We start from the raw sequence: 55,487 nt of genomic DNA, 5'->3' as shown, positions 1-55,487 counted from the left end.
CCGGACGTTGCGGCCCTGCATCGCCGCGTCGAGCTCCTTCATGATCTCGACGTTGAGGACGGGCTTGCCGTCGGCCTTCTTCCAGCCCTTGCGCTTCCAGCCGGCCATCCACTTGGTGACCGAGTTGATGACGTACTTGGAGTCGCAGTAGACGAGCAGCGGCTCGCCGGTGTGTGCCGTCTGCTTCAGCAGGTCGAGGACTGCGGTCAGCTCGCCCTGGTTGTTGGTCCCGTGCGGCCAGCCGCCGCAGGCCCAGGTGGACTCGTCCACATACCAACCCCACCCCGCGGGCCCCGGGTTCCCGAGCGCCGACCCATCAGCAGCAGCCACAATCGTCACGCGCCCATCCTGCCAGCCGCCCGCCGCCCCTCCCCGACCGGTCACTTCCTGACCGCGAAAAGTCAGAATCTGGCGCCGAAGAGTCAGTCTTTGACCGCGACAGGTCGATTCTTGGTGTCGAGCGGCTCCGGAGCATTCCGGGCCGGTTGCCGTCCACAGGTAGTGCTCGGGAGGCGGTTGTCCCCAGGCCCCGGCGACGGGCTCAGGACTGTCGGCAGCCACGTTGAGGCTGGCCTCATGACCACTATCACCGTGCCCGACAGCCCATTCAGCCTTGCCGACGCCGCCGAGATCGGCCTCAGCGCAGACGACGTCTACCGCATGATCGACGACGGCGTCGTTCGCCGCGTGGTGCAGGGCGCGTTCGTCCCAGCGAGCACACCTGACACGCCGCGGACACGCGCTGCGGCAGTCGCTCGGGTCGTGGCGCCCCATCATGTGGTGATCGACCGCACTGCGGCGCTCATCCACGGAGTCAACGTCCTCACCTACGCGGAGCTCGACCTCGACGTGGATCTCGAGACCTGTGCCCTGCGCGGGCACACCCGGTCTCGGCGTGCGGGAATCGACGGCCACATCCGGGACCTGTCACCAGCCGACATCATGACGATCGGCGGCGTCACCGTCACCGTCCCGATCCGCACGGGCTGTGACCTCGGATGCAACCTCCATCGCCGAGAGGCGTTCGCCGCGATGTGTGCACTCGCCCGGGAGCACGGACTGGTGGCAGCCGACTTCCTGCGCATGCTGCCGCGCTACCGCGGTCGCCGAGGCGTACGACAGCTGAAGGAGCTCGCGCCGTTGGTCGAGCCGAGGGTCGAGTCGGCGCGGGAGGCTTGGACTTTCCTCGCCATCCATGATGCGGGGCTGCCATCACCGCGGCCCCAGTTCTGGATCGAGATCGACGAGGTGCCGACATACCGGCTCGACTTCGCCTACGAACACGCCCGCGTGTGCGTCGAGTATGACGGCATCGACGCGCATGACCTGACGGCAGACCAGCGCAGGTACGACGCGGAACGGCGCCGATGGTTGCTGGACCACGGCTGGACCGTGATCGTCGTACGTCGCGGCGACTTCACGGGCGACAACCTCGATCGTTGGCTACGCGAGCTGCGCGCTGCTCTCGGGCCAGCGATGACGAACCGTCGCTGGTGACCCACCGATAGTCGAAGGCCCGCATGCCCCGACCTCAAGAATCGACTCTTCGCTGTCAAGAATCGACCTCTCGGCGTCAGATTCTGACGTCTCGGCGGAGGGTCAGGGGTTGACTCGGGGGCCGGAAGCCGTTGAGCCCCTCACTACCAGCTCGGGGTGGAAGACGAACTCCGAGTGAGGGGTGCCGGTGCCGGCGATCTCGTCGAGGATGGCGCGGACGGCGGCCTGGCCCATCGCGTGGACGGGCTTGCGGACCGTGGTCAGCGGCGGGTCGGTGAACGCGATGAGCTGGGAGTCGTCGTAGCCGACCACGGAGACGTCCTCGGGGACCCGCAGACCGCGCGAGCGGGCCGCACGGATGGCGCCCAGCGCCATCATGTCGCTGGCGCAGACGATCGCGGTGAAGCCCTCGTCCAGGAGCGCGGAGCCCGCGGCCTGGCCGCCCTCGAGGGTGAACAGCGAGTCGCGGATGTGGCCCTTCTCGACCTCCTCGGCGCTCAGGCCGAAGCGGTCGGACATGGTCGCCACGAAGCCCTCGATCTTGCGCTGGACCGGCACGAAGCGGCGGGGACCGACGACCAGGCCGATCTTGGTGTGGCCGAGCGTGGCGAGGTGGGTGACCGCCAGCTGCATCGCCTCGCGGTCGTCGGGCGAGATGAACGGCGCCTTGATGTCGGGGTTGAAACCGTCGAGGAGGACGTACGGAACGCCCTGGGCGCGCAGCTTCTCGTAGCGCGTCATGTCGGCGGTGGTGTCCGCGTGCAGACCGGAGACGAAGATGATCCCGGTGACGCCGCGGTCGACGAGCATCTCGGTGAGCTCGTCCTCGGTCGAGCCGCCGGGGGTCTGGGTCGCCAGCACCGGGGTGTAGCCCTGCCGGGTCAGCCCCTGCGCGATGACCTGCGCGAGCGCGGGGAAGATCGGGTTGTCGAGCTCGGGCATGATCAGCCCGACCAGGCCCTCGCTGCGCTGACGCAGCTTCACCGGGCGCTCGTAGCCATGGACGTCGATCGCCGCCAGCACCGCCTCCCGCGTCGCCGCGGCGACACCCGGTTTGCCGTTCAGGACGCGGCTGACCGTCGCCTCGCTGACGCCCGCATGGGCCGCGATGTCAGCAAGACGGGCGGAGGCTGGTGTTATGGGCACGGTCACATCATGCCCCCTCACCACACGGCCTGCAAGAACTTTCAGCAAGTTTGCAACTTTTGCTGAAAGCCTCTTACATTCTCCTCGACGCGGGGTTACCTTCGTCACACCACCGGGCGGATTCCTCGCCCGGCCCCATATCGAAGGAGAACTCATGCGACGTGGCATCGTGGCCACCGCAGTGGCGGCATCGCTCGCCCTCGCGGCAACGGCATGTGGCGGTAGCAGCGGCGACAGCAGCGACGGCCCGGTCACCATCACCTGGTGGGACACCTCGAACGCGACCAACGAGGCGCCGACGTACAAGGCCCTCGTCAAGGACTTCGAGAAGGCCAACCCGGACATCAAGGTCAAGTACGTCAACGTGCCCTTCGACCAGGCACAGAACAAGTTCGACACCGCGGCCGGCGCCAGCGGCGCCCCGGACGTGCTCCGCGCCGAGGTCGGCTGGACCCCCGCGTTCGCCCAGAAGGGCTACCTGGCTCCCCTCGACGACACCGAGGCGCTCGAGGAGAAGGACGCCTTCCAGCCCAACCTGATCAAGCAGGCCGAGTTCGACGGCAAGACCTACGGCGTCCCGTTCGTCACCGACACCCTCGCGCTGGTCTACAACAAGGCGCTCTTCGAGAAGGCCGGCATCACCGAGGCCCCCAAGACCTGGGACGACCTGAAGACCGACGCCGCGACCATCAAGGACAAGACCGGCGTCGACGGCTACTGGGGATCGACCTCGGGCTACTACGCCACCCCGTTCCTCTACGGCGAGGGCACCAACATGGTCGACGCCGAGGGCAAGAAGATCACCATCACCTCCCCGGAGGCCAAGAAGGGCCTGACCACCTGGCAGGGCCTCTTCGACGGCGCGGGCCTGCACAAGGCGGACACCACCGCCGACGCGTACGCCCACATCCAGGACGCCTTCGTCAACGGCAAGGTCGCCGCGATCATCCAGGGTCCCTGGGAGATCACGAACTTCTACAAGGGCTCCGCGTTCCAGGACAAGAACAACCTCGGCATCGCGACCGTCCCGGCCGGCTCGACCGGCGAGGCCGGCGCCCCGACCGGCGGTCACAACCTGTCGATCTACGCCGGCTCCGACGAGGCCCACCAGGAGGCCTCGGCGACGTTCGTGAAGTTCATGACCTCGGCGGAGACCCAGTCCCAGATCGCGCTGAAGAACTCCACGCTCCCGACCCGCGACGACGCCTACACCGACGAGGTCAAGGCCGACCCGGGCATCGCCGGCTTCCAGACCGTGCTCCCGGCCGCGCAGCCGCGACCCGAGCTGCCCGAGTACTCCTCGCTGTGGGGCCCGATGGACCAGGAGCTCCCGAAGATCGCGTCCGGCGCCGAGACTCTCGACAAGGGCCTGAGCACGCTGGAGACGGCCTTCGCCGACCTGCTGCCCGACTTCTCTAAGTGACCCAGTTCCAACTGAGCCAGGAAGACCAAGTCATCTCATGACTCTGACAGCACCAGCGCCCGCCGCCGAGACCCCGCGGTCTCGGCGGCGGGCGCCCCGCCCCGTCCAGCGCGTGCGAGACTCCTACCGCCGCTACTGGTACGCCTACGCGATGGTCGCGCCCGTCGTGATCGTCCTCGGCGTGCTGGTCGGCTACCCGCTCCTGCGCGGCTTCTACCTGACCCTGACCGACGCCAACAGCCTCAACTCGGCACGCACCATCGGCGTCAACACGATCGACGCGACGTACAAGTTCATCGGTCTGGACAACTACGCCGAGATCCTGTGGGGCCCGGCGGCCTACGACCGGTTCTGGTCCCACTTCGTGTGGACCATCGTCTGGACCGTCACCTGTGTCGTCCTGCACTACGCGATCGGCCTCGGGCTGGCGATGCTCCTCAACCAGCGGCTGCGCGGGCGCGTGGCGTACCGGCTGCTGCTGATCCTGCCCTGGGCGGTCCCGACCTTCGTCACCGTCTTCGCCTGGCGGATCATGCTGGCCGACGCCGGCGTCATCAACTCGATGATCAGCACGATCGGCCTCCCCGAGCCGAGCTGGCTCGAGGACCCGACGTGGCAGCGTACGGCCGCGATCATGGTCAACACCTGGTGCGGTGTCCCGTTCATGATGCTCTCCCTGCTCGGTGGCCTGCAGTCGATCGACGAGAACCTCTACGAGGCCGCCGAGATCGACGGCGCGAGCGCCTGGCAGCGGTTCCGGCACGTCACCCTGCCGGGGCTGTCCTCGGTGAGCTCGACCGTCGTCCTGCTCGGCGTGATCTGGACCTTCAACCAGTTCGCGATCATCTTCCTGCTCTTCGGCAACACCGCGCCGGACGCGCAGATCCTGGTCACCTGGGCCTACCGGCTCGGCTTCGGGCAGCAGCCTCGCGACTTCGCCATGTCCGCGGCGTACGGCGTCCTGCTGCTCGCGATCCTGATCGTCTTCACGTCCTTCTACTACCGGTGGTTGAAACGCAATGACCAGCTCGCCTAGCACCCACGCGCCCCGCAAGCAGCGCCGACGCGGCGACCTCGGCCCGGTCGGACAGGCCGGTACGCACGTGACGCTCGCGGTGGCATCGCTGATCGCGCTGTTCCCGATCGTCTGGCTCGTCTACCTGTCCCTGGGACCGGACAAGGACGACTACCTCCACCCCGGCGGGATCTTGGCGAAGGCGACGCTGGAGAACTACTCGTTCGTGCTGACCAACACCGAGTTCTTCAACTGGCTGTGGTCGACGCTCGTGGTCGCCGGTGGCACAACCCTGTTCGGCGTGATGTCGGCGGCGACGACCGGCTACGCGGTCTCCCGGATGCGGTTCCCGGGCCACCGGCCGTTGATGTGGGTCCTGCTGCTGACGCAGGCGTTCCCGATCGCGGTGCTGATCGTGCCGATGTACGAGATCTTCTCCCGGCTGCACCTGGTCGACTCGCACCTCGGCCTGATCCTGGTCAACTGCACCACGATCGTCCCCTACTGCTCGTGGCTGCTGAAGGGCTACTTCGACACCATCCCGGTCGAGCTCGACGAGGCCGGCATGATCGACGGACTCACCCCGTTCGGTACGTTCTGGCGGCTCATCCTGCCGCTGGCTCGCCCGGGCCTGGCGGTGGCCGCGTTCTACGCCTTCATCACCGCCTTCGCGGAGGTCGCGTTCGCCTCGACGTTCCTGCTCGACGACTCGAAGTACACCTTCGCGGTCGGGCTGCAGAGCTTCGTCAGCGAGCACGACGCGCAGTGGAACCTGATGGCCGCCACCGCCGTCCTCATCGCCATCCCCGTGACCATCTTCTTCTACCTCGTCCAACGACACGTCGTCACCGGTCTGACCGCCGGCGGCGTCAAGGGCTGAAAGGTTTCTACTCCCATGAGCACCGAATGGTGGCGCGACGCCGTCATCTACCAGGTCTACCCGCGCAGCTTCGCCGACAGCGACGGCGACGGCACCGGTGACCTTCCCGGGATTCGGTCCCGCCTCCCCTACCTGCGCTCGCTGGGCGTGGATGCGGTCTGGTTGAGCCCGTTCTACGCCTCGCCGCAGGCCGACGGAGGCTATGACGTCTCCGACTACCGTGCGGTCGACCCACGCTACGGCACGCTCGACGACGCTCGCGCGCTGATCTCTGCTGCCCATGAGCTGGGGCTGAAGATCATCGCCGACATCGTCCCCAACCACTCCTCCGACCAGCACGAGTGGTTCCAGCAGGCGCTGGCGGAGGGGCCGGGCTCACCGATGCGCTCGCGCTACCACTTCCTGCCCGGACGCGGGCCGGACGGCTCGGAGCCGCCGAACGACTGGGACTCGATCTTCGGCGGTCCCGCGTGGACCCGGGTGCCCGACGGTGAGTGGTATCTCCACCTCTTCGCCCCCGAGCAGCCCGACTTCAACTGGAACTCCCCCGAGGTGCACGCGGAGTTCCTGGACATCCTGCGGTTCTGGCTCGACCTCGGCATCGACGGCTTCCGCATCGACGTCGCGCACGGTCTGGTCAAGGCCGAGGGCCTGCCGTCCATCGGCCACGCGGAGCAGCTCCACCTGCTCGGCAACGACGAGATGCCGTTCTTCGACCAGGACGGCGTCCACGAGATCTACCGTTCGTGGCGCCGGGTCCTGGCCGACTATCCCGACCGGATCTTCGTCGCCGAGGCGTGGACTCCGACGGTGGCGCGGTCGGCCAACTACGTACGCCCCGACGAGCTGCACCAGGCCTTCAACTTCGAGTACCTCGACACCGCCTGGGACGCCGCCGCGCTGCGCAAGGTCATCGACAGCTCCCTGGACGCCATGCGCCCGGTCGGCGCTCCGGCGACCTGGGTGCTGTCCAACCATGACGTCACCCGGCACGCCACCCGGTTCGCCAACCCTCCGGGGTCGGGGACCCAGATCCGGACGCCTGGTGATCGTGTGCTCGGGCTCCGGCGAGCTCGCGCGGCGACGCTGCTCATGCTCGCGCTTCCGGGATCGGCGTACGTCTACCAGGGCGAGGAGCTCGGCCTCCCCGACGTCACCGACCTGCCCGACGAGGTCCGCCAGGACCCGTCCTTCCACCGCGCCAACGGCCAGGACGGCTTCCGCGACGGCTGCCGCGTGCCGCTCCCCTGGACCCGGACGGGTTCGTCCTACGGCTTCGGTGACGGCGGCTCCTGGCTGCCCCAGCCGGAGTCGTGGGCCGAGCTGAGCGTCGAGGCCCAGACGGGCGTTGATGGTTCCACCCTCGAGCTCTACCGCTCGGCCCTGAAGATCCGTCGCGAGGTCTCCGGCCTCGGCGCCGGCGACGCGGTCGCCTGGCACGACGAAGCCCCCGCCGGGGTCCTCTGGTTCGAGCGCTCTGGTTTCGCGTGCACCGTCAACACCACCAAGGACCCCGTACGCATCGCAGCACCCGGCGACGTACTCCTCTCCTCCTCGGGCCCGGTCACCGTCACCGACGGCGCCGCCGATCTCCCCGGCGACACGACCGTGTGGTGGCAGCTCTAGCCGAGACCCCCGCCGAGGCGTCACTCCCGTCGGCCGAAACGTCAGTAATGCCGATCGAGTGGTCACTTCAGTGACCACTCGATCGGCATTCGCGCGCCTCGGCTGGCTAGGCTCGAGCGTGACGCTCGATCCACCCCTTCCCGTCGGCACCGATCCCCTCGAGCATGCGCAGAGCATGGGCGAACCCGGTGGCGTCGAGGTTGAGTTCCACGCGTTCCAGCACGGCGGGGTCAGGGTCCCTCAAAGCACTCATCTCGCCTTCCGTGAGGAGATCGTCGGACGCCTCCATGCCAACTGATGCTGATCCGAAGACGCTCTCGGTGACCCGGATCTCTCTGGGGTCTCCGTTGTTCAGCATCACAGTCAGCACTCGGCCGCCACCCACCTCTTCGGTGACCTTGACCGACGTGATGTTGTCGAGTTGAAAGTTCTCGCGCGACTCCTCCCCGAAGACCCCGTTCTTGAAGTCAAGATCAGCAGTCACTTCGCGGACGCCATCGACCGTGACCAGGTAGACCCGAAGCTGATATTTCGAATAGCGCCACGGACCGCCGTGCACGCACTGAGCGATCCCTCCCCGTGCAGGCTGGCGAATCACCGCGTGCGAGATGACGTCGGACCAATCCCACTTACCCTCGCGCAGCACCTTGTCGATCAGCACGGTGATGTCGCTGACCAACCAGGTCTCCATCTCGTGCTCGCTCGGGCGAAGATTGTCGAGTTTCTGCTTCCATCGCACAAACTCTTGTTGGCGCCGGGTCCGGAGTTGCTGCGCCTCCGTCTTGTCGTCGCGGACGCCACGAAGGACCGTGTATCCCCGGTAGCAGATCGCCGTGGCAAGAACTCCACTCAGCGCGGCACCCACCATCGCGACCTGGGCACCGAGGTCGATGAGTCGGAACAACTGCACCGCCGCGACCAACGCCACGATCGCAAGCCCAACGCACCGTGCCATCTGGAGAGGACTGACGCGGTCGCTGTCAGCGAAGTCGAAGAGCGTGCCCGCGAGATATCGCTTCCTGATGTCAATCGCGTGAAAGCGGATCAGCCATCTGATCTCGTCCACCGACGTACGCTGCTCCCGATAGGTCTCGGCGAGTTCGGCACTGAGACGTGCGCGCACCCCGGCGGTTTCCCTCAGCCATTCATTGGCGTCCATGTCCGGCGGCCGATACTTCGAGAAGTAGCGTCGGACCGTACGCCGCACCTGCGGCGCGAACTCATCGCCCTCCATCGGCGCGTCAGGGAGCCCGTCGCCGAAGTGGCGTCTGGCGAGGAGCGCGATCCGATCGGACCGATAGCGCCAGACGTACGCATCGCGCACCGCAACGGCACCAGCGGCAACCAGCACCAGGAAAGCGAAGATGGCCCCCAGATTCCCACTCACCATCGACCGCCATCCGAGCAGGGCGCTGGAGAGAATGAAGGCACCTACGCCGGCAAGTTCGGCGGGATGAACCTCCGGGCCAGAGATGTCCTCGCGCGGAGACGGCAAGCGAGGCTCTTTCGGATCGACCTCGAAGTATGTCCACGCGCGCTTGGCGCGATCATTTCCGAAGCGCTCCTCCTCGGCTCGCGCACAGGTCTTTCGCCACAGCCTGGTCTTGGTGGCTCCTGAGAGGAGCAGGTCGAGGTGCTGATTGACCTTGTCGGCCAGGTCCAGAGGCAGGTTGACGATCTCTTCCTCGACCGCTTCGACGTCACGCGCCGTAATTTCGTCGGTGTGGTCGTCGCGCCCTAGGAGCCTGATCAAGGATCCAATCGCCTGAAGGGCGCCCGTAAAGCGGTTGTCCGGGGGATAGAAGTCGAACTTCTCGACCGCTGTGTAGAGCCTGCCCCGCTCACTGTCGGTGAGGTCTCGGAACGAGCGCTTGCTGAACATCGCCAAGACCCAGTGGAATCGCACTTCAGCATTGTCGAAGTCGTGGCTCATCGCTTGGCTGATGAGGTCCTCTGCCTTGCGAGGCGCGCCGTCTTCCAGATAGCGGACGCCGACCTCATATCGCCGTTGCGGCGACGATTCCTGGGTGACGAGATAGATGGTCGAGTTGCGCACCTCGTTGGCTTGGATCCCGATGTTCGAGCCGGCGGCGGCGTAGTTGTTCGTCGACCCACTCGGGTTGGGCCAGTCCCCGTTCACAACATCCCCTGAACGTGGCTGGCCGCCGCGGCAGCCTTGGCCGCGATGTCGGTGACGTCCGACATGACACCGCCGAACTTCTTGAGTGCGCGGGCCGACTTGCGGCGCTTGCCGGGGTCCGGATCATTCGCGAGCTTCTCGGCTACGTCGAGCTCGTCGAGGGCATCCTCCATGGTGTCCGCATCAACCTGCCCAGCCACGTGTCGCTCCTGAAGCAGCATGCGCAGCTCGGCGATGATCGCACCGATGTCCTGGGTGGAACCGGAGACATTCGACCCAGTCATGTTCACGGTGCCGCCGGTGACGGTGTTGGCCTGCACCCCGACGGTGCCCGAGCTGAAGTTGAAGACCATGGCGCCGTTCCGTACGGAGCCGTTCTGGGCTGCCCTATCCGTGCCCTCGTCAACTCGAGGTGAGCTCTTCGCTGCGATCGGGCCACTCTCCAGCATCTGGACCGCGAGCTCAACAGCGAAGGCCGCCGCATGGGCCGCGGCACGCGGCTGCCAGTGCTCGTCGTTGGCCACCGTCTTGCCACCGTCCGCACGGTCGCTGATCCCGCGGACCACGCCGATCGGGACACTGTTGAGACGCCCCGCCTCAGCGATTCCGGCTCCTTCCATCTCGATGGCAGCCGTGTCGTTGTAGTGCTGACGAATCCACGCCGCCTCGCGCGATATCCGCGACTTCTGCACCACGTCTCCGGCCGCGATGGGCGCCCGCGTGACCCGCGGCGCATCACCTCCCGTCAGCATCCGCTTGGCCCAGGATTCGCTGCTGGCGACGATACGAGCGGTCTCGCTGACAGCGTGATTCAGCGGCCACACCTGCGGTCGCGCTTTGAGCCCGTCGTCCTCGCCTGCGGCGCTCTGGTAGGCATAGATCTTTGACCCGACCACAACATCACCCAGATTGACCGAGTCCTTCATCGCACCTGCGACGCCCGAGAAGAGGAGCGCCACCGGCGCATAGCGCTGAATGGCTCGCTCGGCGAGCACAGCCGCCGAACTGTTGCCGGCTTCCGTCACTCCGATCACGACTCGGCACGACGTGCCGCGTACGGTGCCGATCTCGTAGCGTGTTCCGGACTCAAGGCGCTCCGGCTCGAGGTCGGTGAGGTGCGCACGTACGGCGTTGTATTCGATATCCAGGGCGGTCAGCACGACGGCTACCCGTGGCTCAGTCATGGTGTCTCCTTGGTGTGTTTCGATCTGGTGTTGCCCGGTCTGGTGTCACTCGTTGGTTTCAGGGCGCGTGATCGGCGGATGCAGCACAGTGGCTCGGCCGGCGTGGAACAGGCGTGCAGGTCGGCCTTTGGTCGCCCGGCGCTCGGCCCCTGCAGGCTCGATGAAGCCCGACACTCCTTGGACCTTGCGATAGAAGTTGCGCGGATCGAGCTCGACTCCCCATACCGCCTCATAGACGCGCTGAAGATCAGCGATCGTGAAAGTCGGCGCGCAGAACGCCGTGGCCAGTGCGGTGTGCTCGAGCTTCGTTCGCGCCCTTTCGATGGCATCGTCGAAGATCTGCCGATGATCGAAGGCGAGCGGCACTTGGCCGGAAATGACCTCTTCGACCGACGTCCACGCGGCGCCTGCTGCGTCGGTCCCCGCAACGGGCTCGGGCAGTCCAGGCGCGATGGCCAGGTAGACCACCGACACCACGCGTCCCCTCGGGTCGCGATCCGGCTTGCCGTAGAAGCCAAGCTGCTCGATGTGCAGCCCAGTGCCATCTAGGTCGGTTTCTTCTCGCAGCTCACGCAGAGCCGCGTCATAAACGTCCTCATCAACGCGCTTGAGAAACCCTCCCGGTAGCGCTCGGGATCCTTTGAACGGCTCGTTCCCGCGCTCGATCAAGAGCACCTGGAAACGCGATCCGCGCAACGTGAGGATCACCAAGTCAACCGCCACCAGGACAGGCGGCCGCGGCCGAGACTCTTTCTCCAGCACCAAGCATCACCCACTTTTTGTCGATATGACAAAAAGAAGGCTAGTTCAAATTTGCGGCGTTCGCCCCACTTCTCCAGATCCGTGCCGGAGACCGGCACCGCGGAACCGCCCTTGGCAGCAGTGACAAGGGCATCAGCAGAACCAGTACGGTCCGGTCGCCCGCTCAGGCATGATGATCGTCGAGTTCCGGCGCGTCGGACCTGGCCGAGAGGTCATTCCCACCGGCCGAGCCGGCACCACGATGACGTCTCGGCCGACGTATGTGACGTCTCGGCCGACGCGGCTGACGTCTCGGCCGGCTAGCGGCGGGCGGTGACGTAGCAGGCGACGGCGGTGGCGGCGGCTACGTTGAGGGAGTCGATGCCGGCGGACATCGGGATGATGGCGCGGCGGTCGGCGGCCTGCTGCCAGCGCGGGGAGAGGCCGTGTCCCTCGGAGCCGAGGACGAGGGCGACCTTGTCGACACCCTCGACGGCCTTCTCGATGTCGACGGCGTCGTCGGCCAGGGTCAGGGCGACGGTGGTGAAGCCGGCGGCGGCGAGGGACGGGAGCGCTTCGTACCAGTCGGGCAGGCGGGTCCACGGCAGCGCGAAGACCGCACCCATCGCGACCTTGATGGAGCGCCGGTAGAGCGGGTCCGCGCAGCGGGGCGCCAGCAGGACGGCGTCGAACCCGAGCGCCGCGCCCGACCGGAAGATCGCGCCGACGTTGGTGTGGTCGACGATGTCTTCGAGCACCAGCACCGAACGAGCGCCGGCCAAGACCGAGTCCACCGACGGCAGCGGCCGCCGCTTCAGGGACGCCAGTGCACCACGGTGCACGTGGAACCCGGTCACCTCCTCGGCGGCCCTCTCGCTCATCACGTAGCAGGGCGCATCGGTCGTGGCGAGTACGTCGGCGAGCCCGTCGAGCCACTTCGGCGCCATCAGGAACGAGCGCGGCTCGAAGCCGCCGGTCACGGCGCGGCGTACGACCTTCTCGCCTTCCGCCAGGAAGAGTCCCTCGGACGACTCGAGGGACTTGCGCAGCTCGACATCGCGCAGATCGCGGTAGTCGGCGAGCCGGGGGTCGGCGGGGTCGGAGATCTCAATGAGTTCAGCCACGTCAGGCGACCTGCACCGAGTCCTTCATGTCTCCCGACACTTCTTCGGGGAAGGAGAGGACCAGGTGCCGGCCAAGAGCAGTCGCGACGCGTGCCAGAGTGTCGATCCGGTTGCGTGCTCCTCCGCCTTCCTCAAGCCGGGAAATGACTGACTGAGTCGTGCCCATCCGAGTGGCCAGCTCACGCTGGCTCAGTCCAGCCTCCGTACGCAGGTCGTAGATCAGCTGCCCGAGTGCAAGATCCTGCTCGACGCTCGCTCTGGCCTCGTCGGACGGGGCAGGACGCTCGGCCCGGACATCGGACCAGCGGGAGTAGTTCGCCATGGTTGCCCTCCTAGGGATAGCGCCGGGCGCATTCAGCAGCCGCCTTGCGGGCCCTGGCCACCTCACCGCGCTCATTGTCTCGTTGCTTGTGAAAGGTCGTCAGCAAGATGATCCGAGCATCGCTCGTGAATCTGTAGGTGATCCTCCGGGCGGTCGACCCGAGAGTGAAACGAAGCTCGAACAGGCCCTCTCCCAAACCCCGCGAGAGCGGCATTCGTGCGCGTGGCCCCAGATCGGCCAGCCGATCCACGATCACCATGACCCGAACCCAATCCGCGTCATTCAGAGCATCCAGCCACTTCACGACCTCATCATGAAGCTCGACCTCCATGCTCATGATCGCACCCACACGATCATCGCACAAGTGCGATGATCACACGACAGCCCACCGCCCGAACAAGGCACCAACTCCATGAGGTGACCATACGAGCCTACTCATGGCAACGAGTCGACGCCGCGCCGACCAGAGGTCTAGAACGAGTCGGGGTGGGCGACGCGGACGACCTCGCCGATGACGATGATCGCCGGAGGCTGGACGTTCTCGTCGGCCAAGGTCTTCTCGAGGGTCTCGAGGGTCGCCAGGACCGTACGCTCCGTGGGCATCGTGCCGTCGCAGATGACCGCGACGGGGGTGTCCCCGGCCCGACCACCGTCGATCAACGCCGTCGCGATCGCGGGGGCGTTCTGGACGGCCATGAGGAGCACGAGGGTGCCTGCGAGCTGAGCGACGGCGGGCCAGTTGGTCAGCGAGGTCGGGTCGCTCGGCGGGACGTGGCCGGAGATGACGGTGAACTCGTGCGCGACGCCGCGGTGGGTCACGGGGATCCCGGCGACGCCGGGCACGGTCACCGGCGAGGTCAGGCCGGGGATGACGTGGACCGGCACGCCGGCCTCGCGGCAGGCGAGCACCTCCTCGAAGCCGCGGCCGAAGATGAAGTTGTCGCCGCCCTTGAAGCGCGCGACGGCCTTCCCCTCCTTGGCCGCCTCGACGATGATCCGGTTGATCTCCTCCTGCTGGGCCGAACGACCGCGGGGAAGCTTGGCGACGTCGACCAGCTCGACGTCGGCCGGCAGCTCGGAGAGCAGCTCGCGCGGCGCCAGCCGGTCGGCGACGACGATGTCGGCCTCCATCAGGGCCTTGCGGCCGGCGACCGAGATCAGCCCCGGGTCGCCCGGACCGCCACCGACGAGGGTGACCCCGCCGACCCGCTCGCGCTCGTGCGGCGCGGCCAGCTCACCCGAGCGCAACCCGTCGAGGATCCGGTCGCGTACGCCCGCGGAGCGGCGCGGGTCGCGGTTGGCCAGCACGGCGATCGTCAGGTCGCCGTCACGCCCGGAGGCCGGGGTCCAGGCGGTGGCCTGCGTGCCGTCGTCGGAGCGTACGCAGAAGATCCGTCGCTCCTCGGCAGCGACCGAGACCTCTTCGTTGACGTCGGCGTTCTGGGTCGCAGCGATGACGTACCAGGCCTCGTCGAGCACGTCGGCCGAGAAGCGCGCCTGGTGCCAGGTGATCTCGCCCGAGCCGAGCAGCCCCTCCAGGGCCGGGGTCAGCGACGGCGAGACGACCTCGACCCGCGCCCCGGCGGCGATCAGCGCCGGCACGCGCCGCTGCGCAACCCGGCCGCCACCCACGACGACCACCCTCCGCCCCTCCAGGATGAGACCGGCGGGATAGGGAACGGCATGCTCAGAACTCATGGGTACATCCTCGCCCAACACCGCACCCAGTCCTGACAACGGGTCGATTCGCGGACTACGTTGGTGGCCATGGCACTCGATCGTCCGGTGAAGCCGGATCCCTACTCGCTCATGCCCGCCCTCCCCTCCTTCACGCTGACCAGCGAGGACGTGACCGACGGCCAGCCGTTGAAGCAGGACCAGGTCTACGACGGTGGCAACACCTCCCCGCAGCTCAGCTGGAGCGGCGCACCGGAGGGCACGAAGTCGTACGTCATCACCTGCTTCGACCCCGACGCGCCGACCCCCAGTGGCTTCTGGCACTGGGCCCTGGTCGACGTGCCCGCCGACGTGACCGAGCTCCCGGCCGGCGCCGGCGCCGGGGACGCCGAGCTCCCGGGCAAGGCGTTCCATGTCGCGACCGACTACGGCACCAAGGAGTTCGGCGGCGCCGCTCCCCCGGCCGGTGACCAGGTCCACCGCTACTACTTCGTGGTCCACGCCGTCGGCGAGGAGACGCTGGGCGTCGACGACGGGGTCACCCCGGCGGTCGTCTCCTTCAACCTGGCCTTCAAGGCCCTGGCCCGCGCCGTCCTGGTCGGCACCTACCAGCACTGAGACGTGGGAGTTCTGGGGTCACCCGGGGTGACCTCAGGACTCCCAGGTCAGCCCGAGCCCAGGTGGCTCAGCAGGGTCGGGGTTCGGCGGTGTTCGACGTCGGCCGGCAGGCCGAACGCGAGGAACATCTCGCTCAGGCACCGCTCGAACTGCCGTCTGCCGCTGAAGAGCCGGCTGATGATCGCGCGCTCGGGGAACCCCGCCTGGATCAGCCCCAGGACCTCGCTCTGCCGCATCGACAGCCGCGCCATCGCATCGGGGTCGGCGTCGGGAGACTCCGCGACCATCCGGGTGATGACCTCGGGGTCGACGACGACCTCACCCGACGCCACCCGGCCGACGACGTCGAGGAAGTGCGGGACGGTGCGTACGCGCGACTTGCGCAGGTAGCCGAGACCGCCGGTGCCGGTGCTGGTGAAGACCGAGGCGGCGTACGCCGTGTCGACCGAGTCCCCGAGGACGACGATGCCCATCTCGGGCACCTTCTCGTGCAGCCGGAGCGCCGCTCTGACGCCCTCGCCGGCGGGGCCCAGCCGGGCATCGGTGACGGCCAGCGTGGGCAGCGTGTCGGTCGTGGCCTGGACGAGCGTCTCGGCATCGCCGGCGTCGGCGACGACCTGATAGCCCCCACGCGCGAGCAGGGCCGTGAGTCCAGCACGAAGGAGAGGCGACTCGTCGGCAACGACGACGCTCGGCTCATAGCTGGGCACAACGGCTCCGCTCGGTGTTGGGGCAGCGGTCGGGACGCATTCTGTCGCAGAACCCCGCAAACCCCGTGATCCCGCGCCGAATCAGAACTCCGGCGGCCCCTCGGAGGCCCGCTTGAGCAGGGTCTCGAAGGACGTCGGGTTGGCGAACTCGTCCTCCACCGGCGTCCGGTGCGGCGCCGGGGAAGGCGCGCCACCACCCACCGCCAGCAGAGCGGCCAGCTCCGTGGCGGCACGGTCGACCCGCTTGGGGAGCTCCGGGCCACCGGCGAAGTCGTCGGTGGCGGCGAAGACCCCGGTCGGGACGACCACGGCGTGCAGGTAGGCGAAGAGCGGGCGCAGCGCGTGCTCGAGCACCAGCGAGTGCCGGGCGGTGCCGGCCGTGGCCGCGATGAGCACCGGCTTGGCGTCGAGGACGCCCTGCTCGAGCACGTCGAAGAACGTCTTGAACAGACCGGAGTAGGACGCGGAGAAGACCGGCGTCACCGCGATCACGGCATCGGCGCGCCGCACCTGGTCGATGGCCGCCTGCAGCGCCGGCTTGGCGAACCCGGTGAGCAGGTTGTCGGTCAGCTCGTGCGCCAGGCCGCGCAGCTCGATGTGCTCGACCTCCGCCTCGGCGCCCCGGGCCTGCACGGCCCGGGTCGTCGCCTCGCCGAGCATGTCGGCGAGCAGCTTGGTCGAGGACGGGACCGAGAGTCCCGCGGAGACCACCACGATCCGGGTCACAGCTCCCCCTCGAGCACCTTGGCGACCTCCGGGTCGTGGAGGTCGCGGTCGGACGAGCCGGTGGCGGAGTCGCCCTCGGCGTAGACGGTCGAGTCCTTCGCGCCGCCGGCCTTCTCCACCAGGGAGGCGTGGGTCGGGGCGTCCGGGACGCCGGGCTTGCGCAGCTTCGCGAACTCCGCGCGCAGGGTCGGCAGGATCTCGCCGTAGAGGTCGAGCTGCTCCAGCACCGTCTTCAGCGGCAGCCCGGCGTGGTCGAGCAAGAAGAGCTGGCGCTGGTAGTCACCGACGTACTCACGGAACGAGAGGGTCCGCTCGATGACCTGCTGCGGCGAGCCGACGGTCAGCGGGGTGGCCTCGCTGAAGTCCTCCAGCGAGGGGCCGTGGCCATAGACCGGGGCGTTGTCGAAGTAGGGCCGGAACTCGTTGATCGCGTCCTGGGAGTTGGGCCGCATGAAGAACTGCCCACCCAGCCCGACGATCGCCTGGTCGGCGGTGCCGTGGCCGTAGTGCTCGAAGCGCTGCCGGTAGAGCTGCACCATCTGCTTGGTGTGCGAGGCCGGCCAGAAGATGTGGTTGTGGAAGAAGCCGTCGCCATAATACGCAGCCTGTTCGGCGATCTCCGGCGAGCGGATCGAGCCGTGCCAGACGAACGGCGCGACCCCGTCCAGCGGCCGCGGCGTCGAGGTGTAGCCCTGCAGCGGCGTACGGAACCTTCCCGACCAGTCCACCACGTCCTCCGACCACAGCCGGCGCAGGAGGGCGTAGTTCTCGATCGCCAGGTTGATGCCCTGGCGGATGTCCTTGCCGAACCAGGGGTAGACCGGGCCGGTGTTGCCGCGGCCCATCATCAGGTCGACGCGACCGTCGGTGAGGTGCTGGATCTTGGCGTAGTCCTCCGCGATCAGCACCGGGTCGGTGGTGGTGATCAGCGTGGTCGCGGTGCTCAGGATGATGTTCTCGGTCTGGGCACCGATGTAGGCCAGCGTCGCGGTCGGGTTGGAGGCGATGAACGGCGGGTTGTGGTGCTCACCCGTCGCGAAGACGTCCAGGCCCACCTCCTCGGCGTGCTTGGCGATCTCGACTGTGGCCTTGATCCGCTCGTGCTCCGTCGGGGTCCTGCCCGTCGTCGGGTCCATCGTCACATCGCCGACGGTGAAGATGCCGAACTGCATACCCATGGTTCCTTGCCCCTTTCGTGGACTCTTCCACGATAGTTGAAATTCGAACTACTCGGCAAACAGTTGCTGCATCAACGTTATTCCAGGAAACCCCTTGGCGTACGCAGGCCCTCCTGTGCCAACGTACGTCAGGTGTCCGGGGCGCTGCATGCACAGCTGAGTCTGTATGCCGCGATCGCGACCAGGTCCTTCCGTCGCTACTCCACCTACACCGCGGCGACGCTCGCCGGGATCTTCACCAACTCGGTCTTCGGGATCATCCTCAGCTTCGCCTATCTGGCGCTGTGGGAGCAGAACCCGTCGGCCGGCGGTTACGGGGCCGAGCAAGCGGTCACCTTCGTCTGGATCGGGCAGGCACTGTTGATGACGATCGCGCTGTGGAACGGCGGCTCGACCGACGACCTCGCCGAGCGGATCCGCAACGGCGACATCGCCGTCGACCTCTACCGTCCGGTCAGCGTCCTCGGCTGGTATCTCGCCGCCGACCTCGGCCGAGGGCTCTACCACTTCGCCACCCGGGGCGTCGCGCCGACGATCGTCGGCGCGCTGCTGTTCGGGCTGGTCATGCCCTCCGTCGCCGGCGCGGCCGGGTTCCTGGTCAGCGTCGTCCTCGCGGTGGTGGTCAGCTTCGCCGTCCGGTTCCTCTTCGCCGCCAGCGCGTTCTGGCTCCTGGACGCGACCGGCCCGCGAGTGCTGCTGAGCGTGCTGGCCACCTTCTTCAGCGGGTTGACCCTGCCGCTCAACCTCTTCCCCGACGGCCTGCGCCAGGTCGCGCTGGCGCTGCCGTTCGCCTCCTACATCCAGACCCCGGCCGACATCTGGCTGGGCCGCCACACCGGGCTCGACATGCTCGCCGCGATCGGGCTGCAGGTCGTGTGGGCGGTCGTGCTGCTGGGGACGTGCGCGCTCGTGCTGCGCGCCGCGACCCGGAAGGTGGTGGTCCAGGGTGGTTGAGGTCGCGCATGCGGTGCGCTCCTACTGGCTCATCGCGCTGCTCTGGATCCGGGCGGCGATGGCCTATCCGGTCTCGTTCTGGACGATGACGGTCGGTGGCGTGCTGATCACGTTCCTCGACTTCGTCGCGATCTGGCTGATGTTCAGCCACCTCGACACCTACGGCGGCTTCACGCTGCGCGAGGTCGCCCTGTTCTACGGGGTCACCTCGATCGCGTTCCGGGTCGCCGACATGCTGGTCGGGAGCGTGGAGAAGATCGGCCGATACGTACGCAGCGGGGACCTGGACGCGATGATGACCAAACCCGTCCCGGTGCTGGTGCAGCTGTGCGCCGACCGGTTCGAGCTGCGCCGGCTCGGCCAGATCGCGCAGAGCGTCGCGGTGTTCGCGTGGGCGGCGCCGATCGTGGACTGGTCACCGCAGCGTCTGGCCGTGCTCGCGATGGCGCTCCTCTCGGGCGTGGTCATCTACTTCTGCATGTTCGTGGCCTTCTCGACGATCCAGTTCTGGACCACCGACGCCTCGGAGTTCGCCAACGCCTTCACCTACGGCGGCAACACGATCATGCAGTACCCGATGACGATCTTCCCGCGCGAGGTCGTCCGCTCGCTCACCTACCTGCTGCCGCTGGCGTTCGTGAACTGGTATCCGTGCCTGTTCCTGCTCGGCCTCCACGACCCGTTCGGCGCACCGGGCTGGTTCCGCTTCGCCTCGCCCCTGGCCGCCCTGGTGCTGGTCGGCGTCACCACGCTGGTGTGGCGTCAGGGGCTCCGTCGCTACCGATCCACAGGGAGCTGATCTCGTTGTCGTTGATCGAGGTGCGGGACCTGTCCCGCGAGTTCACGATCCGCAAGCGTGCGGGTGTGTTGAGACGTACGTCGGTGGTGAAGCACGCCGTGCACGACCTCTCCTTCGAGATCGACGCCGGCGAGATGGTCGGCTACATCGGCCCCAACGGCGCCGGGAAGTCGACGACCATCAAGATGCTCACCGGCATCCTGGTGCCCTCCGGCGGGTCGGCACGGGTGGCCGGACTGGAGCCCGCACGCCAGCGCCGGGAGCTGGCCCGGCGGATCGGGGTGGTCTTCGGGCAGCGTACGTCGCTGTGGTGGGACCTCCCGCTGCGCGACTCCTTCGAGCTGCTGCGCCGGATCTACCGGATCCCCGACGAGACCTTCCGCCGCAACCTCGACGACCACGTCGCGCTCCTCGACCTCGGCGACCTGATGGACACCCCCGTGCGACAGCTGAGCCTGGGACAGCGGATGCGCGGCGACATCGCCGCCGCCCTGCTCCACGACCCCGAGATCCTCTACCTCGACGAGCCCACGATCGGTCTCGACGTGATCTCCAAGGGACGGCTGCGGGAGTTCCTGCGCGCCCTCAACCACGAGCGCGGCACGACCCTGATGTTGACCACCCACGACCTGCAGGACATCGAGGCGCTGTGCGACCGGGTCATCGTGATCGACCACGGCACCGCCGTCTTCGACGGCCCGCTGTCCTCGCTGCGCCTGAACGGCGACGCCTCCCGCACGCTCGTCGTCGACCTCGTCGACGAGGCGCCGGCGATCGCCGTCGAGGGTGCTCAGGTGGTGAAGGTCGAGGGTCCGCGCCAGTGGCTCTCGTTCCCGGCCGGCGCCTCCGCCGCTCCCCTGGTGGCGCAGGTCGCGGCCGCGTACGACGTCGCCGATCTGTCCATCCACGAGCCCGCGATCGAGGACGTCATCCGACAGCTCTACTCGCGCTGACTGACCCCCGGCGGGACTCAGGGCTCGGCGCGCAGGACCGCGAGCTCGTCGGGCTGACGGGAGAGCTCGGTCAAAGTGTGGCGGAGCCTGCCGAGGAGGGCATCGACGGACGCTGATGCCACCGTCGTGTCGGGGTGGCGGACGCGGACGGCGAGGCCGGTATGGGTGCGGGAGAACCAGATCTGGACGTCGTCGGCCTGGGTGGCGGCCGAGATGTGCTGGGCGTCGCGGTTCACGTGCGCAGAGCCGCCGGGGAGGTGGCGGTAGTCGACCCAGGAGACGACGAAGACGTCGCTGCGGGTCTGCACCAGCGGCTCGGTGAGCGAGCCGAGGACCTGGTCGAGGGGCACCGAGCCGAGGCGTACGCCCTGACGGACGGCGTCGCCGGCCTCGGCCAGACCCACGTCGGTGAGCGAGGCGGGGACCGTGAGCGGAACGGTGGTGGTGTACCAGCCGATCGAGCGCCTCAACCGTTCGACGGAGCGGGTGGAGACCGGCGCCATCGTCTCTAGACGATCACCGCCGCCGAGGTCGGCGAGGGCGGTGGCGAGGGCGGCCAGGACGGCGGCGTACGTCGAGGCGCCGCTGTTGCGGGCACGCGCGCCGATGCGATCCATCAGGTCGGCACCGGCCAGCGGAACGACGGCGGTGGCCTGAGCGGCCCGCTCCCCCGGCTCGAGGCCGAGCGGCAGCGGGAAGGTCGGCAGCTGGTGTCCCCGGCCGCCGAGGAACTCGCCCCAGCCGCGGAGCAGCGGGTCGTCATGAGCGACTCGGGCGGGACCGTCGGAGCCCTGCGAGACGGCCTCGAGGAACGAGGTCACCGGCGGCAGCGAGGGCTCATCACCACCCTCGGTGAAGGCGGTGTAGAGGGCCGCGAGCTCCTCGACCGCGACGGCGACGGAGTGGGCGTCGCAGTGGAGGTGGTCCATGCCGAGGACGATCGTGGAGCGGTCGGGACGGGAGATCGCGGCAGGCAGGAAGGCGGGATAGCCGAACGGTCCACACCTCTCGTCGAGGGCGGCGTGCAGCACGGCGCGGGTCTCCTCGACCGTCCTGGTGTGACCGACGGTGGTGACCGACCAGGTCAGGGTTCCGGGGTGGTGGCGACGCGCCCGCGGCCCGTCGGACCCGGCGACGACCTCGAGCTGCAGGCTGCCGTGGCGGGCGAGGAAGGCGCGCCAGGTGCGCGAGAGCGCGACCGGCTCGATCGGGCCGTCGACCTCGAAGGCGGCCGCGAGCCAGACGGTCGGTGCCCCGGCCATCGCGCCGGCGAGGTGGTTGCGCTGGTTGAGCGAGAGCTCGGCGGGCGCGCCGTGCGGCGGGGCGGAGAGGTCCCAGCGCAGCAGCGTGCCCGGCCGGGGCTCCCACAGGTCAGCGGTCGTGACCAGCATGTCCGGTCCCGATGATCTGGTCGGCATCGACAGGACGCACCGGCAGGCCGAGGTCGGCGAGCACGTCGTGGAGCGCCTCTGCGTAGGTCACCACAGCCCGCCCACCCGTCTCGGTGTCGGGACTCTGGGTGGCCAGCTCGAAGCGGTCGGCGAAGCGGTTGACCCACAGGCTCGCGTTGGCGGTACGTCCCTCACCGGTGAAGTGCAGCCCGGTGTCGAACGGGGTGGTGCCGGCGCCGGGGAACTTGCGTACGTCGAGATAGGAGACCATCTGCGGGCTCGCCAGCTCGGTCGGCGCGAGCACCCCGCCGGCGACCATGGCGCCCAGCGGGACGTGGACCGGGGTGCGGGCCAGCTCGCGGGCGGTCCCGAAGGCCTTCTCCGCGGCGAGCACCGTCTCCGCGAAGGTCTCCCCCAGCGGCATCGAGACGGGTGCGAAGTTGCAGAACCAGCCGTGGGACATCGCGGTCTGCTGCGTCCGGGTGCCCAGCACGGTGATCCCCAGATAGTCCGCGCTGCCGGTCAGGCGCTGCTCGGTGTGGGCCAGGAGCGCGAAGACGCCGCTGGTGAACCGGCCACCGGCCGCACGGCACAACGTCTCGAGCGCGTCCACCGCCTCACCCTCGAGGGCGGTCCATCGCCGGACCCGGACCGGCGCGGTCTCGCCCGCGTCCAGCCCCAGGGAGACCGGGAAGCGCGGCAGCCGCCCACCGTGACGCGAGACGATGTCGATCCACTCGCGCACCGCCGGTGTCTCCGCGTCGCACTCGGCGGCGAGCTGCCCCTCGGCCGCGGCGTACGTCACGAAGCTGCCGGCCTCGGGCAGCGGCTCGACCTCGGCGCCGAGCGCGGCGGCGTAGGCGGCGCCGAGCTCGGCCGGGACCATCAGCTGCGAGGCGCCGTCGGTGAAGGCGTGGTCGCAGCCCCAGAAGTAGGTGAAGCCGTCCTCATGCACGATCGCGCCGAGGAGGAACGGCGCCCAGGAGTCGGGGCGGCACTGCTCGTCCCACAGGCCGACCAGGAGGTCCTCCCAGCCACCGGGCCAGTCGGCCGGCGCCTCGACCTCGACGGCCTCGAAGGCGATCGCCTCGGCCGGGACCAGATGCCGCACCGGCACGGATCCCGACAGGTCGAACCAGGTCCGCAGGCCCTCGTGGCGGCCCACGAACGAGCCAAGCGCCTCCGCATAGGCGACAGCCGAGAAGGCGCCGGAGAACTCACCGGCCGTGCCGGTCCAGGCGCGGTGCACCCCGCCGGCGGCGACCTTGGCGCGATAGGCGTCGAGATGGTCGGCCTGCAGGAACGAGGGCGCACCCGGCGAGACCGGCGCGGCATCGGCCGCCGCCCGACACTCGGCAGTCGGCCGCAGCACGAACACCCGGCCCGGGGCCGGCGCCAGCTCCGCGAGCGCCGCGATCCTCATGCCGCCGCCTCCGTCGAGGAGAGCAGAGAATACGGAAGCGGCGCCATGAGCCCGATTGTCGTTCGCTGTCGCTCACTCATGCGGTGCCCTCGAGCGAGGCGGCCTCGGGCCGTGCGATCTCCTCGAAGAGGTCGCTCATCCCGCCGATCAGGTCGCGCACGACCCGCTCGGCGGCGACGGTCTCCGGGTAGCGCGTGGAGACGTTGAGACCGTCCCGGTCACGCACGAGCCAGAGGTAGACCTCGTCGTCGGCGCGGACGGGGGCCCGCAGCGTACGGGCGTTCCAGCCGTTCCAGCGCTCGGCGCCAGGGATGAAGCGGGTGTCCACGAAGGTGACCACGAAGTGGGGCGCGTCCGAGACACCGAGCAGGTCGGCGACCCGCGCGAACGGCTGCGGGACCAGGGGCTTCGTCTCGGCGAGCGCCGCCTGGACGCGGGCGACGACCTCGGGCAGCGTCGTCGCGCCGGTGATGTCGAGGGTGACCGGGACGAGGCCGACGTACCAGCCGACGGCGGCGGCGTGCTCGGCGGTGTAGCGGGTGTGCATGGGGGCCACGAAGCGCATCCGCTCCACGCCGTGCTGGGCACGCAGGACGTACGCCATCGCGCCCATCATCCCGGCCTGGAAGGAGACGCCCGCGCTCTTGCACAGCTCGCCCAGCGCTCGGGCCTGGCGGGGGTCGCCGAGCCACTGCGACAGGCTCGCCTGCGGCAGCGGCGACGCCGAGGCGGGTACGTCGGTGATGCCCGCGACCGGGAAGTCGGCGAACCGGAGCCGCCCGTCGGGACCGGTCAGCCAGTCGCGCCAGATTCGCACCGACTCGCTCTCCAGCGACATCGCATCGCCGGTGACCCGCTCCTCGGCGGCGTGGTCGATGTGGCTGCCGGTGGTGGCCACGGCCAGGTCCGCGAACGGCTCACCGGCCAGCGCCCGCTCGTAGAGCGTGGCGATCTCCTCGAACCAGAGCAGCTGGGAGTAGGCGTCCATGACGCCGTGGTCGGCGCCGAAGACGAGGGTGAAGCCGTCGGCGTCGGCCACCGTCGCGAAGACGACGTAGGGCCAGGCCGAGGGGTCGATGTGGTCGGCGAGGAAGTCCGAGAGGCAGCCCCGGGCGTCGTCGCCGTCGAAACGGCCGAGCGCGGTGGTGGTCACCGACACATCCTCGGGGGCGACCGTGCGTCGCCGTCGGCCGGCGGGGGTCCCCTCGACGGTCCCGCGCAGCGCCTCGTGGCGCCCGATCCAGGCCCGGAGCGCAAGGCCGAGCGCCGTGACGTCGAGCTGCCCGGGCAACCGCATGATCGAGCCGATCCAGGATCCTGCCTCGGCGGTGTCGAGGTGCAGCTCGTGGTTGTGGGACAGTCGGCGGTCGTCGTCGACCCAGGCACGCGGCTCCGCGGTGGGGATCCACGCGGTCACCTCGCCCGGGGGGACGTCGTACGCGGACAGCTCGGTGTACTCCATCGGAGGTGGAGTTCCTCTCTGAGGTGGGGGGCTCATTGCGGCAAACGCCCGTCTCCGGGGACCCGAACGAACCTCAAGAACGCCGTAGCCCGAGATGGCGACCCGCCTGCGACGACAGCGATGTCGTCACATGTCGCGGCCTATTGTGCACACAGGTGCGGACCTGAATTCGACTGCCCCCGGACGTGGGAATCGCCACACATCTTTAAAGCCCTGGGGGGTTTACATGACGTATCAAGTCCGATTGACTCCTCCCCCTGCGCGCGCTCCCGCCCCGCCCTGCCCGGCTGCCCGCTCTATCTCGAGGACTCCCCCATGCCAGCTGCCACCCGTGCACCGATCGACAACTCCGGCCGCCTGCAGTTCGCCGACGATCTCTTCGCCCGGCGTCATCGCGGTCTCGGGAGCCCGATCGCCAACCAGTGGATCTGGCGGCTCAACAGTCCCTATGACGCCGACCGGCTGCGCTACATCGCGGCCGGCCTGGCCGAGGGCGGGCTGTCGCGGAGGCTGCACCGGGCGAAGTTCCCCGGGGCCCGCGACCTGTGGACCAACGCCGATCGCGAGCCGTCGATCGAGCTCTACGAGGAGCTCCTCCCGGTCGCCCAGATCACCGACTGGCTCCAGGAGCGCCACAGCGACCACCTCGACCCGCACGAGGGCCTGACCTACCGGCTCGCCGCGATCAACCTCGACGACGGCACCTCGGTCGTCTCGATGCTGCTGGCCCACGCCGTCGGCGACGGCGGCTCGGTGCTCGACGCCGTGTGCCGGGCCTCCCGCGGCGAGCCGCTGCGGCTGCCGCCCGCCCCCGCCGACGGCTGGCACCGGCTCCGCGCCGAGGCGGCCGACAGCCTCGCCCAGTGGCGTGCGGTCCGTGACTGGACCAAGGCCCGCCGGCAGGCGAAGAAGGACGGCACCGCCGCACTGGCCACCAAGGCGCCCCGCGTCTACCCGGAGACGACGCCGAACCCGGCGCCGGAGACCTGGCGGATGCCGCGGATGATCACCGAGTTCGACACCGAGACGATGACGAAGATCGCCGCCGAGCACGGCGGCTCGACCAACGCCTGGTTCATCAACGTGGTCGCCGACCTGCTCGTCCGCATCGACCACGTCCCGGTCGACCGGGGCGACGTCCCGGTGTCTCTGCCGATGAGCGACTTCCAGCCCGGGGACGTACGCTCGAACTCGACGCGCGTGGCCATGGTCGAGGTGCCCCGCGACGTGCTCGAGCGGCGCGATCTCGCCGAGATCAAGAAGCTCTCCAAGGCGGCCTACATCCGCCTCGGGCAGGCCGGTCCGGGGCTGGTCCCGGTGCCGCTGGCGATGATGCAGATGCTGCCCGACGCGGTGCTCGACAAGCTCCCGCAGCCGCCGGCCGCGGCCTGCATGGCCTCCAACCTGCCCCAGCTCCCCGACGACTACCGCTACGCGATGGGCGAGGACGTACGTCTCGTGGCCGGCCTCGCCGGCTACCAGAACGCGACCGCCCAGGACGCCTACGACGTCGGCGGCGGGATCATCGCCTGGCTGATCCAGTCGGGGCCGCGTACGACGCTCAACCTGGTCGCCGCCGAGCCCGACCGTGTGCCCGACCTGGACTTCCTGAAGAAGCTCGTCGTCGAGGAGCTCGGCTCGTGGGGTCTGACCGTCGAGGTGTGGTGACGCTAGCGGGCTCGCCCGAGCGCGTCAGCGGCCCTGGCCACCGCGACCTCGGGCGTGATCAGCAACTTCGCGACCTCGGCAGCCCGCTCGCGCACGCCCGGCATCAGCACCTCACCGAGCGCGGCCCGGAGCCGGTCGCGGTCCAGGCGGGCGGCCCGGAACGAGGTGCCGACGCCCAGATCACCGAGCAGGCGGCCCCAGACGGGCTGGTCGGCGGAGTACCACCCGACCACGCTCGGGATCCCCGCACGCAGCACCGCTGCCGTGGTGCCCGCGCCGCCGTGGTGGACGGCGGCGACGCACCGCGGCAGCACTGCGGCGTGGTCGACGGCACCCACGAGACGTACGTGTTCGGGGACGTCGACCTCGAAGGAGTTCCAGCCGCTGCTGACGAGCGCGCGCAGGCCGAGCTCCTCGGTCGCGGCCGCGACATCGGCCACCAGCCGGGCAGGATCGGCCACCGGCATCGACCCGAAGCCCACATAGACCGGCGGATAGCCCGCCGCGAGCCAGTCGCCGAGGTCGTCGGCACTGGACCCGTTCGCGGCGGTCTCCCCCAGCCGGAGCCGGTCGGCCTCGCTCAGCGCCAGGAAACCGGCGAACGGACTCTGGATGCCCCACTCCTGCCTCAGCCCGGGGACGAGCAGCGGGTCGTAGGCCTGCACCTCGACCGCGCCGCGGTCGCGGAGCCGGGTCTGCAGCCCGGTGCGGGCGGGCGGCAGGCCGAGCGCGACACGCTGCGCGTTCTCGGCCTCGCGGGTGAGCTCCCAGCGCATCCGCATACCGAGGTCCCACGCCTTCTGCTGGACCGCCTCGGGTCCGGGCACGACCTTGACCGACCGGTTGGAGCGGACCGGGAAGTAGTGCAGCGCCGCGAACCCGGCGCCCACCCGCTCCGCGAGCGCCGAGCCGACCTCCTGCCCGAGGAGACCGGCGACGACCACGTCCGCGCTGCCACGCTCCCCCGCCAGCGAGACCAGGTCGCGGCGGAAGTCGTCCCAGCCGTGGGCGGAGACCTCTCGCACCGCCCTGACCCGGGTGCGAGGATCGACCGAGCGCATCTCCTCGCGCACCAGGCTCGAGGCGAGCAGCGCACCGCTGTCAGGGCCGACAGCATGCGGGGTCAGCCCCAGCCGTGCGGCCAGCGGCACCAGGTTGGGCGCGACCCCGACGGTGACCTCGTGGCCGCGACGGCGCAGCTCGAGGGCCACGGCGAGCGCCGGCTGCACGTCGCCGCGGCTGCCCATCAACCCGAAGACGAACCGCATCGCGTCCCAGAATCCCCCAACGACAGGACCCAGACCACATGCCCGAGCCTGTGATGCTGCCCTCACTCCCGCCCGCCGGCCCCGGGGCCCGCCCGGCGCCGTTCGCTCCCGAGCGGACCAACCGGCTGACGTACGACGACGAGGTCTTCCTCCGCTCCGCGACCGTGATCGGGGTCCCCGTCGTGGGTCAGACGGCGTGGCGCTTCCCGGCCGAGATCCCGGTGAAGGCGGTCCAGCAGGTCGTCGACGAGCTGGCCAAGGGCCCGCTCAACCGCCTCGTCGTACGCCCGAAGGTGATCGGTGCGCGGTCCCGCTGGGTGCCCGCGACGACGGCCGAGCCCGTCCGCCTGCACCCCGACCCGCTCAAGCCCGACCAGGTCATGGCCTGGCTCGACACCACCACCGACGAGGTGCCCTTCGACCCGGTCAAGGGACCGCTGTGGGCGTTCTTCATGGCCTACACCACCGATGGCGGCACGGTGGTGACCTACAACGCCTCGCACATCGTCTGCGACGGCGGGATGAAGCTCGGCGCCCTGATCGCGGCCGTACGCCGCCAGCCCCTGCCCCGGCTCCCCTTCGACGATCCCGCAGCGGCCGAGGTCACCCGCAAGGACGACCGGCGCGACGCCCGGACGATGGCGAGCGCCGCGGCCCGCGGCCTCCGGGCGGCCCGGAAGGCCGGGAAGGTTCCGGCGCTCGAGGCCCAGTCCTCCGAGAAGCGGCCGGTGCCCGCTCCTCAGCCCGACGACGACGTCGTCCACGAGGTCGCCTTCGCCGGCGCCGACTGCCCAGTCGCGGAGTGGAACGCGGCGGTCGAGCGCGCCGGCGGCACGTCCAACACCCTGCAGATCGCGATCTCGGTCGAGGTGCTCCTCGCGGCCGGGATCGTACGCCCCGGCGAGCCGGTCAAGATGTCGCTGCCCGTCTCGATGCGCGGCGAGGGCGACCTGCGCTCGAACGCCACCTCGGGGGTCTCGATCGCCGTCGAGACCGAGCTGCGCGACGGCGTCGGCCGGGTCACCGACCTCGCCCACATCCGGGAGCGGTCGAAGAAGGAGTTCTCCGCGCTGTTCAAGGGCACCCGTCCCGACCCGATCGCCCACATCGCGCCGCTGGCGCAGATGATCCCGGATCGCGTCGCGAAGCCGCTGCTCAAGAATGTCGTCACACCGCTCGGCCTGGCCTCCAACCTGGGCCGTCCCGACCCCGACTTCATCGCGCCGTTCGGCGTGGCCGCCGACTCGATCGTCTTCCGCGGCCTCGCGCTCGGCGCGACCCGCGGCGAGCTGCGCCGGATGCGGGGCGGGGTCACCTCCTGGTGGTGCGAGGTCGGCGAGACCTGCACCTTCGGCATCCGTGCGCTCGACCCCGACGCGGTCCCCGACTCCGAGCGGCTGAAGGAGATCGTGACCGACGTCTACGGACGTTGGGGCCTGGTTCCTTCCTTCTGGTGAGAGGATGCCGTCATGACGATCGACGTACTCGGTGAGCCCTACACCGTCGAGACCATCGAGCTGGCCGAAGACTTCGAGGGCCAGGTCGTGGCCACGCTGGTCAAGCGGCCCGCCGACGGCGACGCGAAGGCCGCCGTCCTCTATGTGCACGGCTTCTCCGACTACTTCTTCCAGAAGGAGTACGCCGAGTGGTGGACCGCACGCGGCTACGACTTCTATGCGCTCGACCTGCGCAAGTACGGTCGCTCGCTGCGCGAGCACCAGTCGGGGACGTACGTCGGTGATCTGGGCGAGTACTTCGACGAGATCGACGCCGCCTGGGAGCGGATCACCGAGCGCGACGGCCACGCCAAGGTCATGCTCAGTGCCCACTCCACCGGCGGTCTGACCACCTCGCTGTGGGCCGACGACCGCCAGCCCGACGAGCTGGCCGGGATGGTCCTCAACTCGCCGTGGCTCGACCTGCAGGGCTCCTTCCTGCTGCGCGAGGTCGCCACCCCGGTGGTCCGCCGGATCGGCCACCGGGCGCCGATGCGTGAGCTCGGCCGCGACGTCAGCGGCTTCTACACCATGTCGCTCCACGTCGAGCACGACGGCGAGTGGGAGTTCGACCTCGGCCTCAAGCCGGTCGGCTCCTACCCGATCCGGCTCGGCTGGCTCAAGGCGATCCGTGACGGCCACTCCCGGCTCCACCGGGGCCTGAAGGTGAAGGCCCCGGTGCTGGTGCTCTCCTCGGACCGCTCCAGCAAGCCCAAGGAGATGGGCGAGCTCGTCCACTCGACCGACATCGTGCTCGACGTGCGCCAGATCCGCCGTTGGGCGACCGCGATCGGCAGCCACGTCACCTACGTCGCCGTCCCCGGTGCGAAGCACGACGTGATCCTGTCGCGCCCCGAGGTCCGCAAGCAGGCCTACGCCGAGATCGAGCGCTGGCTGGCCGCGTACGGCGTCTGAGCCCCGGCGTCAGTCGAGGGTGGTCTTCGGCCCCTTGAACCAGGTCCGGGCCGAGACCGCCCACCAGATCGCGAGGACGACCAGCGAGCCGACGGTGAGGATCGGGGCGTAGTTGACCGACTCCCACGAGAAGTCGTCGCTGGTGATCCAGCCCGACGGCACGAACGGCAGGATGAAGTAGACCGAGATGATCGCGATCTCGGCGACGGCGACCAGGTTGAGCCACTTGTAGTGCCGGCCGAGGGTCCACTGCCCGGTCTCGAAGGAGTCGCCGGCCTTCCAGCGCAGGAAGATCGGGATCGCGAAGGCGAGGTAGAGGCCGATCACCGCGACCGAGGTGATCGCGTAGAAGGCCAGCGGGATGCCACCGACGCCCCAGAGCGCGGGGAGCGTGATGACCGCGCCGACGACCGCGACCAGCAGCACCGCGTTGACCGGGACCTTCCGGGACTCGTTGACCTTCGCCCACAGCGAGGAGCCGGGCACCGCGCCGTCGCGAGAGAAGGCGTACGTCATCCGGGAGGCGCTGGTCAGGCAGGCGGTGGTGCAGAAGAGCTGCCCGGCGGTCGAGATCAGCAGCACCACGAAGTGCCAGGAAGTGGGCAGCGCCTGACCGAAGATCACATCGACCGCGCCACCGCCCTCGCTCACGCCCTCGGGGTCCTGCACGGCGAAGAGGAACGCCAGCAGCAGGACGTACCCGCCGACGGCGGAGTAGAAGATCGAGCGCCAGATGCCCTTGGCCGCGCCGTCGGCGGCGCCCTGGGTCTCCTCCGAGAGATGTGCGGAGGCGTCGAAGCCGGTGATCGTGTACTGCGTCAGCAGGAACCCGAGCGGGAGCACCAGGAACCAATACTTCGCGTCGGCGTAGCCGGAGTTGTTGATCCGCTCGGTGAAGACGTAGCTGAAGCTCTGGTGGTGGTCCGGGACGATGACCAGCACCAGGACCACGACAGCGGCGCCGGCGACGTGCCACCACACCGAGATGTTGTTGATGACGGCCAGCAGGTGACTGGAGAAGATGTTGGCGAGCGCGGCCAGCACCAGGATGACCAGGAAGATCAGGTAGACGCGGCCAAGCGAGTAGCCCTCCGCCCAGCCCTCGCTCAGGGTCGAGAGCGTCAGGTCGAGGAAGGTCGCGGCCCCGTACGCCACGCTGGCGGTCACCGCGAGCAGCCCGATCAGGTTCAGCCACCCGGTGAAGAAGCCCGCCGCCGGTCCGCCGAGCTTGGCCGCCCACCAGTAGATGCCGCCCGAGGTCGGGTACGCCGAGACCAGCTCGGACATCGTGAAGCCGATGATCAGGATGAGGCCGGCGATGATCGGCCAGCCCCAGGAGATGGCCACCGGTCCGCCGTTGTTCCATGCCTGGCCGAACGTGGTGAAGCAGCCGGCGAGGATCGAGATGATCGAGAACGAGATGGCGAAGTTCGAGAACCCCGACCAGGTGCGGGCCAGCTCCTGCTTGTAGCCGAGCCTGGCCAGATGTGCTTCGTCGTCTAGCTGGACCAGCTCGACGGTTTCGTGTGCCTCGGGCATGGCACGCCTCCGGATCTCGTGGGGGTGGATGAGCCTGAGGTTAGGAATCGTGCGTGGCGGCGGTCGTCGCGCCAGGTAACAGCCCTGTGAAAGATCCGTCCTTGAGTGCCACGCCGGTCGCGCCGAGCGCCCTGGCCCCGGCGACCAGGCTCGCGATGGTGCGTGCGGCGGTCGCATGGTCCAGACCGTGGGGCGGGCGGATGTTGGAGACGCAGTTGCGGGCCGAGTCGAGGATGCCGGGCTGCGGGTCCCAGGTGAGGTAGGCGCCCAGCGAGTCGCTCGAGGAGAGCCCGGGCCGCTCCCCGATCAGCACCAGGACCAGTCGCGCGCCCAGGGCCCGGCCGATGTGGTCGCCCAGCGCCACCCGGGCCTGGGTGGCGACCACCGGCGCGGCGACGGTCATGGTCCCGTCGAGCAGCGGGATCAGGTGCTCCAGGAGCGGCACCGCGTGCTTGGCCACCGCCTCGGCGGAGAGCCCGTCGGCGACGACGACCGCGATCTCGGCCCCGCCCGGCGCGAGGTCGAGGTCGGCACCGGGAACCCGACCGAGGTCCGGCCGGGTCAGGTAGGTGGCCCGGTCGGGTGCCGCGGAGGCAACCGCCAACGGCGTACCCAGTCCCAGGCCGTCGAGCGCCTCGACGAGGGCGGCGACGTCGAGCGGAAGGTGGACCGCGTCGCGGGCCGCGGCGTGCGCGGCGCCGAAGGCGAGGAACTCGGCGGTCGGGACCGCGTTGCCGGCCCTTCCCAAGCCGATCCGGGCAGGGGTGGCTCGGCGCAGCGGCTCCCAGAACTCACTCATCGCGCGCTCACCGGGCCAGCTCCTTCAGCACCGTGGTGGCCGGGTCGATGTCGCGTACGGAACCGTCCGGATCGAGCAGGCCGACGGCGCTCAGCCACTCCTCGAACTCCGGCGCCGGGCGTTTGCCGAGGACCTGGCGGGCGTAGAGGGCGTCGTGGAAGGAGGTCGACTGGTAGCCGAGCATCACGTCGTCGGCGCCCGGGATGGCCATCACGTACGTGCAACCGGCGACGCCGAGGAGGGTGAGCAGGTTGTCCATGTCGTCGGAGTCGGCCTCGGCGTGGTTGGTGTAGCAGACGTCGACGCCCATCGGCACGCCCAGCAGCTTGCCGCAGAAGTGGTCCTCGAGCCCGGCGCGGATGATCTGCTTGCCGTCGAAGAGGTACTCGGGACCGATGAAGCCGACCACCGTGTTGACCAGGAACGGCCGGAAGGCCCGGGCCACGCCGTACGCCCGCGCCTCCAGGGTCTGCTGGTCGACCGGCCGCCCGCCGGCGCCGAGGTGGGCGTCGGCGGAGAGGGCCGACCCCTGGCCGGTCTCGAAGTACATCACCTCGTCGCCGACCGTGCCGCGCCCCAGCGACCGGGCCGCCTCGTCGGCCTCCGCCAGCATCGCCAACGTCACCCCGAACCCCTCGTTGGCGCCCTGGGTGCCGCCGATCGACTGGAACGGCAGGTCGACCGGCAGCCCCGCCTCGATCAGGTCGATCGTCGTGGTCACGTGCGTCAGGACGCAGCTCTGCGTGGGGATCTCGTAGCGGAGACGTACGTCATCGAGCAGACGCAGCAGGTCGGCGACCGTGCGTGGGTTGTCGGAGGCCGGGTTGATGCCGATCAGCGCATCGCCGGAGCCGAGGAGCAGTCCGTCCAGCACCGAGGCCGCGACGGCGGCCGGGTCGTCGGTCGGATGGTTGGGCTGCAGCCTGGTCGCCAGCCGTCCCCGCAGGCCCATCGTCGTGCGGAAGCCGGTCACCACCTCGGTGGCCGCGGCCACCGCGATCAGGTCCTGGTTGCGCATGATCTTGGAGACGGCCGCAGCCATCTCAGGAGTCACTCCCGGCGCGACCGCGCTCAACGCTGCGGTGTCGCGGCGCGCGGCGGCGTCGAGCAGCCACTCCCGGAAGGCCCCCACGGTCAGGCCGCTGACCCGGGCGAACGCGTCCTCGTCATGGGTCTCCAGGATCAGCCGGGTGACGTCGTCGGACTCGGCCGGAACCACCTGCTCCTCGAGGAAGGCGCTCAGCGGCAGGTCGGCCAGCACCATCCGAGCCGCGAACCGCTCGGTGTCGGACCGTGCGGCGCACCCGGCGAGGACGTCGCCGGAGCGCAGCGGCGTCGCCCGCGCCAGCACCTCCACCAGACCGTCGAACTCGAAGCCGTGCCCGTGGAGACTCTGCCGGTAGCGCATGGGATCAACGGTAGGGCCGCAATATTTCCACCGTGTGAGGCTCAGACGTCGCAGGCCATGGCGGACCCCGGTGAACAGAAGGCAAATACGGTGCGCGTTAGGGTGCTGTGGTCCCGAAACCAACCGGAAGGACAACAGTGTGACTTCTGAGAAGAAGACAGACAGTCCGACAAATTCCGACCATCACAACTCCGCGGCCCTCATCAGATCGCCCACGGGCGAGGTTGTTCCCCACCCCGCGCTGGACCTGCCGATCTCGAGCGAACAGGACCAACGCAAGGGAATCGACTGGGTCGTCTTCGGCATCGCGGCGGCCATCGCCATCGCGTTCATGGCGTGGGGATTCATCAACACCGACGGCATGGGGAAGGTCGCCGGTGACGCCCTCGCCTGGGTGCTGGACAAGGCCGGCTGGTTCTTCGTCCTCACCGCCAGCGGCTTTGTCATCTACATCATCTGGCTGGCCGTCAGCAAGTACGGCAACATCCCCTTGGGTCGTGACGACGAGAAGCCGGAGTTCAACACGGCCTCCTGGATCGCGATGATGTTCAGCGCCGGTATGGGCATCGGCCTGATGTTCTACGGCGTCAGCGAGCCCATCTCGCACTTCGTCACCCCGCCACCGGGCACCGGCGAGGCCGGCAACCCGGAGGCCATCCAGCACGCGATGGCGACCACGATGTTCCACTGGACACTGCACCCGTGGGCCATCTACGCGGTCGTGGGCCTGGCGATCGGTTACGGCGCCTACCGCAAGGGCCGCGTCAGCCTGATCTCCTCGGCGTTCACCCCGCTGCTCGGCAAGAGGACCGTCGAAGGTCCCGCGGGCAAGGCGATCGACATCTTCGCGATCTTCGCGACGCTGTTCGGTTCGGCGACCTCGCTGGGCACCGGTGCTCTCCAGATCAAGAGCGGCCTGGAGATCTTCCCCGGAATCGGCAACATCGGCAACGGTCTGATCATCGGGATCATCTCCGTCCTGACGGCCTGCTTCGTGATCTCCGCCGTCTCCGGTGTCGCCAAGGGCATCCAGTGGCTCTCCAACATCAACATGGTGCTGGCCTTCCTGCTGGCGATCTTCCTGTTCGTGGTCGGACCGACGGTCTTCATCCTCGACCTGATCCCGACCTCGCTCGGCACCTACATCGGCGACCTCGCCCAGATGTCGGCCCGCACCGGCGTCGGCGGCGAGGAGACCTCGGCGTGGCTCGGTTCCTGGACCGTCTTCTACTGGGCCTGGTGGATCTCCTGGACGCCGTTCGTCGGCATGTTCATCGCGCGGATCTCGCGCGGGCGCACCATCCGGCAGTTCGTCGCCGGCGTGCTCCTGGTCCCGAGCGCCGTCAGCGTGATCTGGTTCTGCATCATGGGCGGCACCGCCATCGATCTGCAGCGCGACGGCACCGTCGACATCGCCGGTCTCGGTGGCGCCGAGTCGCAGCTGTTCACCACGCTCGACCAGTTCCCGCTGGCAACGGTCATGAGCGTCTTGGTGATGGCCCTGGTGGCGATCTTCTTCGTCTCCGGAGCCGACGCTGCCTCGATCGTGATGGGCACCCTCTCCGAGCGAGGTTCCGAGGAGCCGACCCGTCCCACGGTCATCTTCTGGGGTATCGCGACCGGTGTCGTGGCCATCCTCGGTCTGGTCGCCGCCGGCGGTGGCGACGGCGCACTCACCGGTCTGCAGAACATCACCATCGTCGCGGCGCTACCGTTCACGGTGATCATGGTCGGTCTGGTGGTCTCGCTGCAGAAGGACCTGCAGAGCGACCCGCTGATCGTGCGTGGCCAGTACGCCGCGGAGGCGGTCGAGCAGGCCGTCATCACCGGCGTCACCGAGCACGGTGACGACTTCGCCATCGCGGTCGTCGAGGACGGCCACAGCAACGGCACCGGGCCGGTCTCCGTCCCGGCCTCGGCGGAGAAGGCCGAGTAGAACGAGTAGAAACACTCTGACGCCGATGGCGGGGTCCTCCGGGACCCCGCCATCAGTCATGCCAGGGGCGTCCCGGCGTACGTCTCCAGGGTGACGAACTCCTCGACCGGCTGCCTGCGCAGCTTGGTGAGCTGCTTGACGGGCCTGCCCAAGGGCACGACGGCGGCGACCGCGTGGCCCTCGGGGGCGCCGAGCAGCTCGAGGAGCGCCGGCTCCTCGGCGACCGCCATCGTGGTGATCACGCCACCGAACCCCTCGTTGCGCGCGGCCAGGAGCGTGTTCCACACCAGCGGATAGACCGAGGCGCCGGAGACGACACCGACCCGGTCCAGCTCGGAGTCGATCGAGGCGACGACGCCGAGGTCGACGAGGAAGACGAGCACCACCGCAGCGGTACGCAGCGGCTCGGTCATCCCACGCGGCACCCGAGTCTCGGCGATCTGCTCCTCGGTCACCGCCGTCGGATGCACGGTGTTCCAGGGCATCTCCCCCGCCCGCTGCTGCGCGATGTACCTACGGGCACCCGTCGCGGTCAGCTCGGCCATCCGCTCGCGGGTCTCCTGGCTGCGTACGACCACGACGTGGGTGCCCTGCCGGTTGCCGCCGGAGGGCGCGAACCGGGCGTTGTCGAGGATCCTGGCGAGGACCTCGTCGGGCAGCGGGTCGTCGGTGAAGTCGCGTACGGCGTGGGTGGTCCGCATCGCCTCGTAGAGCTCCATGGCTCCATCCCAGCAGACTCAGCCCAGCAGGAAGGCGACCAGTGCCGTGATGCCGACCACGACGATCACACCGCGGAGCACGTTGGGCGGCAGCCGGCGGCCGATCCTGGCACCCAGGAGACCACCGAGCGCCGCGCCGACGGCGATCAGCGCGGCGATCTGCCAGTCGACGTCGGCCACCACGGCGAAGATGAGCCCGGAGATGCCGTTGGTGATGGCGACCAGGATGTTCTTGAGCCCGTTGAGACGCTGCAGCGACTCGGCGACCCCGATGCCGATGATCGCGATCATCAGCACGCCCTGGGCGGCACCGAAGTAGCCGCCGTAGACGCCGAGCATCGCGACCGCGGGCCAGACCCACCAGCGCTCGCTGCCGTCGTCAGGCAGGTCGCCGTGCCGTCTGGCGACCCACCGGGAGATGCGCGGGCCGGTGATCACCAGGACCACCCCGAGCCCGATCAGCACCGGGACGATCGCCTCGAACGCGCCCGGCGGGAGCACCAGCAGCAGGATCCCGCCGACGGCGCCACCGATCAGCGCCGCGACCCCGAGCCGCAGGATCCGCCCGCGCTGCCCGGCGAGCTCGCGACGGTAGCCCCAGGCGCCGGCGAGCGAGCCCGGGACCAGGCCGATCGTGTTGGACACGTTGGCGACGACCGGAGGTACGCCGAAGGCCAGCAGCGTCGGGAACGTGATCAACGTCCCGGACCCGACGGCTGCGTTGATGGTGCCCGCCCCCACCCCGGCGATCAGGATGAGGACGGACTGGAGAGGATCCATCTACGCCGTAGGCTCTGCCGGCGGCTGGGGCCGGTTGGGGGCCTCTGCCTGCTTGGCCTCGGCGAGCGCCTCCTCGACGGCCGCGGCCGCGGAGGACTGCTCGAGGTCGAGGGTCGGCTCGGCCGATCCCATGTCGACGCGCTTGACCGGGCCCTCGACGTCGTCCGGGATGCCCTTGAGGCTGTTCATCGTCGAGCCGAGGCCCTCGAGGGCCTTGCCGATCTCGCTCGGCACGATCCAGACCTTGTTGGCGTCGCCCTCGGCGATCTTCGGCATCATCTGGAGGTACTGGTAGGCCAGCAGCGACTGGTCCGGGCGGCCGTCGTGGATCGCCTGGAAGACGGTCTGGATGGCCTGGCCCTCACCCTGGGCACGCAGGATCGCGGCCTCCCGGTCGGCCTGCGCCGCGAGGATCTGCGACTCGCGCTGACCCTCGGCGTTGAGTATGGCGGACTGCTTGTTTCCCTCCGCGGAGAGGATCGCGGACTGACGCTGACCCTCCGCGGTGAGGATCGCGGCGCGCTTGTCGCGGTCGGCGCGCATCTGCTTCTCCATCGCGTCCTTGATGGACATGGGCGGGTCGATCGACTTGATCTCGACGCGCTTGACCTTGATCCCCCAGCGGCCGGTGGCCTCGTCGAGGACGATCGAGAGGCCGGAGTTGATCTGCTCGCGGCTGGTCAGCGTCTCCTCGAGGGTCATGCCACCGACGATGTTGCGCAGGGTGGTCATGGTGAGCTGCTCGACGGCCTGGATGTAGTTGGCGATCTCGTAGGTCGCCGCCACCGGGTCGTTGACCTGGAAGTAGATGACCGTGTCGATCGAGACGGTCAGGTTGTCCTCGGTGATCACCGGCTGCGGCGCGAACGCGACGACCTGCTCACGCATGTCGATCATGTAGCGCACCTTGTCGACGAACGGGATCACCGCGTTCAGGCCGGGGTCACGCTTCGACTGGAACTTGCCGAAGCGCTCCACGATGCCGACCCGCGCCTGCGGGATGATCTTGATCGTCTTGGCCAGCGTGGTGATCACCAGCACCGCCAAGATGACCAGAAGGGCCAGGATGATGCCACCCATTGCCAATCAGTCCTTGTCTAGGTTTAGTTGCGTCAGGTTGCCCGGAAACTACGGAGTCCCGAGCTCCGGAAGAGGATGGACGTACGCCGTCGCTCCTCTGATCTCGAGCACCTCGACCGGCGTGCCGGCCGCGATCACGAGCGTCTCGTCGTAGGGCTGAGCGGTCCAGAGCTCGCCCTCGAGCTTGAGCTGCCCAGGCTTGTGGGCGCTGATCTCCACGGGGAGGACGGCCTGGACGCCGATCAGCTTCTGCGCGCCGATCTGGATCTCCGGGCCGTTGTGGAGCCGCCTGGCCAGGCCCGGACGTACGACCGCGAGCATGGAGACCGAGACCACCAGCGCGACGATCGCCTGGATCGCAAAGCTGTCGGTGAACGCGCCGGTCACCGCGCCCGCGAAGGCACCGGTGGCGAGCATCAGCAGGATCAGGTCGAGGCTGAAGAGCTCTCCGACGACGAGCAGCGCTCCCAGTGCCGTCCAGATCGCCCAGTCCCACTCCTGCCAGTCCATGGCGATCACCCTAGCGGGACGACGCACGTCGCGCGGGGATCTTTTCGCACCGGCGTGCGTACCGAAATTCAGTCGCAACCTCGGGCCGACTCCCGGTAGCGTTCCACATCCCCCAGGAACCCTGCTCCTGGGCTTCGATCCGGGCGAATCTTCGGGAGGGTGACACGCATGGGGATGACGATCCCGGCGGAGCTGGACTATGTCCTCGATCTGCTCGGATACGAGTGGCCGAACGTCGACGAGGATGCGGTCCGCGACGCGGCGCAGCTCGTTCGGGACCTCGAGTCCGACGTACGGGACACGCTGGACCGGCTGGAGAGCCGGATGCTCGAGCTCCAGGAGGGAACCAAGTCGAAGTCCGTCAGCGCCCTGATCCAGGCGTACGCGGACAACCGCACCTCCAACCTGGACCAGCTGCTCGACGCGCTGCCCGCGGTCGCGACCGGCATCGACATCCTGGCCGACGCCGTGGTGGCCCTGAAGGTGAAGGTCATCGCCGAGCTGACCATCACGGCCGCGCAGATCGCCGCGGCCGCGGCGACCGCGGTGGTGACCGCAGGCGCCAGCCTCGCCGCCAACGCGGCCATCATCGCCGCACGGAAGAAGGCGCTCGACATCGCCACCGACATCGCCATGGACGAGCTGATCGGGCAGGTCGCGTCGATGGTGATCGAACCTCTCAGCGGCACGATCACCGACCTCGCGACCAGCGCACTGGAGGCGCCGTTGGTGACCAGCGGCGACGACGTCGCCGGGATCGACCTGAGCTTCGACCTGATGGACCAGATCGCGGAGGCCATCGACGACTGCGGCCTGGACCAGCTGGAGATCGGTCACACCTTCGCCGCCCGGCTCTCAGCGCTTCCGCTGTTCTCTTCCTGAGGAGCTCAGACATGAACAACAGACTCAACGACGCCGTCGAAGATGTCCGTGAGACGGCGGTGGACCGGCTGCGCGACGCCCTGGTGCGGCTGGCCGAGCGCAAGCGCAAGGAGGCCGACACCCTCCGCCAGGACGCGAACCAGCGCCGTGACCAGGACACCGACCTGGCCAACAACGTCCCCCAACGCAACGTGGACTCGCGCGGGCGGGTGATCCCCGAAGGCGTCCAGCGCCTGCCCAGCGGCAAGCTGCCCTCGAACTGGCACTACGCCGGCAAGGTCTACGACGGCGACCGCTGGACCGACGACCTGAAGCGGAAGTATCCCAACGGCGTCCGGTTCACCGACGACGGCTATCCCGACTTCTCGCCCTATGCCGAGAAGACCACGACGATCACGCCGCACTTCGACGGAAACCACACGACCGACTTCTCCGCGGCCGACCGGGCCACCGGCACCACGGCCCGCTACCGACGCGAGAACGAGCTCACCTGGCACCATCACCAGGACGGCACTACGTTGCTGCTCGTACCCAGAGAGATCCATGACGCCGTACGCCACGCCGGCGGCGTCGCCATCGCGAAAGGACGCTCCTAGTGACGTCACTGACCTATGAGGAAACCTTCCCCGCCGCCCCGGCGAGCAAGCTGCAGGAGCTCGAGGAGCGGCTGGGTGCCCGGCTTCCCCAGCCGTATCGCGACTATCTGGCCACGCAGGACGGCGGCGCGCTCGAGGGGTACAACAACCACGGCATCGAGATCATCTGCGGCGTCGGGGACGTCCCGAAGTGGTCGAGCCTGTGGCACCTTCTCAACACGCAGAGCGACGTCATCCCCGACGGGTTCATCCCGGTCGGCAGCGACGCCGGCGGCGGTCTGTTCCTGCTGGCCGTCGCGGGTGCCGACCACGGCTCGGTCTGGCACCAGAGCAGCGAGACCGAGGTGGACGCCGCGGGCAACGTCACTCCCGTGTCACGGGAGCGCCTGGCCGACTCCTGGGACGAGTTCCTGTCCTCGATCGAGCCGCTCGACTGAGTCGGCGTCAGCGGGTGTGGCGGGCGCGGCGCTTGGCCCAGTAGCGGCCGTCGCTCGCCTCCAGCTCGAGCGGCATGCCGAAGGTCTTGGAGAGGTTGGCCGCGGTCAGGGTGTCCTCGATGAGCCCCTGGGCGGTGATCCGGCCCGAGCGCATCATCAGGACGTGGCTGAAGCCCGGGGGGATCTCCTCGACGTGGTGGGAGACGAGCACCGTGGCCGGACTGTCGGGGTCGTAGGCGAGCGTCGACAGCGTCGAGACGAGGTCCTCACGACCACCCAGGTCGAGACCGGCGGCCGGCTCGTCGAGGAGCAGCATCTCGGGGTCGACCATCAGCGCCCGGGCGAGCTGGACCCGCTTGCGCTCGCCCTCGGACAGGGTGCCGAACCTCCGCTCGCCGAGGTGCTTGATGCCGACCTCGATCAACAGCTCCTGGGCGCGGTCGTGGTCGAGGTCGTCGTAGTGCTCGCGCCAGCGGCCGACGACGCCGTAGGACGCGCTCACCACGACGTCGCGGACGAGCTCGTGGCGCGGGATCCGGTCGGCGAGCGCGGCGGAGGTGAGGCCGATGCGCGGGCGCAGCTCGAAGACGTCGATGCGGCCGATCTGCTCGCCGAGGATCTTCACGACACCGGAGGTCGGGTGGAGCTGGGCCGCGGCGGTCTGGAGCAGCGTGGTCTTGCCGGCGCCGTTGTGGCCGAGGATGACCCAGCGTTCATCCTCCTCGACCACCCAGCTCACAGAGTCGAGAAGGGCGTTGCCCCCGCGGCGTACGGTGACGTCGGTGAACTCCAGCACGGCTGCCATGGCGGCAAATCTATCGGCAGGGGTCGGTGGGCTCGGGGATAGGGTGGGCGGCCGTGAGCGCTAGCGAACAACCGGCGGGATCCAACACGCCGCCGCCCCCGTACGATCGCGCCTGCGCAACGGGGGTGGCGGCGTGAGTGTCGAGGATTCGGAGCTGGACGCGGGGTGGGACGAGGCCACCCCTGAAGCGTTGCGAATGGCGTGGTGGGTGACGGCATGGCTGCGCGGTGAGGCGGTCACCGACCTGGTGCTCGACGCGGTGATCGGGCCCGACGCGACCCACACCGTCAGCGGGCTGGCCGCGCTCGGCCTCGGTGGCACCGAGGGTGTGGCGGACACCCTGGTGAGCGGGCTGGGGCGGCTGCGTACGGAGGGGGCGACCGCCGTCGGCGTGGCCTTCCCGGCCGAGGGCGACCCGGTCGGGCTGGGCGGGCCGCGGGCGTTCAACGACGCCGCCCTGGAGGCCGGCGAGGCGGTGGTGTGCGACGCCGGGATCGGGCTCGTACCGGTCCGGGTCGGGGCGGTGCTCGAGTGGCAGGCGTACGCCGCTTCTCGGCGTCAGCTGCCCGACGTCGGCGAGGCCGACCGGGCCCTCCGGCTCGCACTGAGCGAGTCCGCGACGGCTCTCGCCGAGCTCGACGTCGCCCGGTGGCGGCCCGAGGTCGCCGACCGGCTGATGAACCTGCGCCACCGGCCGTCGCTGGCGGGAGCACCCGGGGTTCCGGCGCGGTGCGTGGAGCTCGCCTCCCGTGGCGTACAGGCTCGGGAGATCGTCGCGGTGGCGCTGGAGGACGAGGGCGGTTCCGTGTCCGCCTCGGAGATGTCGCTGCGGCGGGAGGCGCTCGTCGGGCTCGACCGCGCGGCGCGGCGAGCGCTGACCGCCGCAGGATCGCCCGAGGTGTGGCCTCCGGACTGAGACGTGGGCGCATGCTCCACTATCCTTTGCAGCGATGACCGAGGAATTCGACGCGCTCGAGCGCCGTCCCGACACCCTGCTGATCACCCTCGCCGGAAACGACCGACCCGGGCTGACCTCGGCCACCCTGGCAACCCTCGCGCTCGCGGGGGTCGACGTGGTCGACCTGGAGCAGATCGTGCTGCGGGCCCGGCTCGTGCTCGGGCTCCTGGTGACCGCGCCGGCCGACGCCGCCAGCACCGACGCGCTCAAGCACGCGATCGAGGAGACCGCCCACGCCCTCGACATGACCGTCGAGATCGAGGAAGGTGTCGGCGACACCCCGCGCGAGCCTGCCGACCGTGCCCGGGTGACGGTGCTCGGGCTGCCGCTGAAGGCGGCCGCGCTCGCCTCCGTGACGCGTACGATCGCCTCGGCCGGCGGCAACATCGACCGGATCATCCGGCTGGCCCGCTACCCGGTCACCGCCTTCGACCTGCACGTATCCGGCGCCTCCCCCGACGAGCTGCGGGTCACGCTCGCGGCCGAGGCCGCCGCCCAGGGCGTCGACATCGCCGTGCAGCCCGCCAACCTCGTCCGCCGCGGCATGCGCCTGATCGTCATGGACGTCGACTCGACGCTGATCGACGGCGAGGTGATCGAGATGATCGCCGCCCACGCGGGCTACGAGAAGGAGGTCGCCTCGGTCACGGAGGCAGCGATGCGCGGCGAGCTCGACTTCGAGGAGTCGCTGCGCGCCCGGGTGAAGTATCTGAAGGGTGTCCCCGCGACCGCTTTGGACGAGGTCTACGCCGGGCTCGTGCTCAATCCGGGCGCTCGGACGATGGTCCGCACCCTGCGTCGTCTCGGCTACCGCTTCGCCATCGTCTCCGGCGGGTTCTCGCAGATCACCGACCGGTTGGCGGCCGACCTCGGCATCCACTACGCCCGCGCCAACGAGCTCGAGATCGTCGACGGGGTGCTGACCGGTGAAGTGGTCGGGGAGGTCGTCGACCGCGCCGGCAAGGCCCGCGCGCTGCGCGAGTTCGCCGCCGAGATCGGCATCCCCGAGGCCGCCACCGTCGCCATCGGCGACGGCGCCAACGACCTCGACATGCTCGCCGCCGCCGGCCTCGGGATCGCCTACAACGCCAAGCCCGCCGTCCGCTCCGCCGCCGGGACCGCCATCAACGTCCCCTACCTCGACACCATCATGTATCTCCTCGGGATCTCCCGCGAGGAGATCGAGGCCGCCGACGCCGAAGCCGGCATCGTCACCCCAGCCCCGCCGCTCCTCTGAGCCCCTGCCGAGGCGTCAGGTACGTCGGGCGAAGCGTCACGCGCGTCGGGCGAGACGTCAGGTACGTCGGGCGAGTTGGCAGCGGTGTGACGCCTCGGCCGACCTGCCTGACGCCTCGACCGTCGCGAGTGACCTCTCGCCAATGACCAGTCTCGAGGTCGGTCTCGGTATCCGCCTAGTCGATCTGCCGAGACGTCACCCGCGTCGGGCGAGTTGGCAGCGGTGTGACGTCTCGAGCAACGCACGTGACGTCTCGGCCGACGCCGCTGACGCCTCGGCCGACGCGGCCGACCTCTCGGCGGGTCAGGCTCGACCGACGTGGAAGGCGGTGACGGAGGCCTCGGCCTCGTCGAGCTCGGACCAGTCGCCGTCGTAGGTGAGTACGGCGACGGCGGCGGTGGGGAAGCCGAGGGCGAGCTCGTTGCCGGCCTCGTCGTCACCCTCGCCGTCGTCGAGGAGCTGCACCAGCGAGAACATGGTGGGGTTGTGGCCGATCACGACGACCGTCGAGAGGCCGTCATCGATGTCGCGGATGAGGTCGAGGGCGGTGGAGGTGCCGGCGGCGTACAGACCTTGGTCGTACTCCGCCAGCGTCAGGTCCCACGACGCCCCGACGGCGACGTCCTCCCAGGTCTGGGTGGTGCGGTCGGCCGCCGAGACCAGCACGTAGTCCGGGACCACGCCCTGCTCGGCCAACCACTCCCCCGCTGCGACCGCGTCGGCGTGGCCGCGCTCGGTCAGCTGGCGCTCGTAGTCGGTGGGTGCCGACGACTCCGCCTTGGCGTGCCGCATGATGACGAGGGTCCGCATGCGGCAACCCTATGGCCTCACGCTCCCAGCGAGTGATAGCCCCCGTCGACATGGATGATCTCGCCGGTGGTCGCCGGGAAGAAGTCCGAGATCAGCGCGCAGACGGCCTTCGCGGTCGGGCCCTGGTCGGTGTTGTCCCAGCCCAGCGGCGCCCGCGTGCCCCAGCCCTCGTCGAGCTCCTCGAAGCCCGGGATCGCCTTGGCGGCGAGGGTCTTGAGTGGCCCCGCGGAGATGAGGTTGCAGCGGATCCCGTCGGGACCGAGGTCGCGGGCGAGGTAGCGCGAGGTCGACTCGAGGGCGGCCTTGGCGACACCCATCCAGTCGTACGCCGGCCAGGCGATCGTCGCGTCGAAGGTCAGCCCCACGATCGACGATCCCTCACCCAGGAGGGGGCGGGTCGCCATCGCGAGCGACTTCAGCGAGTAGGCGCTGACCTGGACCGCCTGGGAGACGTCGTCCCAGGGGCCGTCGAGGAACTTGCCGCCGAGGAGCGTCTCGGGGTTGCCGTACGCGATCGAGTGCACGACCCCGTCGAGCCGCTCGACACCCTCGGCACGGAGCGCGTCGGCGAGCCCGTCGAGGTGCTCCTGGTTGGTGACATCGAGGTCGAGGACCGGCGGCTCCTCGGGGAGCCGCTTCGCGATCCGCTTGGTGATCGACAGTGCGCGCCCGAAGTTGGAGATCAGGACGCGGGCGCCCTGCTCCTGGGCCACCTTGGCCACCGCGAAGCCGATCGAGGAGTCCATCGTGACCCCCGCGACGAGAACAGTCTTGCCGTCCAACAAACCCATGATCAGTGCCCCATTCCAAGTCCGCCGTCGACCGGGATGACGGCCCCGGTCACATAACCCGCATCAGCCAACCACGTCACGGCCGAGGCCACCTCGTCCGGCGTCGCGTAGCGCGCCAGCGGGACCCGGTCCGTGATCGCCTTCTGCTGCTCATCGGTGAGGACCGCGGTCATCTCGGTCTCCACGAACCCCGGCGCGACCACGTTCGCGGTGATCCCCCGAGAGCCGAGCTCGCGGGCGAGCGAACGCGCCATCCCGACCAGCCCGGCCTTCGAGGCCGCGTAGTTGACCTGGCCCGGGTTGCCCATCAGCCCGACGACCGAGGATATGAAGATGATCCGCCCGCGGCGCAGCCGCAGCATCCCCTTCGAGGCACGCTTGGCGAGCCGGAAGGACGCGGTCAGGTTGGTGTCGATCACCGAGGTGAAGTCCTCCTCCGACATCCGGAGCACGAGGGTGTCCTTCGTGATCCCGGCATTGGCGACGAGGACCTCGACGGGTCCGTGGGCGGCCTCGGCGGCGGCGTACGCCTCTTCGACGGCGGCGGGATCGGTGATGTCGCACACCAGATCCAGAGCGCCCTCCGGAGCCCCGCCCTTGCGGGAGGTCACGGCCACCTTGTCACCGTTGGCCACGAAGGCCTCCGCGATCGCCCGGCCGATGCCACGGCTGCCGCCGGTCACGAGCACCGAGCGGGGCGCCCGCGCTGGACTCTGCGTTGTGGGGTTTTCACTGTCAGTCACAGGCGCGACGGTAGCGATTACTTCGGCGTACGGCCAATGCCTTGGATTTGCTTGTAAGAACCATCCAACGTCGCCCGGAGCGCCCCTGTTGGGACCACACCATTGACCGATGCTCATCGCCCACGACCTAGACTTGCGGTATGTCCAAGGCGCAACCGATCAGGATCACGACGGCCGGGCGCAGCCGCGCCGAGGACATCGCGATCCGTCAGAAGCGCTACGCCATCTCGATGTCGATCCGCACGCTCTGCTTCGTCGGTGCCGTGATCGCCGGTCTGGCCGGGATCGGCTGGCTGTGGCCGATCCTGATCGTGGCGGCCCTGATCCTGCCCTACATCGCGGTCGTCATGGCCAACGCCACCAACACCAAGAGCGACGAGATGAACCTGATGGACTCGCCCTACGGGCCGCGCCAGCTCACCAGCGGACGCGAGCAGCAGCTCGGCGAGAAGGGCGAGGAGGACTGATGGGCGCGCTCGACTCCGACCTGTGCTCGGCGAAGGGCTGCCAGGACCCCGGATCGTGGGAGCTGCAGTGGAACAATCCCAAGATCCACACGCCCGACAGGCGTAAGATCTGGCTCGCGTGCGAAGCGCACAAGCAGTCGCTGAGCGACTTCCTGGGCGCACGCGGGTTCCTCAAGGACGTCGTCGCTCATCAGCTGTCCTGACAGAGAGGTCGTGCGATGAACCCGATCCCTGTGCTCCTCGACTGCGACCCCGGCCACGACGACGCCATCGCGATCCTGCTGGCCCTTGGCAGCCCTGCCGTCGACCTGCTCGGGATCACCACCACGTTCGGCAACTGCCGGGTGGAGAAGGCGACCTACAACGCCCAGCGGATCCTGGCCCTGGCGCAACGTCCCGACGTGCCGGTCGCCTCCGGCGCCGCCGCCCCGCTGGCCGGCGAGGCCCACATCGGCGACTTCATCCACGGCGCGACCGGGATCGACGGCCCCGACCTCCCCGAGCCGCTCGCTCCCCCGGTCGAGCTCGGCGCCGTCGAGTTCCTGCGTACGTCGCTCCTGGCCGCCCCCACGCCCGTCACCGTCGTCGCCACCGGGCCGATCACCAACGTCGCGCTGCTGCTGCGCGACCATCCCGAGGTCGGTGAGCGGATCGCCGAGATCGTGTTCATGGGCGGCTCGACCGAGCGCGGCAACACCACCCCCGCGGCCGAGTTCAACGCCTACGCCGACCCCGAGGCCCTCGACGTCGTCCTCACCAGCGGCCTCCCGATCCGGATGGTCGGGCTCAACCTGTCCCACCAGGCGCTGGCCACCCCGGAGGTCGTCGCGCGGATGCGGGCCATGGACCACCCGGTCGGCCGGGCCTGTGCCGACCTGATGGGCTTCTTCGGCGGCACCTACTCCGACGTGTTCGACTTCGCCGCTCCCCCGGTCCACGACCCCTGCACCATCGCCGCCCTCATCGACCCCGCCCTGATCACCTGGCACAAGTCGTTCGTGGCCGTCGAGACCGAGGGCCGCTGGACCCGCGGCGCCACCGTCGTCGACCTCCACGGTCGGCTCGATGAGCCGCCCAACGTCCAGGTCGGGATCACGCTCGACGTCGACGGGTACTGGGAGCTCGTCCTGGACGCGTTGGAGCGAGTCGGGTCCTGACCGGTCGAGACGGCCGAGACGTCAGGTACGTCGCCCGAGAGGGCATCGCGATGACGCCTCGGCCGACGGGAGTGACGTCTCGGCGGGAGGGGGTCAGCCGCCGATGGCGGACATCGGACGGTCGGGCTGGAGGAAGCCGAGATCGTCGATGCCGTGACCGGCGCGCTTGCCGGCCATCGCGGTGACCCACCTCGCGGCGAGATCGGCGTCGGAGGCACCAGCACGAAGTGGCGTACGCAGGTCCGACTCGGAGCGCGCGAACAGGCAGTCGCGCACCTGCCCGTCGGCGGTGAGGCGCACCCGGTCGCAGTCTCCGCAGAACGGGCGGGTGACGGAGGCGATGATGCCGACCTTGGCGGGGCCGCCGTCGACGTGGAAGAGCTCGGCAGGAGCGCTGCCGCGAGGCTCCTCTGCGGGGGTCAGCTCGAAGGCCGAGGAGAGCGCCGCGAGGGTCTCGTCGGCGGTCACCATGGTGTCGCGCGACCAGCCGTGCTGGGCGTCGAGGGGCATCTGCTCGATGAACCGCAGCTCGTAACCACGCTCGAGCGACCAGCCGAGCAGCTCGGCGGCCTGGTCGTCATTGACTCCGCGCAGCAGGACGGCGTTGATCTTGATCGGCCCCAGACCGGCGTCGGCCGCCGCCTCCAGGCCGGCGACCACGTCGGTGAGCCGGTCGCGCCGGGTGATCTCCGCGAAGGTGTCGGGCCGGATCGAGTCGAGCGAGACATTGACCCGGTCGAGCCCGGCCTCCGCGAGCGACCCGGCCATCCGGGCCAGTCCGAGCGCGTTCGTCGTGATCGACAGCTCCGCGTCGGGGGCGACCTCGCGGGTGCGGGCGACGATCGAGACCAGCCCACGCCGCACCAGCGGCTCGCCACCGGTGAACCGCACCTCCTGGACCCCGAGCCGGCCGGTGGCGACGCCGATCAGCCGCACCACCTCGTCATCGGTGAGAACCTCGTCACCCGGCATCCAGTCGAGCCCCTCGGGCGGCATGCAGTAGGTGCACCGCAGGTTGCAGCGGTCGGTCAGAGAGACCCGCAGATCGGTCGCGACCCGGCCGAACCGGTCGACGAGCCTCTGCTGGGTCTGGGCCTGATCTGTGGAAGAGGTCCTCATCACACCAGTCTAGGCAGCCGCGCCCCGGAACGTGAGCAGTGACCGCATGCCAGTTAGTCTCATACGGTGAGTTCGTTCCGTTTCCTGCTCAGCCGTCGCTGGGCCGGTTTCACGGTGTTCGTGCTGATCCTGGCCTACGGCACCTGGTGGCTCGGCGAGTGGCAGTTCGACCGTCTCGCGGACCGGAAGGCCAGCAACCAGATCGTCCGGACCAACGAGCACGCCGACCCCGTACCCGTCCAGGACGTCCTGGCCACCGGCGACAAGGTGGCCGAGAAGGACGAGTGGCGGCGGGTGACCGCGACCGGGACGTACGCGGTCGACGACACGATCATCTGGCGCTACCGGACCCCCGACGAGGAGAAGGGCGTCGACATCGTCGTCCCGCTGGTGCTCGACGACGGCACCGCGGTGCTGGTCGACCGTGGCTGGGTGCAGACCGAGTCGCAGGAGAAGTTCGACGACGTCCCCGCGCCGCCGGCAGGCGAGGTCACGATCAGCGGCTGGGTGCGTGCCGACGGCACCGGCGACTCCACCGACGTCGCCCAGGTCGACGGCTACCACGCCACCCGCGCGCTCTCCTCGGCCCAGGTCGCGAAGGTGGTCGACGAGCCGCTGCTGACCGGCTGGCTCCACCTCGACACCGAGTCCCCCGAGCCGGCCACCCAGCTGCGCAAGGCCGATCTCCCCGAGCTCGACAACGGCCCCCACTTCTTCTACGGGCTGCAGTGGTGGTTCTTCGGCATCCTCGCGATCGCCGGGTTCTTCTACCTGATGTACGACGAGCGGCGTACGCAGCGTCAGGACGAGCCGGCACCGGACGAGGACACCCCGGCCGGTGACGAGAAGACCGACGAGCGTGCCCGCAAGAAGGCCGCGAAGCTGGCCCAGAAGCAGGCCGTGAAGGCGGCCTACCAGGCTGCCTACGAGAAGGAGCGCAGCGGGAAGGGCTGAGCGTCTAACGCCGGAACTGCGTCTCGTAGAGCTCCGCGTAGAGGCCACCGTCGGCGAGCAGCGACTCGTGGGTGCCGGACTCGACGACCCGTCCGGCCTCGATGACGAGGATGCGGTCGGCGGCTCGGATGGTGGAGAGTCGGTGGGCGATGACGATGGACGTACGTCCCGCCAGCGCGGCGTCCAGGGCGGTCTGCACCGCGGCCTCCGACTCGGAGTCGAGGTGGGCGGTGGCCTCGTCGAGCACCACGATGCGGGGTGCCTTCAGCAGCAGCCGGGCGATCGCGAGCCGTTGGCGCTCGCCGCCGGAGAGACGGTAGCCGCGGTCACCGACGACGGTGTCGAGGCCGTCAGGAAGTCCCTTGATGACCGCGGCGACCTGGGCCGCCTCCAGCGCCGCCCAGATCTCGTCGTCGGAGGCGCCGGGGCGGGCGTAGAGCAGGTTGCCGCGCACCGTGTCGTGGAACATGTGGGCGTCCTGGGTCACGTAGCCGACCGCGGCCTCGAGCGACTCCAGGGTCACGTCGCGCACGTCGAGACCGCCGACCTCGACCGACCCGGAGCGTACGTCGTAGAGCCGTGCGATCAGGTGGGTGATCGTCGACTTCCCGGCGCCGGAGGGGCCGACCAGCGCGACCATCTCACCCGGTTCGGCCACGAAGTCGATGTCGGAGAGCACCTCACGCACCTCCCGGCTCTCCGGGCGCGCGATCGCCTCCAGGGACGCCAGCGAGACCTCGTCGGCGCGCGGGTAGGTGAATGCGACATGGCGGAACCGCACCGACGCCGCGTCCGCCGGCACCTCGGCCGCGTCCGGCTTCTCCTTGATCAGCGAAGGCAGGTCGAGGACCTCGAAGACGCGGTCGAAGCTGACCAGCGCGGTCATCACGTCGATGCGTACGTTGGAGAGCGCCTGCAGCGGCCCCAGCAGCCTCACCAGCAACAGGCCGAGCGCGGTCAGGGTGCCGAGCGTGACGTCCCCACGGATCACCATCCAGCCGCCGAAGCCGTAGACCAGGGCGGTCGCCAGCGCCGGAACCATCTGCATCGTCGCCCCGAACAGGCGGGTCAGCAGCGCGATCCGGATCCCCAGGCGGCGTACGACATCGGCACGCCGCGCGAACGCGGCGTCCTCCTCCTCGCGACGGCCGAAGAGCTTGAGCAGCAGGGCGCCGCCGACGTTGAACCGTTCGGTCATCGTGGTGGCCAGCGCCGCGTTGCCGTCCATCTGCTCGCGGGTCAGGCCGGCCAGTCGGCGCCCGACCCAGCGCGAGGTCAGGAACAGGATCGGGAACAGCGCGACGCACATCAGCGTCACCTGCCACGACAGCACGAGCATGGCCGCGCCGACCACGACGAGGGAGATCATGTTGGAGACGCTGTTGGACAGCGTCGAGGTGAAGGCCCGTTGCGCGCCGAGCACGTCGGTGTTGAGCCGGCTCACCAGGGCGCCCGTCTGTGCCCGGGTGAAGAACGCCAGCGACTGTCGCTGGACGTGCCCGAAGACCTGGGTGCGGAGGTCGAAGATGAGACCCTCGCCGATCCGTGTGGAGAGCCATCCGGAGACGATCCCGAAACCCATGTCGATCACCGCCACCAGGGCCATGGCTGCGGCTACCCAGACGACCACCGAGATGTCCTTCTGCAGCACGCCGTCGTCGATGAGCCGCTGGGTCAGCAGCGGGGTCACCACCACGATCGCCGCGTCGAAGACGGTGAACACCAAGAAGGCGCTGATCAGCGCACGGTGCGGCCCCGCATAGGAGACGACGCGTTTCAGGGTGCCCTTCGGCAACCCGCGTTCGAGAACCGTACGGTCGGCGCGGAGGTTGCGCATGATCCCGCCGCCGCCCATCGCCCCGCCGGACGCACCGAAGCCTGGACCCATTTGTGACACCCCGTCACCTTAGTCGCCCGCTCACATTCGGCCGCGTCGAGGATGCACCGTAGAAATATGGTCAAAATCACCCGGAGTTGGTGACCAAGCGCTCTGTTGGTGGTATGAAGTGGAGCGCGTGTGTGCGCCGGTCTCCGGGGGCTGGATCAGGTTTCGTCCAGACTGCCCGGAACCCGCGGGTCCATGCCCTGACTGCTCTCCCCCACACCAGGTGCCCCACATGACCCGACCACTCCTGGTCCGACTCCACCGAGCCGGTCCATGGTTCTGCAGTATCGCGATCCTCCTCTTCGTCGCCCTCTCCCCCGTCATCTTCGTCACCGCCTCCGGTGACCAGTGGCTCTGGCGCTGGCTCCTCGCCGGCGTACCCGTCGTCGCTCTCACTCTCTGGCTCACTGCGATGGCCTACGACCGCACCCCTGCCGAGGCGTCAGGTACGTCGGCCGAAGCGTCACCCCCGTCGGCCGAGGCGTCGGCCGCGCAGGCCGAGGCGTCGCTGACGTCGGCCGAGTTGGCACCGACTGACACCTCGACCGACGCGAGTGACGTCTCGGCCGACGTAGGCGACATCTCGGCGGGGGCGGGTGGGCGGCGTGGGGAGGCCGGGATGCGGGTGGCGGTGCTGTCGCTGTCGCGCAAGGTGCAGGCGTCGGCGCACCGGATCCAGGAGGAGTCGACGCGGATGGTGGCCAGGTTCCCGGCCGAGCCGGACGTGCTCGAGGCGGGGATGCGGGTCGACCACGCGGCGGCGCAGCAGGCTCGGCTGGCCCAGAGCATCGCCACGCTGTGCGGGGAGCAGCCCGGGCAGCACTGGCGTGACCCGCTCGCGATCGCGGACGTCGTGCGCGGTGCTGCGGGAAGGATCACCGCCTACCGCCGGGTCCGGGTGGAGGGCGATCCGCCGGTCGCGGTCCAGGGCGCCTACGTCGAACCCCTGATCCACCTCGTCGCCGAGCTCCTCGCCAACGCGACCCAGTCCTCGCCGCCGGCGACGGAGGTGCTGGTCACGATCCGTTCCGTACGCCGCGGCGCGGCCCTCGAGATCGACGACGCGGGCGTCGGCATGGACGAGACCAACCTGGCCTGGATGCGGGAGATCGCCTCCGGCACCCGGCAGGTGCGCCTGCAGGATCTCGGCGAGATCCCGCAGACCGGCCTCGCGGTGGTCGGCACCTACGTACGCCGCCACGGGTTCCGCGTCGACCTGACCGAGTCGGTCCACGGAGGCCTGCGGGTCGCCGTCCTCGTCCCCGAGGCGATGACGACCCCGCTGACCCCCGCCGTGCCCGCGCCGGCCGGGCCGCGTACGCCGCCCTCGACCCCGGTCCCCGACCCGACCCCGGTCCCCGCCTCGCTCCTGGCCAAGGCGCCGAAGGCACCACCCGCCTCGACGACGCCGGCCTGGCCCGTCCACAACGCCGCGAAGGCGCCCGACCCCGCCCCCGGCCGGCACGAGCCCTCGCTGTTCACCTCCGACGGCCTGCCGCAGCGCCGCTCGAAGCGCGGCCAGCGCTTCGCGACCGGTCCCCAGCAGGCGACGAACCGGACCATCCCAGCCAGCCCGGAGCCGACCGCCGAACAGGCCGGTGCCTGGATGAGCAGCTTCCTCAGCACCCCGGCCACCCCCGCGACCGGCACCACCATCCCACCCCTGAACGACCGCCTGAACGACCGCCAGAACGACCGCACCACCGCGGAGACCGATTCCGCACCCGAGAACCACTGGAGGAACCATGACCGATGAGAACAGCTGGATGCTGGAGCTGGTCGCGGGAGTACGCGGCGTACGTCATGTCGTGGTCCTCTCCGCCGACGGACTCGTCCGGGTCCGCACGAGCCACACCCCGCGCGAGGAGGCCGACAAGCTCGCCGCGGCGTGCGCCGGCCTGACCTCGCTCGGCCACGGGATCAGCCGCCAGTTCGGTGCCGACGCCCATCCACGTCAGGTGATGGTCGAGTTCAACGGCGGCTTCCTGTTCATCCGTGGCGCCGGCGACGGCTCCCGCCTCGCGGTGGTCACCGAGATGAGCATCGACCCGGCGCTGGTCGCCCAGCAGATGCAGGCGACCGTCCTGATGATCGGGGAGCGCGCGATGAGCACCCCGAGACGCTCGATCTGAGCCGATGCCCGGCGCCCCCGAAGACGACTACGTCGACCACCCCATCCGGTTCTACGTCCGGACGGGCGGCCGTGCCCGGCCGACCCACCGGCTGACGCCGGCGACGCTGCTGATCGGCCACACCGACCCGGCTTCCACGTCGGTGGGCCGGCAGGAGCGCGAGGTCCTCTCCCAGTGCCTCGGCGTGATCTCGATGGCCGAGATCGCTGTCCATCTCGGCCAGCCGGTGAGCGTCCTCGCGGTGATCGCCTCGGACATGATCGACGCCGGCCTGATCGGCGTACGTCCCGACAGCGACACCGCCGCCGGCCCCTCCCGCGAAACCCTCCAGAAGGTCCTGCATGCTCTCAACCACCTCTGACGACAACCACTACCTGGCCCCCACCGTCGTCGAGTCGGTCAAGATCCTGGTGGTCGGCTCCTTCGGGGTCGGCAAGACCACGCTGATCGGCTCGGTCAGCGAGATCGACCCGCTGCGCACCGAGGAGACGATCACCGAGGCCAGCGAGGGGATCGACGCGGTCGATGCCACCCCGGAGAAGACGACGACCACGGTCGCGATGGACTTCGGCCGGATCACCCTGACCGACGAGATCGCGCTCTACCTGTTCGGCACGCCCGGGCAGCGCCGCTTCTGGGACCTGTGGTCCGGCCTCGCCGAGGGGGCCGCCGGCGCCCTGGTCCTGGTCGACACCCGGCGTCTCGAGGACTCCTTCGAGGTGCTGGACCAGCTCGAGACGCGTACGTCCCTGCCGTTCGTGGTCGCGATCAACCAGTTCCCCGGCGCACCGAACTACGAGCCCGACCAGATCCGCACGGCGCTCGACCTCGATGACGAGACCCCGATCGTGGTGTGCAACGCCAAGAACCGCAACGCCTGCGTCCGCGCGCTCGCCGCTCTCGTTCGCCACGCCCTGAAGACGCACTGACCCCGCCACCGACCAACGGAACAGGCCCACCCCGATGACCCCGTCGACCCCCACCCGCACCGTACGTCTCGCCGACCTCACCGACCTCGTCCACGCGCCCGACACCGTCGGCCCGCGGGCGCGGGAGGTGCACGCACGGCTCCGGGCGGAGTGGGGTCCGGTGGCCCCGGGCGAGCTCTCCCCCGGCGTACGCCTCTGGTTCGCGATGGGCTATGCCGAGTTCAGCGAGGTGATCCGCAACGAGGAGGTCTTCTCCCGCAACGGCGACAACTGGAGCGCGGTGCAGGAGGGCAGGATCCTGCCGGACATGCCGATCTACCCGTTCGTGACCACGCGGCAGAACTCCTTCCACAACGACGGCGAGCTCCGCCGGCGGCTGCGCTCGCCGGTCGACCGGGCCCTCTCCCGGGTCGATGAGCACGGCTACGCCGCGCAGGTACGCGGCATCTGCAACGACCTGGTCGACGACATGCTCGAG

At 69.5% G+C, this 55,487-nt stretch carries 56 protein-coding genes (2 of these 56 only partly in view); 27 read left to right on the top strand and 29 right to left on the bottom strand.

The annotated features are described in order from the left end of the window. A protein-coding gene (locus ACIA03_RS16365) for a GNAT family N-acetyltransferase (RefSeq protein WP_396984262.1) crosses the window boundary here: on the bottom strand, window positions 1–339 show its start. 633 nt of this gene lie to the left of the window's left edge; the window shows 339 of its 972 coding nt (coding positions 1–339); its start codon is at window positions 337–339; the stop codon falls past the left edge of the window. Between the two features lie 237 nt (window positions 340–576). Between ACIA03_RS16365 and ACIA03_RS16360 the strand changes: the two genes are divergently transcribed. Further along, window positions 577–1,497: an endonuclease domain-containing protein gene (locus tag ACIA03_RS16360; RefSeq protein ID WP_396984261.1), complete on the top strand. Its 921-nt coding sequence runs from the start codon at window positions 577–579 to the stop codon at window positions 1,495–1,497. Between the two features lie 102 nt (window positions 1,498–1,599). On the opposite strand, the gene ACIA03_RS16355 is transcribed toward ACIA03_RS16360, so the two are convergent. Next, window positions 1,600–2,643 carry a LacI family DNA-binding transcriptional regulator gene (locus ACIA03_RS16355; RefSeq protein WP_396984259.1) on the bottom strand — a complete coding sequence of 348 codons (1,044 nt, stop codon included), beginning with the start codon at window positions 2,641–2,643 and terminating at the stop codon, window positions 1,600–1,602. Between the two features lie 154 nt (window positions 2,644–2,797). Between ACIA03_RS16355 and ACIA03_RS16350 the strand changes: the two genes are divergently transcribed. From ACIA03_RS16350 to ACIA03_RS16335, 4 genes are read left to right on the top strand one after another with little or no spacing between them, the layout of a single operon-like run. Then, a complete protein-coding gene (locus ACIA03_RS16350; RefSeq protein WP_396984257.1) occupies window positions 2,798–4,066 on the top strand; it encodes an extracellular solute-binding protein in 1,269 nt (422 codons plus the stop codon). Window positions 4,067–4,103: 37 nt separating this feature from the next. After that, window positions 4,104–5,102, top strand: coding sequence for a carbohydrate ABC transporter permease (locus ACIA03_RS16345; RefSeq protein ID WP_396984255.1), 999 nt, complete (start codon window positions 4,104–4,106; stop codon window positions 5,100–5,102). Further along, a complete protein-coding gene (locus ACIA03_RS16340) occupies window positions 5,086–5,961 on the top strand; it encodes a sugar ABC transporter permease (RefSeq protein WP_396984253.1) in 876 nt (291 codons plus the stop codon). Before ACIA03_RS16345 ends, ACIA03_RS16340 begins: the two co-directional genes overlap by 17 nt. Window positions 5,962–5,976: 15 nt before the next feature. Then, window positions 5,977–7,587: a glycoside hydrolase family 13 protein gene (locus ACIA03_RS16335; RefSeq protein ID WP_396984251.1), complete on the top strand. Its 1,611-nt coding sequence runs from the start codon at window positions 5,977–5,979 to the stop codon at window positions 7,585–7,587. Between the two features lie 106 nt (window positions 7,588–7,693). On the opposite strand, the gene ACIA03_RS16330 is transcribed toward ACIA03_RS16335, so the two are convergent. The 7 genes from ACIA03_RS16330 to cobA form a co-directional block, all read right to left on the bottom strand. Then, complete coding sequence (locus tag ACIA03_RS16330) at window positions 7,694–9,727, bottom strand: hypothetical protein (protein ID WP_396984250.1); 2,034 nt, start codon at window positions 9,725–9,727, stop codon at window positions 7,694–7,696. Then, on the bottom strand, window positions 9,724–10,911 hold the full coding sequence (locus ACIA03_RS16325; protein ID WP_396984249.1) for a purine phosphorylase: 1,188 nt from the start codon (window positions 10,909–10,911) through the stop codon (window positions 9,724–9,726). The genes ACIA03_RS16330 and ACIA03_RS16325 overlap by 4 nt, the downstream gene beginning before the upstream one ends. 45 nt (window positions 10,912–10,956) lie before the next feature. Further along, entirely contained in the window at window positions 10,957–11,673 is a 717-nt protein-coding gene (locus ACIA03_RS16320; protein ID WP_396984247.1) for an NUDIX domain-containing protein, read from the bottom strand. Between the two features lie 299 nt (window positions 11,674–11,972). Next, window positions 11,973–12,776, bottom strand: coding sequence for a TrmH family RNA methyltransferase (locus ACIA03_RS16315; protein WP_396984245.1), 804 nt, complete (start codon window positions 12,774–12,776; stop codon window positions 11,973–11,975). Window position 12,777: 1 nt separating this feature from the next. After that, window positions 12,778–13,098 (bottom strand): helix-turn-helix domain-containing protein, encoded by a 321-nt coding sequence (locus tag ACIA03_RS16310; protein ID WP_396984243.1) that lies wholly within the window; start codon window positions 13,096–13,098, stop codon window positions 12,778–12,780. A 10-nt stretch (window positions 13,099–13,108) separates the two neighbouring features. Beyond that, window positions 13,109–13,435, bottom strand: coding sequence for a type II toxin-antitoxin system RelE/ParE family toxin (locus ACIA03_RS16305; protein WP_396984241.1), 327 nt, complete (start codon window positions 13,433–13,435; stop codon window positions 13,109–13,111). Between the two features lie 134 nt (window positions 13,436–13,569). Continuing rightward, on the bottom strand, window positions 13,570–14,796 hold the full coding sequence (cobA, locus tag ACIA03_RS16300) for a uroporphyrinogen-III C-methyltransferase (RefSeq protein ID WP_396984239.1): 1,227 nt from the start codon (window positions 14,794–14,796) through the stop codon (window positions 13,570–13,572). A 69-nt stretch (window positions 14,797–14,865) separates the two neighbouring features. On the opposite strand from cobA, the gene ACIA03_RS16295 reads away from it, so the two are divergent. Continuing rightward, a complete protein-coding gene (locus ACIA03_RS16295; RefSeq protein ID WP_396984237.1) occupies window positions 14,866–15,393 on the top strand; it encodes a YbhB/YbcL family Raf kinase inhibitor-like protein in 528 nt (175 codons plus the stop codon). 47 nt (window positions 15,394–15,440) lie between these two features. Here the strand turns inward: ACIA03_RS16295 and ACIA03_RS16290 are convergent, their stop codons facing one another. The 3 genes from ACIA03_RS16290 to ACIA03_RS16280 all read right to left on the bottom strand — a co-directional run bounded on the left by ACIA03_RS16290 (window position 15,441) and on the right by ACIA03_RS16280 (window position 18,001). After that, window positions 15,441–16,103 carry a response regulator gene (locus tag ACIA03_RS16290; protein WP_396984235.1) on the bottom strand — a complete coding sequence of 221 codons (663 nt, stop codon included), beginning with the start codon at window positions 16,101–16,103 and terminating at the stop codon, window positions 15,441–15,443. Between the two features lie 81 nt (window positions 16,104–16,184). After that, window positions 16,185–16,829 carry an FMN reductase gene (locus ACIA03_RS16285; protein ID WP_396984233.1) on the bottom strand — a complete coding sequence of 215 codons (645 nt, stop codon included), beginning with the start codon at window positions 16,827–16,829 and terminating at the stop codon, window positions 16,185–16,187. Further along, entirely contained in the window at window positions 16,826–18,001 is a 1,176-nt protein-coding gene (locus ACIA03_RS16280; RefSeq protein ID WP_396984906.1) for an LLM class flavin-dependent oxidoreductase, read from the bottom strand. The genes ACIA03_RS16285 and ACIA03_RS16280 overlap by 4 nt, the downstream gene beginning before the upstream one ends. Before the next feature lie 138 nt (window positions 18,002–18,139). Between ACIA03_RS16280 and ACIA03_RS16275 the strand changes: the two genes are divergently transcribed. Genes ACIA03_RS16275 through ACIA03_RS16265 form a run of 3 tightly spaced genes read left to right on the top strand, consistent with a single transcriptional unit; the run spans window position 18,140 to window position 20,713 of the window. Further along, window positions 18,140–18,961, top strand: a complete 822-nt coding sequence (locus tag ACIA03_RS16275; protein ID WP_396984231.1) for an ABC transporter permease — start codon at window positions 18,140–18,142, stop codon at window positions 18,959–18,961. Beyond that, entirely contained in the window at window positions 18,954–19,760 is an 807-nt protein-coding gene (locus ACIA03_RS16270) for an ABC transporter permease (protein WP_396984229.1), read from the top strand. The genes ACIA03_RS16275 and ACIA03_RS16270 overlap by 8 nt, the downstream gene beginning before the upstream one ends. Window positions 19,761–19,765: 5 nt before the next feature. Beyond that, the gene (locus ACIA03_RS16265) at window positions 19,766–20,713 is read left to right on the top strand and encodes an ATP-binding cassette domain-containing protein (protein ID WP_396984227.1); all 948 of its coding nucleotides are present in this window, start codon (window positions 19,766–19,768) and stop codon (window positions 20,711–20,713) included. Between the two features lie 17 nt (window positions 20,714–20,730). Here the strand turns inward: ACIA03_RS16265 and ACIA03_RS16260 are convergent, their stop codons facing one another. From ACIA03_RS16260 to ACIA03_RS16250, 3 genes are all read right to left on the bottom strand, one after another. Beyond that, window positions 20,731–22,104, bottom strand: coding sequence for a condensation domain-containing protein (locus tag ACIA03_RS16260; RefSeq protein WP_396984225.1), 1,374 nt, complete (start codon window positions 22,102–22,104; stop codon window positions 20,731–20,733). Continuing rightward, window positions 22,085–23,527 (bottom strand): condensation domain-containing protein, encoded by a 1,443-nt coding sequence (locus ACIA03_RS16255; protein WP_396984223.1) that lies wholly within the window; start codon window positions 23,525–23,527, stop codon window positions 22,085–22,087. Before ACIA03_RS16255 ends, ACIA03_RS16260 begins: the two co-directional genes overlap by 20 nt. A gap of 76 nt (window positions 23,528–23,603) precedes the next feature. Beyond that, window positions 23,604–24,989 (bottom strand): condensation domain-containing protein, encoded by a 1,386-nt coding sequence (locus ACIA03_RS16250; protein WP_396984221.1) that lies wholly within the window; start codon window positions 24,987–24,989, stop codon window positions 23,604–23,606. Window positions 24,990–25,304: 315 nt separating this feature from the next. Between ACIA03_RS16250 and ACIA03_RS16245 the strand changes: the two genes are divergently transcribed. Further along, window positions 25,305–26,657 (top strand): hypothetical protein, encoded by a 1,353-nt coding sequence (locus tag ACIA03_RS16245; RefSeq protein ID WP_396984219.1) that lies wholly within the window; start codon window positions 25,305–25,307, stop codon window positions 26,655–26,657. Between the two features lie 2 nt (window positions 26,658–26,659). Here the strand turns inward: ACIA03_RS16245 and ACIA03_RS16240 are convergent, their stop codons facing one another. After that, window positions 26,660–27,925: a glycosyltransferase gene (locus tag ACIA03_RS16240; protein WP_396984217.1), complete on the bottom strand. Its 1,266-nt coding sequence runs from the start codon at window positions 27,923–27,925 to the stop codon at window positions 26,660–26,662. 38 nt (window positions 27,926–27,963) lie between these two features. On the opposite strand from ACIA03_RS16240, the gene ACIA03_RS16235 reads away from it, so the two are divergent. Together ACIA03_RS16235 and ACIA03_RS16230 are read left to right on the top strand one after the other, a co-directional pair. Beyond that, the gene (locus ACIA03_RS16235; protein WP_396984215.1) at window positions 27,964–29,382 is read left to right on the top strand and encodes a hypothetical protein; all 1,419 of its coding nucleotides are present in this window, start codon (window positions 27,964–27,966) and stop codon (window positions 29,380–29,382) included. 12 nt (window positions 29,383–29,394) lie between these two features. Next, window positions 29,395–30,336 carry an alpha/beta hydrolase gene (locus ACIA03_RS16230; RefSeq protein WP_396984213.1) on the top strand — a complete coding sequence of 314 codons (942 nt, stop codon included), beginning with the start codon at window positions 29,395–29,397 and terminating at the stop codon, window positions 30,334–30,336. Window positions 30,337–30,345: 9 nt separating this feature from the next. On the opposite strand, the gene ACIA03_RS16225 is transcribed toward ACIA03_RS16230, so the two are convergent. The 3 genes from ACIA03_RS16225 to ACIA03_RS16215 are packed head-to-tail and all read right to left on the bottom strand — an operon-like array spanning window position 30,346 to window position 34,082. Then, window positions 30,346–31,875: an amino acid permease gene (locus ACIA03_RS16225; protein WP_396984211.1), complete on the bottom strand. Its 1,530-nt coding sequence runs from the start codon at window positions 31,873–31,875 to the stop codon at window positions 30,346–30,348. 40 nt (window positions 31,876–31,915) lie between these two features. Next, window positions 31,916–32,674: an ethanolamine ammonia-lyase subunit EutC gene (gene eutC, locus ACIA03_RS16220; protein ID WP_396984209.1), complete on the bottom strand. Its 759-nt coding sequence runs from the start codon at window positions 32,672–32,674 to the stop codon at window positions 31,916–31,918. Between the two features lie 7 nt (window positions 32,675–32,681). Beyond that, the gene (locus ACIA03_RS16215) at window positions 32,682–34,082 is read right to left on the bottom strand and encodes an ethanolamine ammonia-lyase subunit EutB (RefSeq protein ID WP_396984207.1); all 1,401 of its coding nucleotides are present in this window, start codon (window positions 34,080–34,082) and stop codon (window positions 32,682–32,684) included. 139 nt (window positions 34,083–34,221) lie between these two features. Here ACIA03_RS16215 and ACIA03_RS16210 point away from each other — a divergent pair, with 139 nt between their 5' ends. Continuing rightward, entirely contained in the window at window positions 34,222–36,018 is a 1,797-nt protein-coding gene (locus tag ACIA03_RS16210; RefSeq protein WP_396984205.1) for a BCCT family transporter, read from the top strand. A 56-nt stretch (window positions 36,019–36,074) separates the two neighbouring features. On the opposite strand, the gene ACIA03_RS16205 is transcribed toward ACIA03_RS16210, so the two are convergent. Genes ACIA03_RS16205 through ACIA03_RS16190 form a run of 4 tightly spaced genes read right to left on the bottom strand, consistent with a single transcriptional unit; the run spans window position 36,075 to window position 39,107 of the window. Beyond that, window positions 36,075–36,737 carry a nitroreductase family protein gene (locus ACIA03_RS16205; protein WP_396984203.1) on the bottom strand — a complete coding sequence of 221 codons (663 nt, stop codon included), beginning with the start codon at window positions 36,735–36,737 and terminating at the stop codon, window positions 36,075–36,077. A gap of 18 nt (window positions 36,738–36,755) precedes the next feature. After that, window positions 36,756–37,517 (bottom strand): sulfite exporter TauE/SafE family protein, encoded by a 762-nt coding sequence (locus tag ACIA03_RS16200; RefSeq protein WP_396984201.1) that lies wholly within the window; start codon window positions 37,515–37,517, stop codon window positions 36,756–36,758. Next, window positions 37,518–38,597, bottom strand: coding sequence for an SPFH domain-containing protein (locus tag ACIA03_RS16195; RefSeq protein WP_396984199.1), 1,080 nt, complete (start codon window positions 38,595–38,597; stop codon window positions 37,518–37,520). A 48-nt stretch (window positions 38,598–38,645) separates the two neighbouring features. Next, the gene (locus tag ACIA03_RS16190) at window positions 38,646–39,107 is read right to left on the bottom strand and encodes an NfeD family protein (RefSeq protein ID WP_396984197.1); all 462 of its coding nucleotides are present in this window, start codon (window positions 39,105–39,107) and stop codon (window positions 38,646–38,648) included. Between the two features lie 168 nt (window positions 39,108–39,275). On the opposite strand from ACIA03_RS16190, the gene ACIA03_RS16185 reads away from it, so the two are divergent. The 3 genes from ACIA03_RS16185 to ACIA03_RS16175 are packed head-to-tail and all read left to right on the top strand — an operon-like array spanning window position 39,276 to window position 41,022. Then, a complete protein-coding gene (locus tag ACIA03_RS16185; RefSeq protein WP_396984195.1) occupies window positions 39,276–39,989 on the top strand; it encodes a hypothetical protein in 714 nt (237 codons plus the stop codon). Window positions 39,990–40,000: 11 nt separating this feature from the next. After that, a complete protein-coding gene (locus tag ACIA03_RS16180; protein WP_396984193.1) occupies window positions 40,001–40,585 on the top strand; it encodes an HNH endonuclease in 585 nt (194 codons plus the stop codon). Continuing rightward, on the top strand, window positions 40,585–41,022 hold the full coding sequence (locus tag ACIA03_RS16175) for an SMI1/KNR4 family protein (RefSeq protein WP_396984190.1): 438 nt from the start codon (window positions 40,585–40,587) through the stop codon (window positions 41,020–41,022). The genes ACIA03_RS16180 and ACIA03_RS16175 overlap by 1 nt, the downstream gene beginning before the upstream one ends. Window positions 41,023–41,029: 7 nt before the next feature. On the opposite strand, the gene ACIA03_RS16170 is transcribed toward ACIA03_RS16175, so the two are convergent. Continuing rightward, window positions 41,030–41,827 carry an ABC transporter ATP-binding protein gene (locus ACIA03_RS16170; protein ID WP_396984188.1) on the bottom strand — a complete coding sequence of 266 codons (798 nt, stop codon included), beginning with the start codon at window positions 41,825–41,827 and terminating at the stop codon, window positions 41,030–41,032. Between the two features lie 133 nt (window positions 41,828–41,960). Between ACIA03_RS16170 and ACIA03_RS16165 the strand changes: the two genes are divergently transcribed. Both ACIA03_RS16165 and serB read left to right on the top strand, forming a co-directional pair. Beyond that, the gene (locus ACIA03_RS16165; protein ID WP_396984186.1) at window positions 41,961–42,743 is read left to right on the top strand and encodes a hypothetical protein; all 783 of its coding nucleotides are present in this window, start codon (window positions 41,961–41,963) and stop codon (window positions 42,741–42,743) included. Window positions 42,744–42,777: 34 nt separating this feature from the next. Beyond that, window positions 42,778–44,022, top strand: a complete 1,245-nt coding sequence (serB, locus tag ACIA03_RS16160) for a phosphoserine phosphatase SerB (protein ID WP_396984184.1) — start codon at window positions 42,778–42,780, stop codon at window positions 44,020–44,022. Between the two features lie 303 nt (window positions 44,023–44,325). Here serB and ACIA03_RS16155 read toward each other — a convergent pair whose 3' ends face one another. From ACIA03_RS16155 to fabG, 3 genes are read right to left on the bottom strand one after another with little or no spacing between them, the layout of a single operon-like run. Next, window positions 44,326–44,832, bottom strand: a complete 507-nt coding sequence (locus ACIA03_RS16155; protein WP_396984182.1) for a SixA phosphatase family protein — start codon at window positions 44,830–44,832, stop codon at window positions 44,326–44,328. A 17-nt stretch (window positions 44,833–44,849) separates the two neighbouring features. Next, window positions 44,850–45,623, bottom strand: coding sequence for an enoyl-ACP reductase FabI (gene fabI, locus ACIA03_RS16150; RefSeq protein ID WP_396984180.1), 774 nt, complete (start codon window positions 45,621–45,623; stop codon window positions 44,850–44,852). 2 nt (window positions 45,624–45,625) lie between these two features. Beyond that, window positions 45,626–46,366, bottom strand: a complete 741-nt coding sequence (gene fabG, locus ACIA03_RS16145) for a 3-oxoacyl-ACP reductase FabG (protein WP_396984178.1) — start codon at window positions 46,364–46,366, stop codon at window positions 45,626–45,628. 140 nt (window positions 46,367–46,506) lie between these two features. Between fabG and ACIA03_RS16140 the strand changes: the two genes are divergently transcribed. From ACIA03_RS16140 to ACIA03_RS16130, 3 genes are read left to right on the top strand one after another with little or no spacing between them, the layout of a single operon-like run. Further along, window positions 46,507–46,833, top strand: a complete 327-nt coding sequence (locus ACIA03_RS16140; protein WP_396984176.1) for a DUF3099 domain-containing protein — start codon at window positions 46,507–46,509, stop codon at window positions 46,831–46,833. Then, entirely contained in the window at window positions 46,833–47,036 is a 204-nt protein-coding gene (locus ACIA03_RS16135) for an acetone carboxylase (protein ID WP_396984174.1), read from the top strand. Before ACIA03_RS16140 ends, ACIA03_RS16135 begins: the two co-directional genes overlap by 1 nt. A 15-nt stretch (window positions 47,037–47,051) precedes the next feature. Then, window positions 47,052–47,990, top strand: coding sequence for a nucleoside hydrolase (locus ACIA03_RS16130; protein WP_396984172.1), 939 nt, complete (start codon window positions 47,052–47,054; stop codon window positions 47,988–47,990). 93 nt (window positions 47,991–48,083) lie between these two features. Here ACIA03_RS16130 and moaA read toward each other — a convergent pair whose 3' ends face one another. Continuing rightward, the gene (moaA, locus tag ACIA03_RS16125; protein ID WP_396984170.1) at window positions 48,084–49,109 is read right to left on the bottom strand and encodes a GTP 3',8-cyclase MoaA; all 1,026 of its coding nucleotides are present in this window, start codon (window positions 49,107–49,109) and stop codon (window positions 48,084–48,086) included. Window positions 49,110–49,175: 66 nt separating this feature from the next. Between moaA and ACIA03_RS16120 the strand changes: the two genes are divergently transcribed. Further along, window positions 49,176–50,063 (top strand): SURF1 family protein, encoded by an 888-nt coding sequence (locus tag ACIA03_RS16120; protein WP_396984168.1) that lies wholly within the window; start codon window positions 49,176–49,178, stop codon window positions 50,061–50,063. 4 nt (window positions 50,064–50,067) lie between these two features. On the opposite strand, the gene ACIA03_RS16115 is transcribed toward ACIA03_RS16120, so the two are convergent. Then, the gene (locus ACIA03_RS16115; protein WP_396984166.1) at window positions 50,068–51,951 is read right to left on the bottom strand and encodes an ABC transporter ATP-binding protein; all 1,884 of its coding nucleotides are present in this window, start codon (window positions 51,949–51,951) and stop codon (window positions 50,068–50,070) included. A gap of 229 nt (window positions 51,952–52,180) precedes the next feature. On the opposite strand from ACIA03_RS16115, the gene ACIA03_RS16110 reads away from it, so the two are divergent. The 5 genes in view from ACIA03_RS16110 to ACIA03_RS16090 are tightly spaced (at most 46 nt apart) and all read left to right on the top strand, a layout consistent with a single transcriptional unit that may run on beyond the window. Continuing rightward, window positions 52,181–53,704, top strand: coding sequence for an ATP-binding protein (locus tag ACIA03_RS16110; RefSeq protein ID WP_396984164.1), 1,524 nt, complete (start codon window positions 52,181–52,183; stop codon window positions 53,702–53,704). After that, a complete protein-coding gene (locus ACIA03_RS16105; protein WP_165111020.1) occupies window positions 53,694–54,080 on the top strand; it encodes a roadblock/LC7 domain-containing protein in 387 nt (128 codons plus the stop codon). Before ACIA03_RS16110 ends, ACIA03_RS16105 begins: the two co-directional genes overlap by 11 nt. Window positions 54,081–54,084: 4 nt before the next feature. Then, the gene (locus tag ACIA03_RS16100) at window positions 54,085–54,441 is read left to right on the top strand and encodes a DUF742 domain-containing protein (protein ID WP_396984161.1); all 357 of its coding nucleotides are present in this window, start codon (window positions 54,085–54,087) and stop codon (window positions 54,439–54,441) included. Between the two features lie 46 nt (window positions 54,442–54,487). Then, window positions 54,488–55,009, top strand: a complete 522-nt coding sequence (locus ACIA03_RS16095; protein ID WP_396984904.1) for a GTP-binding protein — start codon at window positions 54,488–54,490, stop codon at window positions 55,007–55,009. A 34-nt stretch (window positions 55,010–55,043) separates the two neighbouring features. Continuing rightward, window positions 55,044–55,487: the 5' end (the start) of a hypothetical protein gene (locus ACIA03_RS16090; protein ID WP_396984159.1), read on the top strand. 798 nt of this gene lie beyond the right edge of the window; 444 of the gene's 1,242 nt are visible here — the first part of the coding sequence; its start codon is at window positions 55,044–55,046; its stop codon lies off the right edge, out of view.

The organism is Nocardioides sp. NPDC051685, assembly GCF_044453405.1.
Taxonomy (GTDB): domain Bacteria; phylum Actinomycetota; class Actinomycetes; order Propionibacteriales; family Nocardioidaceae; genus Nocardioides.
Note: the sequence above shows the minus strand (reverse complement) of the source record. Positions and strands in the feature narration are given on the sequence as shown.

Excerpts from the sequence above, each read along its gene's own strand:
- ACIA03_RS16360 (WP_396984261.1), top strand. The coding sequence starts at position 577 with ATGACCACTATCACCGTGCCCGACAGCCCATTCAGCCTTGCCGACGCC.
- ACIA03_RS16350 (WP_396984257.1), top strand. The coding sequence starts at position 2,798 with ATGCGACGTGGCATCGTGGCCACCGCAGTGGCGGCATCGCTCGCCCTC.
- ACIA03_RS16345 (WP_396984255.1), top strand. The coding sequence starts at position 4,104 with ATGACTCTGACAGCACCAGCGCCCGCCGCCGAGACCCCGCGGTCTCGG.
- ACIA03_RS16340 (WP_396984253.1), top strand. The coding sequence starts at position 5,086 with ATGACCAGCTCGCCTAGCACCCACGCGCCCCGCAAGCAGCGCCGACGC.
- ACIA03_RS16335 (WP_396984251.1), top strand. The coding sequence starts at position 5,977 with ATGAGCACCGAATGGTGGCGCGACGCCGTCATCTACCAGGTCTACCCG.
- ACIA03_RS16325 (WP_396984249.1), bottom strand. The coding sequence starts at position 10,911 with ATGACTGAGCCACGGGTAGCCGTCGTGCTGACCGCCCTGGATATCGAA.
- ACIA03_RS16310 (WP_396984243.1), bottom strand. The coding sequence starts at position 13,098 with ATGGCGAACTACTCCCGCTGGTCCGATGTCCGGGCCGAGCGTCCTGCC.
- ACIA03_RS16305 (WP_396984241.1), bottom strand. The coding sequence starts at position 13,435 with ATGAGCATGGAGGTCGAGCTTCATGATGAGGTCGTGAAGTGGCTGGAT.
- cobA (WP_396984239.1), bottom strand. The coding sequence starts at position 14,796 with ATGAGTTCTGAGCATGCCGTTCCCTATCCCGCCGGTCTCATCCTGGAG.
- ACIA03_RS16295 (WP_396984237.1), top strand. The coding sequence starts at position 14,866 with ATGGCACTCGATCGTCCGGTGAAGCCGGATCCCTACTCGCTCATGCCC.
- ACIA03_RS16280 (WP_396984906.1), bottom strand. The coding sequence starts at position 18,001 with ATGCAGTTCGGCATCTTCACCGTCGGCGATGTGACGATGGACCCGACG.
- ACIA03_RS16260 (WP_396984225.1), bottom strand. The coding sequence starts at position 22,104 with ATGCTGGTCACGACCGCTGACCTGTGGGAGCCCCGGCCGGGCACGCTG.
- ACIA03_RS16255 (WP_396984223.1), bottom strand. The coding sequence starts at position 23,527 with ATGAGGATCGCGGCGCTCGCGGAGCTGGCGCCGGCCCCGGGCCGGGTG.
- ACIA03_RS16250 (WP_396984221.1), bottom strand. The coding sequence starts at position 24,989 with ATGGAGTACACCGAGCTGTCCGCGTACGACGTCCCCCCGGGCGAGGTG.
- ACIA03_RS16245 (WP_396984219.1), top strand. The coding sequence starts at position 25,305 with ATGCCAGCTGCCACCCGTGCACCGATCGACAACTCCGGCCGCCTGCAG.
- ACIA03_RS16240 (WP_396984217.1), bottom strand. The coding sequence starts at position 27,925 with ATGCGGTTCGTCTTCGGGTTGATGGGCAGCCGCGGCGACGTGCAGCCG.
- ACIA03_RS16235 (WP_396984215.1), top strand. The coding sequence starts at position 27,964 with ATGCCCGAGCCTGTGATGCTGCCCTCACTCCCGCCCGCCGGCCCCGGG.
- ACIA03_RS16230 (WP_396984213.1), top strand. The coding sequence starts at position 29,395 with ATGACGATCGACGTACTCGGTGAGCCCTACACCGTCGAGACCATCGAG.
- ACIA03_RS16225 (WP_396984211.1), bottom strand. The coding sequence starts at position 31,875 with ATGCCCGAGGCACACGAAACCGTCGAGCTGGTCCAGCTAGACGACGAA.
- eutC (WP_396984209.1), bottom strand. The coding sequence starts at position 32,674 with ATGAGTGAGTTCTGGGAGCCGCTGCGCCGAGCCACCCCTGCCCGGATC.
- ACIA03_RS16215 (WP_396984207.1), bottom strand. The coding sequence starts at position 34,082 with ATGCGCTACCGGCAGAGTCTCCACGGGCACGGCTTCGAGTTCGACGGT.
- ACIA03_RS16205 (WP_396984203.1), bottom strand. The coding sequence starts at position 36,737 with ATGGAGCTCTACGAGGCGATGCGGACCACCCACGCCGTACGCGACTTC.
- ACIA03_RS16200 (WP_396984201.1), bottom strand. The coding sequence starts at position 37,517 with ATGGATCCTCTCCAGTCCGTCCTCATCCTGATCGCCGGGGTGGGGGCG.
- ACIA03_RS16195 (WP_396984199.1), bottom strand. The coding sequence starts at position 38,597 with ATGGGTGGCATCATCCTGGCCCTTCTGGTCATCTTGGCGGTGCTGGTG.
- ACIA03_RS16190 (WP_396984197.1), bottom strand. The coding sequence starts at position 39,107 with ATGGACTGGCAGGAGTGGGACTGGGCGATCTGGACGGCACTGGGAGCG.
- ACIA03_RS16185 (WP_396984195.1), top strand. The coding sequence starts at position 39,276 with ATGGGGATGACGATCCCGGCGGAGCTGGACTATGTCCTCGATCTGCTC.
- ACIA03_RS16180 (WP_396984193.1), top strand. The coding sequence starts at position 40,001 with ATGAACAACAGACTCAACGACGCCGTCGAAGATGTCCGTGAGACGGCG.
- ACIA03_RS16170 (WP_396984188.1), bottom strand. The coding sequence starts at position 41,827 with ATGGCAGCCGTGCTGGAGTTCACCGACGTCACCGTACGCCGCGGGGGC.
- serB (WP_396984184.1), top strand. The coding sequence starts at position 42,778 with ATGACCGAGGAATTCGACGCGCTCGAGCGCCGTCCCGACACCCTGCTG.
- ACIA03_RS16155 (WP_396984182.1), bottom strand. The coding sequence starts at position 44,832 with ATGCGGACCCTCGTCATCATGCGGCACGCCAAGGCGGAGTCGTCGGCA.
- fabI (WP_396984180.1), bottom strand. The coding sequence starts at position 45,623 with ATGGGTTTGTTGGACGGCAAGACTGTTCTCGTCGCGGGGGTCACGATG.
- ACIA03_RS16140 (WP_396984176.1), top strand. The coding sequence starts at position 46,507 with ATGTCCAAGGCGCAACCGATCAGGATCACGACGGCCGGGCGCAGCCGC.
- ACIA03_RS16135 (WP_396984174.1), top strand. The coding sequence starts at position 46,833 with ATGGGCGCGCTCGACTCCGACCTGTGCTCGGCGAAGGGCTGCCAGGAC.
- ACIA03_RS16130 (WP_396984172.1), top strand. The coding sequence starts at position 47,052 with ATGAACCCGATCCCTGTGCTCCTCGACTGCGACCCCGGCCACGACGAC.
- moaA (WP_396984170.1), bottom strand. The coding sequence starts at position 49,109 with ATGAGGACCTCTTCCACAGATCAGGCCCAGACCCAGCAGAGGCTCGTC.
- ACIA03_RS16115 (WP_396984166.1), bottom strand. The coding sequence starts at position 51,951 with ATGGGTCCAGGCTTCGGTGCGTCCGGCGGGGCGATGGGCGGCGGCGGG.
- ACIA03_RS16110 (WP_396984164.1), top strand. The coding sequence starts at position 52,181 with ATGACCCGACCACTCCTGGTCCGACTCCACCGAGCCGGTCCATGGTTC.
- ACIA03_RS16105 (WP_165111020.1), top strand. The coding sequence starts at position 53,694 with ATGACCGATGAGAACAGCTGGATGCTGGAGCTGGTCGCGGGAGTACGC.
- ACIA03_RS16100 (WP_396984161.1), top strand. The coding sequence starts at position 54,085 with ATGCCCGGCGCCCCCGAAGACGACTACGTCGACCACCCCATCCGGTTC.